Annotated in this window: 52 protein-coding genes and 1 tRNA gene (1 of these 53 only partly in view); 22 read left to right on the top strand and 31 right to left on the bottom strand. The window is 66.1% G+C overall.

What is annotated here, in order from left to right; translation table 11 throughout:
* A partial coding sequence (locus tag Q0996_RS09580; protein ID WP_299618205.1) for an NADH:flavin oxidoreductase/NADH oxidase occupies positions 1-981 on the bottom strand: 981 nt, incomplete at its 3' end.
* 151 nt (positions 982-1132) lie between these two features.
* On the opposite strand from Q0996_RS09580, the gene Q0996_RS09585 reads away from it, so the two are divergent.
* Entirely contained in the window at positions 1133-1447 is a 315-nt protein-coding gene (locus Q0996_RS09585) for a helix-turn-helix transcriptional regulator (protein ID WP_299618207.1), read from the top strand.
* A gap of 9 nt (positions 1448-1456) precedes the next feature.
* Here the strand turns inward: Q0996_RS09585 and Q0996_RS09590 are convergent, their stop codons facing one another.
* The 6 genes from Q0996_RS09590 to Q0996_RS09615 all read right to left on the bottom strand — a co-directional run bounded on the left by Q0996_RS09590 (position 1457) and on the right by Q0996_RS09615 (position 8304).
* Entirely contained in the window at positions 1457-2152 is a 696-nt protein-coding gene (locus Q0996_RS09590; protein ID WP_299618209.1) for a nitroreductase family protein, read from the bottom strand.
* A 217-nt stretch (positions 2153-2369) separates the two neighbouring features.
* Positions 2370-4013 carry a hypothetical protein gene (locus tag Q0996_RS09595; protein WP_299618211.1) on the bottom strand — a complete coding sequence of 548 codons (1644 nt, stop codon included), beginning with the start codon at positions 4011-4013 and terminating at the stop codon, positions 2370-2372.
* A 161-nt stretch (positions 4014-4174) separates the two neighbouring features.
* Positions 4175-4720, bottom strand: a complete 546-nt coding sequence (moaB, locus tag Q0996_RS09600) for a molybdenum cofactor biosynthesis protein B (RefSeq protein ID WP_299618213.1) — start codon at positions 4718-4720, stop codon at positions 4175-4177.
* Positions 4707-6659, bottom strand: a complete 1953-nt coding sequence (locus Q0996_RS09605; protein WP_299618215.1) for a lytic transglycosylase domain-containing protein — start codon at positions 6657-6659, stop codon at positions 4707-4709. Before Q0996_RS09605 ends, moaB begins: the two co-directional genes overlap by 14 nt.
* A gap of 206 nt (positions 6660-6865) precedes the next feature.
* Positions 6866-7732: a uracil-DNA glycosylase family protein gene (locus Q0996_RS09610; RefSeq protein ID WP_299618217.1), complete on the bottom strand. Its 867-nt coding sequence runs from the start codon at positions 7730-7732 to the stop codon at positions 6866-6868.
* Positions 7733-7815: 83 nt separating this feature from the next.
* Positions 7816-8304, bottom strand: coding sequence for a hypothetical protein (locus Q0996_RS09615; RefSeq protein ID WP_299618219.1), 489 nt, complete (start codon positions 8302-8304; stop codon positions 7816-7818).
* Between the two features lie 232 nt (positions 8305-8536).
* On the opposite strand from Q0996_RS09615, the gene Q0996_RS09620 reads away from it, so the two are divergent.
* From Q0996_RS09620 to Q0996_RS09630, 3 genes are all read left to right on the top strand, one after another.
* Entirely contained in the window at positions 8537-10201 is a 1665-nt protein-coding gene (locus Q0996_RS09620) for an electron transfer flavoprotein-ubiquinone oxidoreductase (RefSeq protein WP_322096675.1), read from the top strand.
* A 234-nt stretch (positions 10202-10435) separates the two neighbouring features.
* Entirely contained in the window at positions 10436-12193 is a 1758-nt protein-coding gene (locus tag Q0996_RS09625) for a tetratricopeptide repeat protein (RefSeq protein ID WP_299618221.1), read from the top strand.
* Between the two features lie 60 nt (positions 12194-12253).
* Positions 12254-13168 (top strand): 4-(cytidine 5'-diphospho)-2-C-methyl-D-erythritol kinase, encoded by a 915-nt coding sequence (locus tag Q0996_RS09630; protein ID WP_322096676.1) that lies wholly within the window; start codon positions 12254-12256, stop codon positions 13166-13168.
* Here the strand turns inward: Q0996_RS09630 and Q0996_RS09635 are convergent.
* Complete coding sequence (locus tag Q0996_RS09635) at positions 13165-14121, bottom strand: peptidoglycan-binding protein (RefSeq protein ID WP_299618224.1); 957 nt, start codon at positions 14119-14121, stop codon at positions 13165-13167. The genes Q0996_RS09630 and Q0996_RS09635 overlap by 4 nt on opposite strands.
* Before the next feature lie 457 nt (positions 14122-14578).
* Here Q0996_RS09635 and Q0996_RS09640 point away from each other — a divergent pair, with 457 nt between their 5' ends.
* The 4 genes from Q0996_RS09640 (at position 14579) to Q0996_RS09655 (ending at position 19778) form a co-directional block, all read left to right on the top strand.
* Positions 14579-17200 carry an MMPL family transporter gene (locus tag Q0996_RS09640; protein WP_299618227.1) on the top strand — a complete coding sequence of 874 codons (2622 nt, stop codon included), beginning with the start codon at positions 14579-14581 and terminating at the stop codon, positions 17198-17200.
* 287 nt (positions 17201-17487) lie between these two features.
* Positions 17488-17562, top strand: a tRNA-Gln gene (locus Q0996_RS09645).
* Between the two features lie 259 nt (positions 17563-17821).
* Entirely contained in the window at positions 17822-18700 is an 879-nt protein-coding gene (locus Q0996_RS09650; protein WP_299618230.1) for a class I SAM-dependent methyltransferase, read from the top strand.
* Positions 18701-18800: 100 nt separating this feature from the next.
* Positions 18801-19778, top strand: coding sequence for a hypothetical protein (locus Q0996_RS09655; protein WP_299618232.1), 978 nt, complete (start codon positions 18801-18803; stop codon positions 19776-19778).
* Between the two features lie 171 nt (positions 19779-19949).
* Here Q0996_RS09655 and Q0996_RS09660 read toward each other — a convergent pair whose 3' ends face one another.
* Both Q0996_RS09660 and panB read right to left on the bottom strand, forming a co-directional pair.
* Positions 19950-20660 (bottom strand): dienelactone hydrolase family protein, encoded by a 711-nt coding sequence (locus tag Q0996_RS09660; RefSeq protein WP_299618235.1) that lies wholly within the window; start codon positions 20658-20660, stop codon positions 19950-19952.
* A 304-nt stretch (positions 20661-20964) separates the two neighbouring features.
* Positions 20965-21774, bottom strand: coding sequence for a 3-methyl-2-oxobutanoate hydroxymethyltransferase (gene panB / locus Q0996_RS09665; RefSeq protein ID WP_299618238.1), 810 nt, complete (start codon positions 21772-21774; stop codon positions 20965-20967).
* A 166-nt stretch (positions 21775-21940) separates the two neighbouring features.
* Between panB and Q0996_RS09670 the strand changes: the two genes are divergently transcribed.
* Positions 21941-22609, top strand: a complete 669-nt coding sequence (locus Q0996_RS09670) for an RraA family protein (RefSeq protein ID WP_299618241.1) — start codon at positions 21941-21943, stop codon at positions 22607-22609.
* A gap of 25 nt (positions 22610-22634) precedes the next feature.
* On the opposite strand, the gene phnE (Q0996_RS09675) is transcribed toward Q0996_RS09670, so the two are convergent.
* The 4 genes from phnE (Q0996_RS09675) to phnD all read right to left on the bottom strand — a co-directional run bounded on the left by phnE (Q0996_RS09675) (position 22635) and on the right by phnD (position 26098).
* On the bottom strand, positions 22635-23447 hold the full coding sequence (gene phnE, locus Q0996_RS09675; RefSeq protein ID WP_299618243.1) for a phosphonate ABC transporter, permease protein PhnE: 813 nt from the start codon (positions 23445-23447) through the stop codon (positions 22635-22637).
* Between the two features lies 1 nt (position 23448).
* On the bottom strand, positions 23449-24258 hold the full coding sequence (phnE, locus tag Q0996_RS09680) for a phosphonate ABC transporter, permease protein PhnE (protein ID WP_299618245.1): 810 nt from the start codon (positions 24256-24258) through the stop codon (positions 23449-23451).
* Positions 24255-25064 (bottom strand): phosphonate ABC transporter ATP-binding protein, encoded by an 810-nt coding sequence (gene phnC, locus Q0996_RS09685; RefSeq protein WP_299618248.1) that lies wholly within the window; start codon positions 25062-25064, stop codon positions 24255-24257. The genes phnE (Q0996_RS09680) and phnC overlap by 4 nt, the downstream gene beginning before the upstream one ends.
* Before the next feature lie 71 nt (positions 25065-25135).
* Positions 25136-26098 (bottom strand): phosphate/phosphite/phosphonate ABC transporter substrate-binding protein, encoded by a 963-nt coding sequence (gene phnD, locus Q0996_RS09690; protein ID WP_322096677.1) that lies wholly within the window; start codon positions 26096-26098, stop codon positions 25136-25138.
* 460 nt (positions 26099-26558) lie between these two features.
* Between phnD and Q0996_RS09695 the strand changes: the two genes are divergently transcribed.
* On the top strand, positions 26559-26969 hold the full coding sequence (locus tag Q0996_RS09695) for a VOC family protein (RefSeq protein ID WP_299618251.1): 411 nt from the start codon (positions 26559-26561) through the stop codon (positions 26967-26969).
* 105 nt (positions 26970-27074) lie between these two features.
* Here the strand turns inward: Q0996_RS09695 and Q0996_RS09700 are convergent, their stop codons facing one another.
* Positions 27075-27680 carry a hypothetical protein gene (locus Q0996_RS09700; RefSeq protein WP_299618254.1) on the bottom strand — a complete coding sequence of 202 codons (606 nt, stop codon included), beginning with the start codon at positions 27678-27680 and terminating at the stop codon, positions 27075-27077.
* Between the two features lie 112 nt (positions 27681-27792).
* Here Q0996_RS09700 and Q0996_RS09705 point away from each other — a divergent pair, with 112 nt between their 5' ends.
* Positions 27793-28335 carry a hypothetical protein gene (locus tag Q0996_RS09705; protein ID WP_299618256.1) on the top strand — a complete coding sequence of 181 codons (543 nt, stop codon included), beginning with the start codon at positions 27793-27795 and terminating at the stop codon, positions 28333-28335.
* Positions 28336-28566: 231 nt separating this feature from the next.
* Here Q0996_RS09705 and Q0996_RS09710 read toward each other — a convergent pair whose 3' ends face one another.
* A complete protein-coding gene (locus Q0996_RS09710) occupies positions 28567-29379 on the bottom strand; it encodes a class I SAM-dependent methyltransferase (protein ID WP_299618259.1) in 813 nt (270 codons plus the stop codon).
* Positions 29380-29491: 112 nt separating this feature from the next.
* On the opposite strand from Q0996_RS09710, the gene Q0996_RS09715 reads away from it, so the two are divergent.
* Positions 29492-30178, top strand: a complete 687-nt coding sequence (locus Q0996_RS09715) for a DNA-3-methyladenine glycosylase I (protein ID WP_299618262.1) — start codon at positions 29492-29494, stop codon at positions 30176-30178.
* Between the two features lie 190 nt (positions 30179-30368).
* On the opposite strand, the gene Q0996_RS09720 is transcribed toward Q0996_RS09715, so the two are convergent.
* Entirely contained in the window at positions 30369-31256 is an 888-nt protein-coding gene (locus Q0996_RS09720) for a LysR family transcriptional regulator (RefSeq protein WP_299618265.1), read from the bottom strand.
* Between the two features lie 389 nt (positions 31257-31645).
* Between Q0996_RS09720 and egtB the strand changes: the two genes are divergently transcribed.
* The 5 genes from egtB to Q0996_RS09745 all read left to right on the top strand — a co-directional run bounded on the left by egtB (position 31646) and on the right by Q0996_RS09745 (position 36632).
* Positions 31646-32992, top strand: coding sequence for an ergothioneine biosynthesis protein EgtB (egtB, locus tag Q0996_RS09725; RefSeq protein WP_299618268.1), 1347 nt, complete (start codon positions 31646-31648; stop codon positions 32990-32992).
* On the top strand, positions 32989-33960 hold the full coding sequence (egtD, locus tag Q0996_RS09730) for an L-histidine N(alpha)-methyltransferase (RefSeq protein WP_299618271.1): 972 nt from the start codon (positions 32989-32991) through the stop codon (positions 33958-33960). Before egtB ends, egtD begins: the two co-directional genes overlap by 4 nt.
* 328 nt (positions 33961-34288) lie before the next feature.
* The gene (locus Q0996_RS09735; RefSeq protein WP_322096678.1) at positions 34289-34516 is read left to right on the top strand and encodes a hypothetical protein; all 228 of its coding nucleotides are present in this window, start codon (positions 34289-34291) and stop codon (positions 34514-34516) included.
* Between the two features lie 61 nt (positions 34517-34577).
* Entirely contained in the window at positions 34578-35930 is a 1353-nt protein-coding gene (locus tag Q0996_RS09740) for a hypothetical protein (protein WP_299618275.1), read from the top strand.
* Between the two features lie 15 nt (positions 35931-35945).
* Positions 35946-36632: a hypothetical protein gene (locus Q0996_RS09745; protein WP_299618278.1), complete on the top strand. Its 687-nt coding sequence runs from the start codon at positions 35946-35948 to the stop codon at positions 36630-36632.
* 522 nt (positions 36633-37154) lie between these two features.
* On the opposite strand, the gene Q0996_RS09750 is transcribed toward Q0996_RS09745, so the two are convergent.
* The 7 genes from Q0996_RS09750 to Q0996_RS09780 form a co-directional block, all read right to left on the bottom strand.
* Positions 37155-37832: a response regulator transcription factor gene (locus Q0996_RS09750; protein ID WP_299618281.1), complete on the bottom strand. Its 678-nt coding sequence runs from the start codon at positions 37830-37832 to the stop codon at positions 37155-37157.
* Positions 37833-38170: 338 nt separating this feature from the next.
* The gene (locus tag Q0996_RS09755; protein ID WP_299618284.1) at positions 38171-39748 is read right to left on the bottom strand and encodes a cell wall metabolism sensor histidine kinase WalK; all 1578 of its coding nucleotides are present in this window, start codon (positions 39746-39748) and stop codon (positions 38171-38173) included.
* A 19-nt stretch (positions 39749-39767) separates the two neighbouring features.
* Positions 39768-41447 carry an ABC transporter ATP-binding protein gene (locus Q0996_RS09760; protein WP_299618287.1) on the bottom strand — a complete coding sequence of 560 codons (1680 nt, stop codon included), beginning with the start codon at positions 41445-41447 and terminating at the stop codon, positions 39768-39770.
* Positions 41444-42571 carry a hypothetical protein gene (locus Q0996_RS09765; protein WP_299618290.1) on the bottom strand — a complete coding sequence of 376 codons (1128 nt, stop codon included), beginning with the start codon at positions 42569-42571 and terminating at the stop codon, positions 41444-41446. Before Q0996_RS09765 ends, Q0996_RS09760 begins: the two co-directional genes overlap by 4 nt.
* 133 nt (positions 42572-42704) lie before the next feature.
* On the bottom strand, positions 42705-44177 hold the full coding sequence (locus tag Q0996_RS09770) for an aspartyl/asparaginyl beta-hydroxylase domain-containing protein (protein WP_299618293.1): 1473 nt from the start codon (positions 44175-44177) through the stop codon (positions 42705-42707).
* Between the two features lie 237 nt (positions 44178-44414).
* A complete protein-coding gene (locus Q0996_RS09775) occupies positions 44415-45059 on the bottom strand; it encodes a hypothetical protein (protein WP_299618296.1) in 645 nt (214 codons plus the stop codon).
* A gap of 226 nt (positions 45060-45285) precedes the next feature.
* Positions 45286-46266: an SMP-30/gluconolactonase/LRE family protein gene (locus Q0996_RS09780; RefSeq protein ID WP_299618299.1), complete on the bottom strand. Its 981-nt coding sequence runs from the start codon at positions 46264-46266 to the stop codon at positions 45286-45288.
* A 126-nt stretch (positions 46267-46392) separates the two neighbouring features.
* Here Q0996_RS09780 and Q0996_RS09785 point away from each other — a divergent pair, with 126 nt between their 5' ends.
* Complete coding sequence (locus Q0996_RS09785; RefSeq protein ID WP_299618302.1) at positions 46393-46938, top strand: DUF924 family protein; 546 nt, start codon at positions 46393-46395, stop codon at positions 46936-46938.
* Between the two features lie 34 nt (positions 46939-46972).
* On the opposite strand, the gene Q0996_RS09790 is transcribed toward Q0996_RS09785, so the two are convergent.
* Positions 46973-47608 carry a pyridoxamine 5'-phosphate oxidase family protein gene (locus Q0996_RS09790; RefSeq protein WP_299618304.1) on the bottom strand — a complete coding sequence of 212 codons (636 nt, stop codon included), beginning with the start codon at positions 47606-47608 and terminating at the stop codon, positions 46973-46975.
* A gap of 225 nt (positions 47609-47833) precedes the next feature.
* Here Q0996_RS09790 and Q0996_RS09795 point away from each other — a divergent pair, with 225 nt between their 5' ends.
* Entirely contained in the window at positions 47834-48823 is a 990-nt protein-coding gene (locus Q0996_RS09795) for an endonuclease/exonuclease/phosphatase family protein (RefSeq protein WP_299618307.1), read from the top strand.
* Positions 48824-48914: 91 nt separating this feature from the next.
* A protein-coding gene (locus tag Q0996_RS09800; RefSeq protein ID WP_299618310.1) for an IS630 family transposase occupies positions 48915-49863 on the top strand; the annotation gives its coding sequence in 2 pieces (ribosomal slippage) (positions 48915-49250 and positions 49252-49863; 948 coding nt in all).
* A gap of 158 nt (positions 49864-50021) precedes the next feature.
* Here the strand turns inward: Q0996_RS09800 and Q0996_RS09805 are convergent.
* The 4 genes from Q0996_RS09805 to wrbA all read right to left on the bottom strand — a co-directional run bounded on the left by Q0996_RS09805 (position 50022) and on the right by wrbA (position 53287).
* Entirely contained in the window at positions 50022-50483 is a 462-nt protein-coding gene (locus Q0996_RS09805) for a hypothetical protein (RefSeq protein ID WP_299618313.1), read from the bottom strand.
* A 199-nt stretch (positions 50484-50682) separates the two neighbouring features.
* Positions 50683-51669, bottom strand: coding sequence for a glutathione S-transferase family protein (locus tag Q0996_RS09810; RefSeq protein WP_299618316.1), 987 nt, complete (start codon positions 51667-51669; stop codon positions 50683-50685).
* Between the two features lie 55 nt (positions 51670-51724).
* Complete coding sequence (locus tag Q0996_RS09815; RefSeq protein ID WP_299618319.1) at positions 51725-52423, bottom strand: pirin family protein; 699 nt, start codon at positions 52421-52423, stop codon at positions 51725-51727.
* A 261-nt stretch (positions 52424-52684) separates the two neighbouring features.
* Positions 52685-53287 (bottom strand): NAD(P)H:quinone oxidoreductase, encoded by a 603-nt coding sequence (gene wrbA / locus Q0996_RS09820; protein WP_299618322.1) that lies wholly within the window; start codon positions 53285-53287, stop codon positions 52685-52687.
* A 132-nt stretch (positions 53288-53419) separates the two neighbouring features.
* Here wrbA and Q0996_RS09825 point away from each other — a divergent pair, with 132 nt between their 5' ends.
* The gene (locus tag Q0996_RS09825) at positions 53420-54352 is read left to right on the top strand and encodes a LysR family transcriptional regulator (protein ID WP_299618325.1); all 933 of its coding nucleotides are present in this window, start codon (positions 53420-53422) and stop codon (positions 54350-54352) included.
* Positions 54353-54585: 233 nt separating this feature from the next.
* Positions 54586-55128, top strand: coding sequence for a GNAT family N-acetyltransferase (locus Q0996_RS09830; protein WP_299618328.1), 543 nt, complete (start codon positions 54586-54588; stop codon positions 55126-55128).
* A gap of 39 nt (positions 55129-55167) precedes the next feature.
* Here the strand turns inward: Q0996_RS09830 and Q0996_RS09835 are convergent, their stop codons facing one another.
* Together Q0996_RS09835 and Q0996_RS09840 are read right to left on the bottom strand one after the other, a co-directional pair.
* Positions 55168-55623, bottom strand: a complete 456-nt coding sequence (locus tag Q0996_RS09835) for a TspO/MBR family protein (protein ID WP_299618331.1) — start codon at positions 55621-55623, stop codon at positions 55168-55170.
* Between the two features lie 102 nt (positions 55624-55725).
* Positions 55726-56379 carry the end of a hypothetical protein gene (locus Q0996_RS09840; RefSeq protein ID WP_299618334.1) on the bottom strand. 1425 nt of this gene lie beyond the right edge of the window, so the window shows 654 of its 2079 coding nt (coding positions 1426-2079); its start codon lies beyond the right edge, outside the window; the stop codon is at positions 55726-55728.

A 56379-nucleotide genomic window follows, 5' to 3' on the forward strand; every position in this document is an offset into this window, starting at 1 on the left:
CAGCGCCCGCCCCAGCATCACCAGATCCACCTTCTCCTCGCGGATCAGGGCATCGGCCTGATGGGGGTCGCTGATGTACCAACTTGTGGCCGTGGGCACCTTCGCCTCCCGGCGCACCCGCTCGGCGACCGGCGCCATGAAGCCTGGCGCCCAGGGGATCTGCGCGTCGGGAATGTTGAAGCCCAGGCTGACGTCGAGGAGGTCGAGGCCCAGCCCCGCCAGCCGCCGCACCAGCTCGATGGATTCCTCCAGGGTCTCCTCCCGGCCGTCGAACTCGATGACGCCGAGGCGGACGGTCAGCGGCAGGCTTTCCGGCCAGACCTCCCGCACCGCGGCGAAGGTCTCGGTGAGGAAACGGCTGCGATTTTCGAAGCTGCCGCCGTAGTCGTCGTCGCGCCGGTTGGAATGCGGCGAGAGGAAGGACTGGGCGAGGTAGCCGTGGGCGAAGTGCAGCTCCAGCCACTCGAAGCCCGCCTTGTGGGCCCGCTTGGCCGCGTCGACGTAGTCCTGCTGCACCCGCCGGATGTCGGCCTTGGTCATGGCCCGGGGGCGGCGCGGCAGGTTGGCGCCGAAGGGAATCGGCGATGGGCCGATGGGCGTCCAGGCGCGCGGATCGCCCTCGGGGATGTGGTCGTCGCCCTCCCAGGGGCGGTTGGCGCTGGCCTTGCGGCCGGCATGGGCGATCTGGATGCCCGGCACGGCGCCGGCGGCCTTGATGGCCCGCACTGCCGGCGCGAAGGCCAGGGCCTGGGCGTCGTTCCAGAGGCCGGCACAGCCCGGTGTGATCCGCCCTTCCTGCGAGACCGCGGTGGCTTCGGCGATCACCAGGCCGGCCCCGCCGCGGGCGAGGGTCGCCAGGTGGGTATGGTGCCAGGTGTTGACCAGGCCCTCATCGGCCGAATACTGGCACATGGGCGAGACCGCGATGCGGTTCTTCAGGGTGACGTCCTTGAGGGTGAAAGGTTCGAAGAGCGACGACATTCGGGTGCCCCTTGATGCTGCTCAGTCCCGCGGCTGCTGCTGCGCAAGCCTTGTGGAACCGGGTGATTGGCCTATATTGAGCGGTGTATTTCTATTGTTCGATAAATTTCGAACTACAGAAATATGGAACCCTCAAACCGGGATTCAAGTCATGCGGGCCCTGCGCCATCCGAAACCGGAGGACATCGAATTGACGCGTGTGCTCTATGCGCTCAGCGATCCGGTGCGCCTCGACGTGGTGCGCCGCTTGCACCGCGACGGCGAGGCGACCTGCGCGGCGCTGGACTGCGGGCGCCCGAAGTCCAGCATGTCGCACCATTTCCGGGTGCTCAGGGATGCCGGGGTGATCCGCACCCGCACCGACGGTACCGCCCATATGAACGAACTCAGGCGCGACGACCTGGAGCGGCTGTTTCCGGGCGTGCTGGAGGCCGTTCTGGCGGTGCCTGAGGGCAGCGAGGCCTAGGGGTCTCGATCACCGGAAGGTGGCGATCTCCTCCAGCGGCTTCTTGGTCTTGGCGTGCTTGGGCACCGTGGCGCCTTCGGCGGCATGGCCCGCCACCAGGATCATATAGGGCTTCTCGTTCTCCGGCCGCCCGCAGATCTCGTTCAGGAAGCGCATGGGGTTGGGCGTGTGGGTCAGGGTCGCCAGCCCGGCCTGGTGCAGCGCAGTGATCAGCATGCCGGTGGCGATGCCCACCGATTCGTTGATGTAGTAGTTCTTCACGATCTTGCGGTCGTCGGTGACGCCGTAGCGCTCGGCGAAGATGACGATCAGCCAGGGCGCGGTCTCCAGGAAGGGCTTTTCCTCGTCGGTGCCCAGGGGCGCCAGGGCGGCCAGCCAGTCGTCGCCGGCCTTGCCGCTGTAGAAGGCCTGCTCCTCGGCTTCCGCCGCCTCGCGGATGCGCTTCTTGATGGCCGGATCGCCGACCGCGACGAAATGCCAGGGCTGGCGGTTGGCGCCGCTGGGCGCGCGTCCGGCGGCCAGAAGGCAGTCCTCGATCACCTTGCGCGGCACCGGCGTGGGCTCGAAATCGCGAATGGTGTGGCGGGTCTTCATCTCGGCGAAGAAGGCGGCCGCCCGCTCGGCCATCTCCGCGTCGCTGAAGCGGCGCCGGTCGGGCAGGGGAATGGCCTCGTAGGGGACATCGTCGAGGGCGGCGTCATTCATTCGCGTCTCTCTCGGGCTTCTCTTCGGGACATTTCTCTTGCGGGGTTGACTCTTGCCGCAGTGCGCGCGAACAAGACCGCGCCTCTTCCGCGCAGTAAAGCGGTTTGTCCCGTGCTTTCAAAGGGGAAAGGCTCATACGCCAAGGGCCGGTGCCCGGAAGCGGTATGGCCTGGGCCCGGTCCGGGGGCCGAACCACGGGCCGCCGCGAGCCGTCTTCTCAGAAGTACTCGGGGAAATCTGCCCTTAGCTTCCCTTCGATACCGCTCACCGTATCCAGGTTGGAGCCGGCGGGTGCTGCGGTCGGAACCGGCAGCGAGCGTCCGACATCGGCGAAGTAGAACCCCATCCGCATATCGAAGGAGCGGAAATAGTAGTCGGCAATGTCGCCGTAGATCTGCTTGGTAAAGGGAAAGGCCTGAAGTGCGGAAAGATAGAGGTCGACGGCTTCATCGCGGTTCGGATAACCCGGGCCGCCCCTTGTGATCACACGGGTCAGGTCGGAGATGTGATTGGCGATGAACAGATCGATCAAGGGCGCCATGGCGCCAGCATCCGCGCGGTAGCTTGGCAGCTCATTGATCGCTCTTTGCTGTGTCGCTCTGTCCTTGGCGCCGACCAGCGCCATGAACCGACTGACGTCGGCGCCATAGCGGGTCTTGTCGCTCGCTGCCCTGACCGAAGCGCAGAGGGTGTTCGCGCTCAGGTCCGCGGCCCCGTCGCAGCCGGGCGACTGCGTGCCGGTGTAGAGGCCCATGGCCAGGACAACAAGCAAGGGCTCGAGCTTGCGCCCGTCCCGCTCGGCCTGTTCCAGGCGTTCGGTCCAGTAGGCCGTATCGGGCTGCTCTCCTTCGAAGCGTCCATTGGCGGCATTCCACGCGGTGGCAACCAGCCCGGCGGCCCGCGGATTGTGTTCGGTAGAGGGTTCCACCAGCCTTAGGTCCGCGGTCACCGGATAGCTCTGGTCGACTCGCGACTGCGTCATGAGCCGCAGGTCTGTCGACTGGGGGGCTGCCAGCAGCCGCTGCACAACGACGAGACGTGCCGGAAACACCTGTTCCGCCTCGGCGCGTGCGATGAAATCGGGGTGCAGTGCGTAAGCCCGCCGCATGACATCCCAGAATCGGGCGGCCGCCCAGGCCGGAAGCGCCATCTCTGCCGGTTCCAGCCTCGCCGCCTCTTCAGACTCGTGGACCAGGACCAGTGCGCCACGGTTGCGTCTGACGGTCGGTGGCGTTGCGTCCCGTCGCGGCGGCTGGAGACCGATGTTGTGGGTGCGCCAAAACTCGCTGGTGATTGCGAGCGCCTTGTTGCTGCCGCCGGTGCTTTCGACAATCTTGGCGATCCTGCTACGGCTCGCCCATTCGGCGGCGCGGAAGTAGGGGGCGGTGGACAGCGACGTGCTCTGGAAGGTGCCTGCGGCACTGTCGATGTGAAAGACGCGCGCCAGAGCATAGTCGATGACCTCCCTGTGGCCGCCACCCTCGATGACTGCGTAGTCTGCCTCGGAGAGGGTGATCGTGAGATCGCCGTCGTGTTGCTTGGTCTGGGGCTCCGAGCGAACCGCAAAGCGGAACTGCCAGGCGGTGGCGCTGCCGGCGCTGCCGCGCGCGGCCACGACCTCTTTAGCCGTGGCAGCGACGAGGGCAAAGCCCGCGTTCGGTGCCGGCGCCCAGGGTTCAGCCGCTGGCGCAATTGTCCGTTGCGGTGCGGTCTGGTCTGCCCCACCCACGGCCTGCGGGCCCGAAGATGCGCACGCGCTCAGAACGAGGGCGGCCGTCAGTCCTGCAAACAACACCTTCATTGCGCGGAGCGAGGTTTCGCCCGGCGCACCGATGGTTTCGCTCCTGTCTGACCGCTCCATCACCATCCTCTTTCTGGGCCCTCCAACGCCGCTTCGGACGAACGCGCGAAGCTTCAGGGGCTGCAGGGTTCGCTAACGCAATGGTTGCGGGAATTGAGCGGCGCGGCAAGCAAAAGCGCACGGCGGACCAAAGGCGGCCGCCAGATAGCGTGAGAAGGCACTCAACTCGCGGCCTTCAGGTGCTCCTTCAGGCGCGGCATGAGCTCGACGAGGTTGCAGGGCTTGTGCCGGGAATCGAGCTGGTACTTCAGGATCTCCTCCCAGCCGTCCTTGCAGGCCGAGGGGGAGCCGGGCAGGGCGAAGAGGTAAGTGCCGTTGGCCACACCGCCGATGGCGCGGCTCTGCATGGTGGAGGTGCCGACCTTCTGATAGCTGATCCAGCGGAACAACTCGCCGAAGCCCTCGATCTCCTTTTCCATGACCTCCTTGAAGGCCTCCGGCGTGACATCGCGGCCGGTGACCCCGGTGCCGCCGGTGGTGATCACCACGTCGACCTGCGGATCGGCGATGTGGCCCTGGAGCGCGGCGACGACCTTGGCGCCGTCGTCAGTGACGATCTCCCGCGCCGCGACCTTGTGGCCGGAGGCGGCGATCATCTCCACCAGGCGGTCGCCGGAGCGGTCGTCCGCCAGCGTGCGGCTGTCGGAGATCGTCAGGACCGCGATGTTTACGGCGAGAAAGGGAAGCGACTCGTCAATTCTGGCCATGCTGGGCAACCTCGGCACGGGTTCCGTCCAAGGCTACGTAATGCGGCCAGTCGCCGCCTGCAAGCCGTTCCAGCGAGGGGGCCGGCTGGCCGAGGCGCTGGCGGTAGATCCAGAGGTTGGTCAGCACCCGTTCAATGAACAGGCGGGTCTCCTTCGACGGCAGGGCCTCGATGAACAGCAGCGGGTCGTCGCCCGCCTTCATGCGGCGCTGCCACTTGCCGAGGTTGCCGGGCCCGCCGTTGTAGGCGGTGGTCAGGCGGAAGAGATCGCCCTGCACCCGCTCGTGGCGCAGCAGATAGGCGACGTAGCGCTGGCCGAGCTCCAGGTTCAGGCTCGGCTCGTAGAGCTCGTTGCGCGCCCGGCCGCGATAACGGCGGTCGCGGGCGATGTAGCTGGCGGTCCGCGGCATGAGCTGCATCAGCCCGCGGGCGCCGTCGGGGCTCTTGGCCTTGGTGTTGAAGGCGGATTCCTGGCGCACCAGGGCGTAGATCAGCGCCCGGTCCACCTGGAAACCGGTCTCCGGCTGCCACGGCGGGATCGGGTAGAGGGCGGCGTCCAGGGCACCGGGGGTCGCCCGGTCGCCGGCGTGGCGGGCGAGTTGGCTGCCCATGCGATAGGCCAGGGCCGGCATGCGGGCGTGCTGGGCCAGCGCCAGCAGGGCGTGGCTCATGCGCGGATCGCCCCAGGCCCCGGCCTTCACCAGTTCGCGCTCCGCCGCCTCGCGCTCACCCACCTGCATCAGCGCCAGGGCGCGGCTGCCGACCGAGTGGCCCTTCAGCAGCGCGGCGAGCTGCGGTTCCATGCGGTGGGAGCCGAAGTCGAAGACGATGGGCATGCCCAGCGCCCGGCGCGAGAGCAGGCCGTAGAAGGTATAGGGATAGAGGCTTCCGCGCTGTAGCAGCGGGCTGATGCGCTCGGGGCGCTGCAGTTTCAGATTGGCGCGGGCCGCCCAGTAGGCGCCGGCGGCGATGTTCCAGCCCGGCGCCCGTTCGGCCCAGGCCAGCATCTCGAAGAATTCCGCGGCGGCCTCCAGGTCGCCGACCCGCCAGGCCGCCAGCCCGGCCACCCAGTTGATCATCGGGGCCGCCAGGCCGGAGCGGCGCGCGGCAGGCGCCGCCAGGGCGTAGGCGCGCTCGGCCTTGCCGTAATAGAACCAGCCCGAGGCCACCATGGCGCGGGCCTGGTCCAGTTCCACCTGGTCGAGCAGCGTCTGGGTCGACTTCTGCTTCAGCAGTTTCTCGGTGACGGTGAAGCGCTCGCGCAGCACGTTGCGGCGGACCTGGCGCAACAGCCGGGCAACCTTGCGCTTGGTGGCCTTGCTGCGCTTGCGCGGCGAGACGTATTCGGTGCTGGCGCGCCGCTCGGCGCCGGCAATCGCGCTCCTCGAACTGACCGGCGGTTGCGGGCGGCGATAGTTCGCCGGGCGGCGCTTCAGCGCCAGTTTGTAGATGCGCGCGGCCTGGGGATGGTCGGCGTAGTCGTCCATCCAGGCCTTCAGCTCCTTGTAGCGGGAGCGGTAGGCCGTGGGGTGGAGATAGCGCTGCGCCAGCACATGGCCCATGAGGCGGCGGTCGCCGAGCTGGGCGATCAGGCGGTCGGCGGCTTTCCACTGGCCGTCTTCCTGGACTGCGAAGATCTCGCGGTAGCGCTCCGCATCGGCCGGCGACAGCACCGCGGGCAGGCCGTCGGGGCCGGAGAGCCGGATGCCGGTGTCGATAGCCGGGGACGGCCGCATGGCCTGGGGCTGCAGGTCGCCGGGCTGCAGCACCTGCGCGGCGCTGGTCGGAGCGAGGGCGAAAAGAGTGGCCGTGAGGACGAGCGCCGTCAGGCGCCGGCGGCCTTCGGCTGCGCCGCTTCCCAGAGGAAGCAGGCGGCGGAGAATGGCAAGGGAGGCCGCGGCCCCGGACAGCGGGGCGAGGACCCGACTCCTGAATTGCACAAAGACCCCCGGTGTTTTCATGGCCCCGGATTTCTCAAAAGGTTAATCAAGCCCTCTTGGCTCTGCAACACCGGTGGCCGTACGGAGCGCGTCGGTGCCGTCCGCGCCCGAATCCCGCGGAATCGGGCGACTTCAAAGAGGCCACGTCCGGGGTTAAATCGGCGTTAAGTCTCACACTTTATTGGGAATTTATGCTTCCGGCGGTGTCATTTTGCGCCATTGGCCGCCTCGGCGAGTCCGACCCGTTCCATGGCCTGGGAGAACGACAGCAGGTCTTTCCAGGCTTCGCGCTTCTGGGCCGGCTGGCGCAGCAGGTAGGCCGGGTGCAGGGTCGGCAGCGCCGGGATCGGATCGTCCAGACGTGGGTGGCGGTAGTCGTCCCAGCGGCCGCGCAACCGCAGGATGCCTTCGCTGCGGTTGAGCAGCGTCTTGGCGGACATGCCGCCGGTGAGCAGCAGCAGCTTGGGGTCCAGCAGCTCGATCTGGCGCTCCAGAAAGGGCAGGCAGACGGCGATTTCCGCCGGCGTCGGGTTGCGGTTCCCGGGCGGACGCCAGAACAGCAGGTTGGTGATGTAGACCCGGCTGCGGTCCAGGCCGATGGCTGTCAGCATGCGGTCGAGCAGTTGCCCGGCCGGTCCGACGAAGGGCTTGCCCTGGCGGTCCTCCTGGGCACCGGGCGCCTCGCCGATGATCATGATCCGTGCCTCGGGATTGCCGTCGAAGAGGCAGAGATTGGTGGCCGTCGCCTTCAGGGGGCAGCCGTCGAAATCTTCCAGCGTCTGGCGCAGGTCTTCGACGCTGTTGGCCGCGGCGGCGAGGCGTTGCGCGTCGGCCTGGGACTCGCTGGCGGCGGTCAGCTTGGCCGGGGCGCGCGGCCTCCGCGGCGCTTCGGATGGCGGCGCCGGAGCCCTGGCGGCGGGTTCGGCCAATTCGGCAGGCGCCGGGCGGGGCGCGGCTGGCGCCGGCGCCGTCCGGTCGACCGGGATCTCGCCGATGGCCTCGTCGGCGCCGGCCTCGACCAGCCATCGCAGCGCAGCCAGCGCGGCCGGATCATCGCTCTGACGATTGTCCATGGGGCAGTTTAGCAAAGCCGGCGCCGGCTCAGAAAGCCCGCTGGCGCGATGACCCCGGCGCTTCGCGCCCGGCGCGTTTGCGGTCAACGATAGAGAGGCGAGACGAAAAGGACCAGGATGGCGTTGCCCATCAGCACGCTGACGATCATGAACGTCAGCAGGGTGTAGCGATGGACGTTGGCCTCGCGGCGCGACTTGATCGCCCGCACCGCCTGGGCATAGCTGGAGAAGTGGTCCGAGATCTCGCGCAGCTTCTGACGCTCGGTGTTCTGCCAGGCCTGATAGAGCGCCATGGAATAGATCACCCCGCCGCTGCAGAGGAAGCTGACGGCTATGGTCAGGTTGACCAGCAGGGAGTTGTCCTGCGCGAACTGGGAGAGACCCATGAGCGCGACGAAGACGACAAGGATCGCACCCAGGGATTTCCACTGCTGTGCCTTGGCAAAACGGATCACGTCCACCGACTCCGCGTAGAGCATGCGCATTTCGGCGTGGGTGAGGTCGTCGAGCTCGCTGGGCTGGTTTTCCGCCCGCTCCTCTTCGTCCTGCGCTGAAAGTTCCTGTACGGCCATCTTGGTGCAACTCCGTTCGCGTCAGAATGGAGAGAAGTGGTGAATTTTCGGTAAGGAAGCCGCTGCGTGGCGGTAGGAGGCGAATAGACGGCGTCTCCAGCTTTGCTTGGCGCCCGGATCGCCTCTGTATTATGAAGTGTTCGTTAAAGGTTTCGCCGGGAAACTGTCACTGCGAGGGGCGCCCAAGACGTCAGCCCGAAACAAAAAGCCCGGTTGTGAGGAGTGAGGGATCTTGGAACGCGAGTTCATGGAATACGATGTGGTCATCGTCGGGGCCGGACCGGCCGGCCTCTCGGCGGCCATCCGCCTGCGCCAGCTTTCCCAGGAAAGCGGCAAGGAGGTTTCGGTCTGCGTTCTGGAGAAGGGCTCGGAAGTGGGGGCGCACATCCTCTCCGGCGCCGTCCTGGAACCGCGCGCCCTGAACGAGCTGATTCCCGACTGGAAGGACAAGGGCGCTCCCCTCAACGCCCCGGTCGGCGACGAGAAGTTCCTGCTGCTGCGCGAGAAGGGCAGCATCTCGCTGCCGGTCTGGATGCTGCCCGGCCAAATGCACAACCACGGCAACTACGTGGTCTCGCTGGGCAACGTCTGCCGCTGGCTGGCCGAACAGGCCGAGGCCCTGGGCGCCGAGATCTATCCCGGCTTCGCCGCCGCCGAGGTGCTCTATCACGAAGACGGCCGAGTCAAGGGCGTGGCCACCGGCGACATGGGCATCGGCAAGGACGGCGAACAGAAAGCCTCCTATCAGGCGGGCATGGAGCTCCATGGCCGCTACACCTTCTTCGGCGAGGGCTGCCGGGGATCGCTGACCAAACAGCTCGAGGCGAAGTTCGGCCTGCGGGAAGGTGCCGACCCGCAGACCTACGGCATCGGCATCAAGGAGCTCTGGCAGCTCGATCCGGCCAAGCACAAGACCGGCACGGTGATCCACACCGCCGGCTGGCCGATGAACACCACCACCTGGGGCGGCTCCTTCATCTACCACCTGGAGGGCAACCAGGCCTCCGTCGGCTACGTGGTGGGTCTGGACTACGCCAACCCCCATCTCTCGCCCTTCGAGGAGATGCAGCGCTTCAAGACCCATCCGGCAATCCGCCCGATGCTGGAGGGCGGCAAGCGCATCGCCTATGGCGCCCGTGCGCTCAACGAGGGCGGCCTGCAGTCCCTGCCCAAGCTGAGCTTTCCTGGGGGGCTGCTGATCGGCTGTGCCGCCGGCTTCCTCAACGTGCCCAAGATCAAAGGCAGCCACAACGCCATGAAGACCGGCATGCTGGCTGCAGAAACGGCCTTCGAGGCCGTGACTGGAGCCAATGAAGAGGGGGGCGAGGCGCCGGCGGAACTGGAGAACTTCACCGCGAAGGTCGAAGGCTCCTGGGTGCACGAGGAGTTGCACAAGGCACGCAACTTCCGCCCCTCCTTCGCCAAATGGGGGCTCTACGGCTCCATGCTCTACGGCGCCTTCGACCTCAAGCTGCTGGGCGGCAAGGCGCCCTGGACCTTCCGCCACAAGCACGCCGACCACGACTGTCTTAAGCCGGCGGCCGAGATGCCGAAGATCGACTACCCCAAGCCCGACGGTGTCATCACCTTCGACCGCTTGTCCTCGGTCTTCATCTCCAATACCAACCACGACGAGGACCAGCCGGCGCACCTCACCCTGAAGGACGCCTCGGTGCCGGTGGCGCACAATCTGAAGCTCTACGACGAGCCGGCGCAGCGTTACTGTCCGGCCGGGGTCTACGAGATCGTCCGCGACGACGACGGCGGCAATCCGCGCCTGCAGATCAACGCGCAGAACTGCGTCCACTGCAAGACCTGCGACATCAAAGACCCGACCCAGAACATCGTCTGGGTCACGCCGGAGGGCGGCGGCGGCCCCAACTATCCGAATATGTGAGCTTGGGCGCTGGTCCAACGGACACCGTTTTCCCCCGCCCTTGTAGGACCGCGCCTACGCGCCACCTCTCTCCTAGAGGGCCCGCCAGACGGGGAAACAGGATCGCAACAGCGTGATCCCGCCGCTCGAAGCGCGGCGTTGTGGGCCCAGAGCGGCGTCGGCTACACTGACGCGCAGCAGCAGGCCCTACGCCAGGAGATCGATTTGTCGCAATCTCGACCGAAGTTTCACCTGATGAGTCGGACGGGCCCCTGGCCCAGAACGGCCGTGACCGCCCTGCTGGTCGGTCTCATTCCCGCTGCCTGCGCGGCCGGCGGGCCGGTGCCGCCCGCCGACCCCTCGTATCAGTTGGCCGCCGCCGACCTGCCGGAGCGCGCTGCGCCGCCGCCAATCACCTCGCCCTTCGGCGCCTATCTGGCCGGCATGGTGGCCAGCGACGGCGGCGATCTCGAATCGGCGGCAGACTACCTGCTGCAGGCCCTGCGTCACGATCCCGACAATCCGGAACTGCTGCTGCCGGCGCTGCAGCTCGCCGCGGCCACCGGCCGCCAGAGCGAAGCGGCAAGCCTGGCGCAGCGGGTGGCCGAGCGGCAGCCGTCCCATCCGATCGCCAACCTCGTGCTTGCCGTCGAGGCGGTGCGTGGCGGCGATCTGCAGGAAGCCGACGCGGTCTTGTCCCGGCAGCCCGAACGCGGCATCAGCCAGATTCTGGTGCCCATGCTGCGCGCCTGGATCAAGTCCGGGGAGGGGGATGTGGACGGCGCCCTGCAAACCCTCGGCGCGCTGAAGGGCGAGCAGGGCTTTTCGGTGCTTCACGGCGTTCACGCCGCGCTGATCGAAGAGGTCGGCGGCCGCAGCGAGGCGGCGGCCACTGCCTACGAAGCGCTGCTGACTGCCGATCGCCGGCCGTCGCTGCGCCTGGTCTGGCTGGCAGGCAGCTATTACGAACGCAACGGCCAGCGCGAACGCGCCCTGGAGATCTACCGCGACTATCTCGTCGACAATCCGGGCTCCGACATTCTCTCGCCGATGCTGGAGACCGCCGAGAAGGGCGGCAACAATCCGGCCGAGGTCGACGGGGCCGGCGACGGCATGGCCGAGGCGCTGTTCAACGTGGCCAGCCTGCTGAGCCAGGAGTCGGCCGACAATGCGGCGCTGGTGCATCTCTATCAGGCCCTGGCTCTACGCCCCGACTTCGTCATCGCCCAGGTCCTGCTGGGGGAGATCCTGCAGAACCAAGGACGCAGCCTGGATGCGATCGCCGCCTATCGGGCGATCCCCGACAATTCTCCCTTCGGCTGGATCGTCCGCCTCAGGGTGGCCGACGAGCTGCAGCAGATGGAGGAGATCGATCTGGCCCTGACAGAGCTGGACAGCCTGGCCGCGGAGCGGCCGGAAAACTTCGAGCCGCTGTTCCGCAAGGGCAATCTGCTGCGGTCCGAGGAGCGGTTCGAGGAGGCCGTGGTCGCCTACGACGCGGCGGTGGAGCGGTTGCCGGAAATCCTGCCGCGCCACTGGTCGCTGCTTTACTTCCGCGGCATTGCGCTGGAGCGGTCCGATCAATGGGAACGCGCGGAAGCCGACTTCCTCAACGCCCTGGGACTGCAGCCCGAGCAGCCCTATGTGATGAACTACCTGGCCTATTCCTGGGTCGAGAAGAAACAGAACCTGGAGCAGGCCGAGGCGATGCTGGTCCGGGCCGTCAAGCTGCGGCCGCGCGATGGCTACATCGTCGACAGCCTGGGTTGGGTCTACTACCGGCTCGGCCGCTTCGAGGAAGCGGTGACCCAGTTGGAGAAGGCGGTGGAACTGCGCCCGCAGGACCCGGTGATCAACGATCACCTCGGCGATGCTCTCTGGCAGGTCGGGCGCAAGATCGAGGCCCGCTTCCAGTGGAAGCGGGCGCTCAGCCTCGACCCGGAAGAAGACGAGATTCCGCTTATCGAGAAGAAAATCGAAGACGGCCTCCCGATTCCGCCGGAAGACATCTAAAACACCATTTCTCGACCAGACCAGCCGCACCCACGCGGCAGGCGGTCGATCCGGGGCAAGGTGACGAAGCTCAAAACTACGGCAGGACAGGCAGCGCCGGGCCGAAGCGAGGCCGGCGGCACTTCGCTGCAGGAAACCGCCTGGGCCAAGGTCAACCTCACGCTGCAGGTGACCGGACGGCGGGCGGACGGCTATCACGAGCTGGCCAGCCTCGTGGTCTTCGCCGACTGCGGCGACCGTCTGACCTTCGCGCCGAGCGACGAGCTGAGCCTGACGCTGCAGGGACCCTTTGCCGGCAGTCTGCCGGCGACGGCGGACAACCTGGTCCTGCGCGCGGCACGGGGCATTGCCGAGCTGACCGGCCGGCCGTTGCCCTGTGCCATCACCCTGACCAAGACCCTGCCGGTGGCGGCGGGCATCGGGGGCGGGTCCGCCGACGCGGCCGCGGTGCTGCGCGCCCTCTGCCCGCGCGCGGGACTGTCCTTGGAAGACTCCGGCCTGCGGGATCTGGCCCTCGCCCTGGGTGCCGACGTTCCGGTCTGCCTGGCCTCGCAGCCGACACTGCTTTCGGGTATCGGCGAGCGGTTGGAGCCTTTGGCGGGACTACCGCCCCTGGCCCTGGTCCTGGCCAATCCGGGATCGCCACTCTCCACGGCGGAGGTCTTCAAGGCACGGCAGGGACCCTTCGGCCAGGTGGCGGCGCAGGCGCCGCCCACAGCCACCGAGGCTTTCCTGGAATGGCTGGCAGAGCGGCCCAACGATCTGGAGGCGGCGGCCCGCTCGGTCTATCCGGAGGTTGCCCGGGTCGTCGAAAGCCTGGCGGCGACGGAGGGCTGCCGCCTGGCGCGCATGTCCGGCAGCGGCGCCACCTGCTTCGGTCTCTATGAAAGCCGCGCCGAAGCGGAGCGGGCGGCCTTCAGCCTCGCCGAACGGGAACCGAAATGGTGGGTGAAGGCCGCGGGGCTTAGGCTTTAGCCGCCCTGGTAGAGCGATACGACAGCGCGCAGTTCTTGCAGAAGAGCCGGAGTGGCCTCGCCGTCCGCCGGCAGGCCGGCCATTTCCTGATAGCTGCGGATGGCCTGGCGCGTGGCCTCGGTCAGTTCGCCGCTGGCCTCACCGGGATCGAGGCTCAGGCGCCGCAGCAGGCCTTGGACCTCGGCAAGCTCTACGGCGGTCAGGCCTGCAGGCGCATTGGCCGCCGCCGGCTCTTCGGCCTTTGCCATCTCAGCGCGCTCGTTGCTTTCGGCGGCCGGGGCCGGCGCTTCGGGGTCCGGCTTCGCCGTAGCGTCGGCCGCGATCCCTTCACCTTCGTCTTTGCTCTCCAGCGCGGCGGACGGCACCGCAGGCTCGCTGCCGGATCGCGGGTTTGGCCCGGACTGGCTGGCGAACCACAGCAATAGCCCGACAGCCGCCATCCCGAGGCTGAACAGGGCAAAGGCTCCGGTCCGGCGCGGCGGCGTCTTTTCGATCCGCGGCCCATGCTGTTGCGGGGCGATGGCCGGCTTGGTGACGGCCGGGCTCTTGCGCGCCGCCTTGCCGTCGCTCTCGTCTGCCTTGGCGCCGCTCTTCTCGTCCGTCTTGCGGTCGTTCGGCGCGGCCTTGGCGGAGGAGCTCCTTTTGTCCACCGGCGGTTCGGCTTGGCCTTTGTCTGTCTTCACCTTGGCGGTGCCCCCCGCTTCGCTCTTCGGCTTCGCCGTCGCGGCCTGAGATTCGCTCTGGGCGGGACTGGAGGCCGCGCTCGAAAAGGTCAGCCCTTCGGCCTTCAGGGAGGTCTGCTGGGGACCGCTGGATTGCAGCTCGCCGTCGGAGGGCCCGGAAAAGCGCAGGCCGGAGCCAGCCGGTTTGGCCGGCGGCGGAGCCACGATGGGCTTGTTGGTTCCAAAGGTGATGGTTGCAGGATCGGGCGCCTTGGCGGGAGCTTCGGGCAAAGTCTTTGCACTTGGCTTCGCGCCTTGCTTCGCGCTTTGCTTGCGGCCCTGGCGTGTGCCGGCTGCGGCTTCGCCGTTGGTCGGCTCGGTTGTCTTAGCGTCTGTCTTGGACGCTTTTTTCTTGCGGCCGGACGCGGGCGGACGCGCTTTTCGCGGCGGCCGCTTTGCAGCGGGCGCCTTGCGCGCTTTGGAGTTCGCCTTGCCGGTCTGGTCGCTCATCTGTTCTTGCAGAGTCTTCCTGTTCTGCACCCCGTTCGCTGGCCGCCCCCTGGACTGAGCCGGGCCGCGCCGGGCCGGCAGAGGGCAGAGAACGACAGGTTCCCATCAGACGTTATGGGCCAGCCGTGGTTAACGGAGCCCTAATTCGAAGTCCTTAAAAAAGCTCACTTTTTGGCTGGCCGGACGTTGTCAAAGGCGGCCGGGCGCAGCTATAAGCGGGCAGAGCTTCTGGGGCGCCATGTCATCCAAACTGCCTGAGTCTTCGCCGGACTGGCTTGCAACCTGGGTTCGCCAGGTCTGCCGGCTGCCTGGACCGGTGGTTATCCTCGCCCTCCTTTCGGCCGGCGCCCTGCTGTGGTGGGCGGCCGCCACCCTCACCATCAACACCTCGACCACCGACATGCTGTCGGAAGAACTGCCGTTTCGGCAAAACAACGTCCTGGTTGATCAATCCTTTCCGCAACGCAATCACACGCTGACGGTGGTGATCGAAGGGCCTGACAGCCTGGCGAGCGAGCAGGCCGCTCTGGCCCTGGCCGAGGCGCTCCGCAGCCATCCCGACGGTTTCCAGGACGTCTTCGACCCCCAGGGCGATCCCTTCTTCCGCCGCAACGGATTGTTGTTTCTGTCTCTGGGCGAGTTGGAGGATCAGGCGGATCGCCTGGCCGAGGCCGAGCCGCTGCTGGCGGCACTTCACGACGATCCCTCGCTGCGCGGGCTCCAGGGCCTCCTCGATCAGGCGCTGAACGAAGGCGAACCCGGCGACGATAGCCTGGCGATGCTGCTGCACCGGCTCGCCGCGGTGGCCGAGGCCCTGCCGTCGGACCCGCAGGCCCGGCTCTCCTGGCCAGCGCTGCTGCAGGAGCAGGCCGAGGGGCCGGCGGAGCGGCGGCGCTTCCTGGTGGTCAAACCGCGGGCCGACTTCGGCAGCCTCATGCCCATGGCCGATGCCGTCGCCGCCATCGAAGCGCTCGCCGCGGAGCTGGGCTTGGACGAGGCGGCGGGCTATCGGGTGAGGCTCACCGGCGAGGCGCTGATGTTGCAGGACGAGTTGCGGTCCGTGCGCAGCGGCATCGGCTTCGTCGGCCTCCTGTCGGCGGTGCTGGTCGCCTGCGTGCTCTTCCTCGGCCTGCGGTCCTGGCGCCTGGTGGTGCCGGTGCTGGTTACCCTTGTCGTGGGCCTCTGTTGGACCGCCGGCTTCGCCGCTCTGGCAGTGGGGCAACTGAACCTCATCTCGGTGGCCTTCGCGGTGCTGTTCATCGGTCTCAGCGTCGACTTCGGCATTCATTTCGCCCTGCGCTTTCGCGAGGTGCGGGGCGGCGCAGCGAACCCCAGCGAGGCCCTGGCGGCGACGGCGGCGCTGATCGGTCGGCCGCTACTGCTCTGCGGGCTGTCTTCGGCCATTGCCTTCTTCGCCTTCCTGCCCACCGCCTATCGCGGGCTTTCGGAGCTGGGGCTGATCGCCGGCGGCGGCATGTTCATCGCCCTTTTCGCAAACTTGACCGTTCTGCCGGCGCTGCTCAGCCTCATGCCGATCAAGGCCGGGGCGGCCGGTGCGGGTCCGGTGGCGGCTCTGGGCGTCCGCATCCACGAGCAGGCCGGCCGCCGGGCGCCCTGGCTGCTCGGGCTGGGGGGCGCGCTCGCGATCCTGGCGCTGCTGGCGCTGCCCCAGGCGCGCTTCGACGACGATCCCCTGAACCTGCGCGATCCGCAGTCGCCCTCCGTCGCCGTGCTGCTCGACCTGCTGGCCGACGAGCGGCTGCAGCCCTATGGCGCGGAGGTGCTGGCCGCGGATCTCTCCGAAGCCGCGGCCCTGTCGCAGGCGCTGGAGGCTCTGCCGGAGGTGGCGCGGTCCGTCTCTCTCGCCGACTTCGTGCCCGGCGGCCAGGAAGACAAGCTGGCAGTGGTGGACGAGATGGCGCTGTTTCTCTCGCCCTTGCTGCTGCCGGCCGCACCGGCGGCGCCTCCGAGCCCCGCCGAACGGCGCCAGGCCCTCACCGCGCTGCAGGATCGCCTGGCACTGCCGCCGCCGGGCCTGGAAGGACCCGCCGGCCGTCTGTTGGCGGCCCTGCAGGCGCTGGACGGGAGCGATCCCACGGCACCGGAAGCCCTGGAACGGGCCTGGCTCGGGGGCTTTCCCCTGCAGCTCGAGCGCCTCGGCGAGGCCCTGGAGGCGGAGGCCTTCGCCCTGGAGGACCTGCCGGCGGGACTCGCCGCGCGCTATGTCTCCGCCGAGGGGCGGGTGCTGGTCGAGATCGAACCGCGCGAGGACCTGCGCGATCCCGCCGCGCGGGCGCGCTTCGTCGATGCGGTGCAAGCGGTGGTGCCCACGGTCTCCGGCACGCCGGTCACCATCGTCGCGGCGGGCCGCGCCGTGGTCGCCGCCTTCGCCCAGGCGAGCCTGCTCGCACTCTGCGCCATCACCCTGCTGCTCTGGCTGGTGCTGCGCTCCCTGCGCGACTGCCTCCTGGTGTTGACGCCGCTGCTGCTGGCGGCGGCGATGACCGTGGCCGCCGGGGTCGCCCTCGACCTGCCGTTCAACTTCGCCAATGTCATCGTGCTGCCGCTGCTGCTGGGGCTCGGCGTCGACAGCGGCATCCATTCGGTGATGCGCGCGCGGGAGCTGCGCTCGCGCCCGGCCGGCGCGCCGGCCGCCGCCAACTCGACGCCGCGGGCGATCCTCTTGAGTGCGCTCACCACCCTGGCCTCCTTCGGCGCCCTCAGCCTCTCCAGCCACCCCGGCACCGCCAGCATGGGCCTGCTGCTGACCCTCGCCATCGCCATTACGCTGTTCTGCATCCTGCTGCTGCTGCCGGCGCTCCTGGCGGTGACGGAACGCCGCGAAGCGGCCAAGGGCTGATCAACTCGGTGCCGCCGCTCCTCCACCGTCACCCCGGCCTGAGAGCCGGGGTCCATGGTTGGGGCGGACCCGGTATATGCCTCGGGGTCTCTTGCGAACGGCCCGATGGTTCCCGGCTCAAGGCCGGGATGACGAAAGGAATGGTTCAAGCTGCCGCGAAAGCGCCCCAAGCGCAGGTTGCCGGTGGTGTTCCGAAAGCCTGACGCCGGTCCCAAGACCATTGCGGCGGGGCGGCGGCGGCGTTAAGTTCTCGCCCGCCTAGAGGCCCGCGCGGCACGGCGGCCGGATGGGGCGTAGCCAAGTGGTAAGGCACCGGTTTTTGGTACCGGCACTCGCAGGTTCGAATCCTGCCGCCCCAGCCAAGCCTGAACAGTTCCCACAAGCCGCAACGCTGGCCTCATTAGTGCCGGCGGCGTATCACCTACTCTTGCAGAAGATCCACAATTTGATCGACGGCCTTGGCCTGGATCAGTCACTCGTATCCGAACAGGTGGCTGCCGTTTCTGGACTGTTGCTCAAAAGTCGAGTTAAATCAGGCTCCTTCAACCTTGTCTGCTCAGAGTGCACGATGGGTACTTCCTTGCAAACCAAAAGGTCAGTTCGATTCGCTAGGTGTTGGTGATGTCAAGCATTCCGGTGCTGAAGATACTGATGCGTGAAGCGATGACCCGAGTGCAAACACCGCGGGTCCCCGAGCCGGATTTGGTTATGGATGATCCAGACAAGGTTGCAGCCTTCAGTAATGCCGGGCGCGTGGACGGCGTGATGGCGCCAGTCTATCTCTACCACTGTGCCCAGGTCTGCGAAGTCGCAAAGCCAGGCGACCTTGTCGTGGATCTCGGCTGTGGCCCGGCCAGCCAGTTGGCCCTGATCGCGCAGCTCAATCCCGATTGTGAATTTCTTGGAGTCGATTTCTCCGATGAAATGTTGAACCGTGCCAGGGAACATGTGGTTGCACAGGGCCTTTCGAACGTTCGCTTTCAAAAGGCGGATATGACACAGCTCGATTTCTTAGCGGATGCGAGCGTCGATGCTTTGTTCTCAACGTGCGCCTTCCATCACCTTCACGACCGCGACGCCTTCAACAGAACCTTCGCCGAAACCGCCAGAGTACTGCGCCCGGAGGGCGGCCTCTATCTTGTGGATTTCGGTCGGCCCAAATCAGAGGAGACGATACGCTGTTTCGCTTATCAACATGCAGACCGTGAGCCTGAACTCTTCACGCTCGACTACCTTTACTCCTTGAAGGCTGCTTTCACTGCCGACGATTTCAAGGAGGCAACAGAGACTTATCTCGAACGTCGTGCCCGTGTTTTCACGACCTTCCTCGTACCGTTTCTGGTCGCGGCAAAGAGTCCGCCGCGCAACGCCGTCAGCCCGGCGGTCTGGGAACGACTCAACGAAATGCGTCACCAATTACCGAAGCATCAGCAGGTCGACCTTAAAGATCTGGTGTCTTGGTTCAGTATGGGCGGTCTGAAGAGCCAGGTATTCGGGTGACGCAGTTAGGGCAAGTCTGTTTGGTGAATTCCTGGATGCTGGGCGCCTGGCGCAATCGGCGAGTGTTGAAGTGAGGCGCCGTGCCCTGAGGACGGCCTTTGTGTTAGCGGGCATCTATGCGGGCCCAACACTCGTCTATGCGCTTGCTATCTCCATTCTTCAATTCTCAGTCTCTTGCGAGGGTGAGATCTATTCGTTCTACATTGACGAGATATCGCGCCTTATCAGTGACGGTGAGCGACTTAGTTCCGGGGAGTATGGCGGGTTCTACTTTTCCGCAACGTTGGTTTTCATATATGTGGCCTGCATTCTTGGGTTTTTGTATTCGCTGATCGCGATAAGCAAAGAGCTTCAGGGACAAGATTTCTACATTTTTTGTTCGGTTGCGTGCATGTTCTCGGGGATTGGGATGGCGGCGCTTGTTCTTTTACCGAACATAGTGACCCTTTGTGTCGTGGAGCTTTACTTTCGCACACCTCTGAACCTCATTGGAGAGCTGCAAGATCTTGCATTGGGTGGTCGACAGTTATTCAAGGATACTTTCCTTGTTTGGGCATTCCTGGTTGGAGTCTTTATCTCAAACCTTGCTTGGTGGTTTGTCGCAGCGGCTGGCGCGGTCGCGCTCCTTTCCAAAAGAGATGATGATGCGCAAGAGGACGCTTACGACCTCGCCATTCGGCTAGCGCGCGTCCGCCAGATCATGTACGCAGCCGCGCTTGTACTCATATCAAACACCTTCTGCATTAGCGCATGGCTCAGATGGCCATCCTCCTATGTCCATGATGAGGTGCTCGCGCTGCAGCTTTCCGGGTTTGGCGCGACACTTTCGTTTTACTACGGAACGACAATGACCGTCATACTTGGCGTGGTCTTCCTGCCGGTGCTGTACATTCTTGGTGAACGGTCATTCGCTGTTGCGCGCAGGCAAGACTCGCTGAAGACCTTTGCAGCGCAATCCGATTGGCTCGAAGCCCAAGGGCTTTCAATCGATTTTCAGGCGAGACTAAGGGATCTCGCAACAATTCTTGCTCCTATGCTTGCCGGTTCCTTGACCGATGTGGTCGATACACTAACGTAAGAGATACACTGACGTAAGAGACGTCAATCTTGGAAGAGGTGGCATCCACCTCGATCTACGAAGCCACTTCCCTGCCGGCGCAAATGGTCTATTCAAGCACAGGTTCAGATCGTGTTCGACGTCATTTAAGGTGTGCCGAAGCTGACAGATGCTTCTTCTTGCGTCGAGCCCTCAAATACGACGCAGCGGCAGCTTCACCGGCTCCCAGGGGCTCGCCAGCTTCTCCTGAAGGAAATCCGTAGTCCGGTTCCAGGCCAGCGCCGCGGCGGCGGGGTCGAAGTGGTCGGGGCGGTCGGTCTCGAAGAAGGAGTGGCCTACGTGGTCGTAGACTTCGAAGGAGACCTCGCAGCCGCCGTCCTGGAGCACCGCTTCCAGGCTATCGATCTCCTCCCTGGCGACGGTGGGGTCCTCCTTGCCGAAATGGCCGAGGAAGGCGGCCTGGCTGCGCCGGTAGGCGCCTTGCTGCAGGCCGTAGAACAGCACCGCCGCGGAAATGTCCTCGGGCATGGCCTCAGCCAGGGCCAGCGCCCAGCGGCAGCCGCGGGAAACCGCGAGGGTGCCGATCGGCGCCGGCTCGGTGGCGGGATGCGTCCGCAGGTGTTTGGCGGCGGCCACCAGCAGGCGGCTTGTGGCCTCTTCGTCGAGGGCGTCGTGGAGCCGCTTGGCCTCGGCCGGCGTGCGCGCCGTGGCACCGTCGAAGTAGTCCGGCGCCAGGGCGACGAAGCCCTCGGAGGCAAGGCGTTCGCAGAGCTGCGAGAAGAACGGCGTGAAGCCCCACCAGGAGTGCATCACCAGCACGCCCGGCCCGCTGCCCGAATCCGGGACCGCCAGGTAGGCGCCGAGGCTCTGGTCCCCGGCCACGATGGTGACTGGGCCGTTCATGGTCTTGCTCAGCCGCGGGCTCCTTTAGGTTTCCGATGGCAGGTTTCCGATGGCAGGCTTCCGACAGGCGACCGGCAGATCGCCGGGGCCCCGCGCCCGCTCAGGGAGGAAAGCGGCGCGGCTGCGCCTGGCGAAGGTCCCCCTCAGGGAAAGGATGAACGCCGGACCTTAGCGAAGGATGAAGACGGCGGCACCTGCGGTTGCCTTCGAGCCGGGGCAATCTACCGTGCGTGTTCATCGCCGCGGATTTTCGTCATCGCGCGGATTTGAGGGAAATGCAGCGATCTTCGCCGCAGGCAGAGGCTCAGACGTCTCCTTCGGCAGCCGGGAAGCGGCGGTCCCGCACCTCGCCGGCATAGGCGGCCACGGCCTCCTCGACCGCCGGGCCCAGATCGGCGAAGCGCTTGGCGAAGCCCGACGACCAGTCGCCGGCCAGACCCAGCAGCTCATCGGTGACCAGGATCTGCCCATCGCAAGCGGCGGAAGCGCCGATGCCGATAGTGGGGATCGGGATCTCGGCAGTGACCTGGCGGGCCACCGCCTCGCTGGTGCCCTCGACCACCACGGCGAAGGCCCCGGCCTCGGCAACCGCCTTAGCGTCTTCCAGGATCGCCGCGGCCCCGGCGGCGTCGCCGCCCTGGCTGACGAAACCGCCCAGGACATTGACCATCTGGGGCATCAGCCCGACGTGACCCAGCACCGGGATGCCGCGGGCGGTGAGGAAGGCGATGGTCTCCGCCATCTCGCGGCCGCCTTCCAGCTTGACGCCGGTGCAGCCGGTCTCGGCCATCACCCGGGCGGCGTTGCGAAAGGCCTGCTGCGGCGATTCCTGATAGCTGCCGAAGGGCAGGTCGACGATGACACAGGCACGGGCGGTGCCGCGCTGCACCGCCGCGCCGTGGACGATCATCTGCTCCAGGGTGACGCCGAGGGTGCTGGTCTGGCCATAGAGCAGGATGCCCAGGGAATCGCCCACCAGGATCAGGTCGACATGGGGGTCGAGCAGGCGGGCCATGGTGGCGCCATAGGCCGTGAGGCAGACCAGCGGCGCGCCGCCCTTGCGGGCGCGGATGGTCTGCACGGTGATTGGATCGCTCTCGCCACTGGCGGTCATGGTCTCGCTCCCCCGGTTTCGTGCTCTCGTTCGGGCAGCATCACGGCTCGGCGGCCATCGATCAACGGCAATCGCAAGGCTGGCCGGCTCCGGCGGGGCGATCACGACAGCGGCATTCCGTTTCCAGGGGGCCCGCGCTAGCATCACCGCAAATCGGGGGAAGCCTATGCCGGACACTTCAAAGAGCGATGCCGATCTGACCGCGCGGCTGCAAGCCTGCTACACCGGCGTGGTGCACGACGTGATGCGCGAGCTCGGCCTCAGGAATTTCGTGCTGCCCGCCACCATCCGTCCGCTGATCCCGGACAAGCACCTGGCTGGGCCGGTCTTCACCCTCTCCGGCCGTATCGAGCCCACCGCCGATCCCCACGAGACCCTGCTGCAGTGGACCGGGTTTCTCGGCAAGGCACCGCCCGGCAGCGTCGTGGTCTGCCAGCCCAACGATTCCACCATCGCCCACATGGGCGAGCTTTCGGCCGAGACCCTGCAGCGCCGCGGCGTGCGGGGCTATCTCGTCGACGGCGGCTGCCGTGACGTGGAACGCGTCGTGAAGATCGGCTTTCCGGTGTTCTGCCGCTACGCCACGCCGCGGGACGTCGTCGGTCATTGGCTGCCCGACGGCATGGACGTGCCGATCCGCATCGGCGAGACCGACATTCACCCCGGCGACTACCTGCTGGCCGACCGCGACGGCACCTGTGTCCTGCCCCAGGCTGGCGCCGAGGAGATCGTGACTGCCGCCGAGGCGACCATGCAGACCGAAAACAAGGTGCGCCGCGCCATCCTCGACGGCATGGACCCGCAGGAGGCCTATCTGAAGTACGGCAAGTTCTGAGACGAAGCGCAAAAGAACAGCCCCGTCAGATGATGGCGTGGCGGACCTTGGCGGAGACCCATTCGCTGACCGCTACGGTGGCCAGGATGACCAGCAGGATCAGCGACACCTGTGTCCATGCAAGGCTGTTGATCGAGGAACTGAGCTGCAGGCCGATGCCGCCGGCGCCGACCAGGCCGAGGACCGTCGATTCGCGGATGTTGATGTCCCAGCGGAAGACCGCGATGCCGGCGAAGGCGGGCAGGATCTGCGGCACGATGCCGTAAGCCAGGCGCTGCGTCCCGCTGGCCCCGGTTGCCGTGATCGCTTCCACCTGGGTCGGGTCGATCTCCTCGATGGCCTCGTAGAGCAGCTTGGCGCAGAAGCCGATGGAGCGCAGGCCGATGGCGATGACGCCGGCGAAGACACCGGGGCCGATGATCGCCACCAGCATCAGCGCCCAGATCAGCGAATTGATCGAGCGCGAGGACACGATGATGAAGAGCGCCACCGAGCGCACCAGCGGATGCGGGCTGGTGTTGCTGGCCGCGCAGAAGGCGATGGGAAAGGCCAGCACCACGGCGATCAGGGTGCCCAGGGTCGCGATGTTGATGGTATCCCAGACCGGCAGCCAGAGTTCCTCCATGTAGGACCACTTGGGCGGCACCATCCGCTCGGCCATATCGGCGGCCTGGGTGCCGGCATCGGCGACGAAGAACCAGATCGTCTTCTCGGAAATCAGGTGCCAGGAATAGGCGACGATGGCGATGCCGACGAGCCAGGCCAGCCAGCGGCCCCACTGCTGCGGCGTGGTGCGGCGCTTCCAGACCGGACGGCCGTTCTGTTCGAGGACCGGCATGCTACTGCACCCAGCGCCTGAGATAGCCGGAGAGATACTCCAGCACCATGACGATGCCGATGATGACCAGCAGGATGGCCGCGGCCGAGTCGAACTCGTAGCGGTCGAAAGCGGTCAGCAGGGTTGCGCCGATACCGCCGCCGCCGACGATCCCGACCACCGCGGACTCGCGGAAGTTGATGTCGAGGCGGTACATGGCAAGACCGATCATGCGCGGCATCACCTGGGGCTGGACCGCATAGTTGATCCACTGGAACCAGGAGGCGCCGGTGGCTCTTACCGCTTCCGCCTGACCGGGGTCCATGTTCTCGATGTCTTCGGCCAGGAGCTTTCCGTAGAAGCCGATGGTGGCGATGGAAAGCGCCAGGAAACCGGCGAAGGGCCCGAAGCCGAACAGCTTCACGGCAAAGATCGCCAGGATCACCTCGGGAAAGGTGCGGGACACCGCAACGATGCCGCGGCAGAGCAGATAGACCGGCAGCGGGGCGAGGTTGCGTGCGGCGCCCAGGCCGATCGGCACCGAAAGCGCGATGCCGGCGACGGTGGCGATCACCGTCATCCAGATCGATTCGAGGATGCCGTCGAGGATGGAGTCCCAGCGGGTCACGAAGTCGGGCGGGAAAAAGGCGCCCAGGAAAGCGGCCCCGCGCGGCAGCCCTTCCATGACCCGCGCCCAGTTGACCTCCATGGTGCCCAGGGCCAGCGCCAGATAGACCGCGGCCCCCAGCCACAGCCCCCGCCGCAGCCAGGCCGAGGCGATCAGCGGCGGCTTCTTCCAGCTGCGCGGATAGGCCTGGCTGAGGTCGCTCACACTGCGGCTCCCGCTTCAGCGACCTCGTCTTCCTCTTCCTCTTCGACCGTCTCGATGGTGGCTTCCCAATCCTCCTCCCCGTAGATTCTGGTCAGCACCTCGCTGGTCAGGCCGTTGGGCGGGCCGTCGTAGACGATCTCGCCCAACTGCAGGCCGACGATGCGCTGGCCGAACATCTGGGCCAGCATCACGTCGTGGATGTTGATGATGGCGGCGAGCCCGCGCTCGGCGCAGAGCTCGCAGATCAGCCGCATGATTTGCCGCGAGGTCTTGGGGTCCAGGCTGGCCGTCGGCTCGTCGACCAGCAACAGGTCGGGGTTCTGAATGAGGGCGCGGGCGATGCCCACCCGCTGGCGCTGTCCGCCGGACAACTCGTCGGCCCGCTTGTCCGCCATGTGCATGAGGCCGACCCGGTCGAGCAGGCGAAAGGCCTCGGCCACGTCGTCGGGCGGGAACTTGCGGAACCAGCTGCGCCAGAAGCCGACGTATCCCAGGCGCCCGGACAGCACGTTCTCCATCACCGTCAGGCGTTCGACCAGGGCGTACTCCTGGAAGATCATGCCCATGCGCCGGCGCAGACGGCGCAGCTCGCCGGAGGAGACGGCGGCGACGTTGACGTCGCTCAGGTAAACCGCGCCGGAGGTCGGTTCCACCAGGCGGTTGATGCAGCGGATCAGCGTCGACTTGCCGGCCCCCGAAGGGCCGATCAGCGCCAGCACCTGGCCCTTGGGAACCTCAAGGTCGACGCCCTTCAGCGCGTGGTCGCCGGTTTTGTAGCGCTTTACGAGGCTTTCAAGACGCAGCATTGCACTCTCGACCGGTCGCAAAGAAACAGGAAGCGGGCTCGCGTGAGCCCGCTTCCCAGATCGGTTTCAGTTCACTTGCAGTCGTAGGAAACGCCGTTGGCCGCATCGATCTTGCGGATCACGTCCCAGTCGGACTTGTGTTCGATCGAGATGAAGCGCGCTTCCTTCTTGAACTCGGCCTGCAGTGCGGAGCCCTCCCAGTCGAAGGTGAAGAAAGCCTCCTTGATCTTCGCCACCACGACCGGGTGCAGGTTGTGGGCGTGGCCGTAGCCGGTGGTCGGGAAGGTCGCGGACCTGTAGACCGTGCGGTAGGCGTCGGCGGCCACCGCATCGCGGTCGATCATGCGCTTGAGCACCGAATTCGCCACGGCGGCGGCTTCATAGTCCTTGTTGGCGACGCCCAGGATCGAGTTGTCGTGCTTGCCGGAGAAGGTCGTGTCGAAGTCCTGCTCCGCCACCAGCCCGAACTCGCCCTTGAGGATCGCCGAGGGCGCCTTGAACCCGGAGTTGGAGGTCGGCGAGGTGAAGGCCAGCGTCTTTCCCTTCAGGTCGCTCGGCGACTGGATGGCGCTGTCGGAGGGGACGATGATCTCCATCTCATAGCCGAAAGAGCCGTCGGCCGAGGCCATCATCGCAAAGGGCACGAAGCCGGCGCAGGACACCGCGACCGGATTGCCGCCGGTGTTCACCCCGGCGACGTGCAGGCGGCCCGAGCGCATCGCTTCGTACTGCGCGGCATAGGACTGGACCGGGAAGAAGACGACCTTCCTGCCGGTGACCTCCGACATATGCTGGATAAAGCCGTCCCAGACCTTGGCATAGACCGCCGGATCCTCGACCGGCGTGTAGGAGAAAATGATCGTATCGGGGTCGACCCACTGGTCCGGGTCGGTGGGCAGGTCGGCGGTCAGGTTGAAATCGCGGTCACAATACCGATCATCGAGTGTACCGCGGTGGCAGTCTTCAGCCGCCTGGGTCTGGGGCGCCATCGCCACAAGGCCCAGAACAAGAGCCAGTGAAACTACGAACCTCATGCTTACGTCCTCCCTTTGCGCGCCTTGCCAGAGCTTTGCCGCCGAACGGCGGGCTCTGCGTTTTGTTGCAAATTTATGACATCTAAGCTCTCAGATCGGCGCGGGCTCGCCAAGCAGAAACTGGCGGCCCGGGGTTCGGCCGAATGAGGATCTCGGCACGTGCAGTCGGCGGCGAATGGCACGGTATGAAGGCCTGCGGGAGTGATCGGTAACGGTGGATGGCGGCATTGCGGGTTTGTCGGGCGCGGCGGACGGATTGTCACCCTCGCTGCCGCAGCCCGTTCAGGTCCGCCGGGACCGCCGGCCGCAGCCGCCAGTCCGGCTCCGGCGGTCTCCTGCCCGAGGAGAAGGATGCGGGTTTGTCCATGGCATCTTTGTCGGTTTGCGCGAGGCCTTCACCCCTCCCATATAGACGGACGGCCCTTCAAGGCCGCAAGATGCAACGCGGGAGGACGCCGTCATGGCCTTTGCCATCCAGAACCTGGACCACGTGGTGGTCTGCGTCAGCGACCTGGATCGCGCCTTGAAATTCTATACCGAGGTGCTGGGCTGCCGCGAGGAACGGCGGGCCGAGTCCATCGGGCTGGTGCAGTTGCGCGCCGGCAGCGCGCTGATCGACCTGCTGCGCTCCAACCCCGGCCCGGAAGAGACCGAGGGCCCGCCTCCCGGCCGCAACATGGACCATTTCTGCGTACGCATCGAACCCTTCGACGCGCCGGCCCTGCGCAGCCATCTGGAAAGCCACGGCCTCGACGTCGGCGAGGTGGTGCAGCGCTACGGCGCCGAAGGCAACGGCCCCTCCCTCTACATCCAGGATCCCGACGGCAACACCGTCGAGCTGAAGGGGCCGCCTGCGGTGGGTTTGGAGTGACAGAGGCTCAGCAGGCTCCGCCGACCTTGGAAGCGGAAGACTAACCCTAATGGAACCTAAATCTAGCGACCTGAGAAGACTTGGCCGTGTCTTGTTTTGAGCCGGCTAACTTCCGGCTGGATCAGAGAACAGGTGAACGTGCTCTGATCGATTTTCGACCGAAGCAATGTAGCGGTCTTGTTCGGGTGACCAGCTAAAGAAGATCGCGGTTTCCCGCGCAATGCTCTTGTCGAAAGGGCCTGTCGGCATTTCCAACGTCACTTTGCAAAGTGATGCGAGATGTCTACGCCCTACGAGCTTGGCAACAAGCTCAAGAGAATAAGTGCCTCCTGAGAACAGAAACATGCCGTCTGCGTCGATGGAATTAAAATGATGGTTTGTGACAACACCCGTCTCAGGGACGAACAATCCGCTGCCGCGTACAAGATCCTTATCGCCATATCCCCAGAATGAGAACTCGGCCTGTCGTGTGCCTTCTGTGACGCGAAGAAACAAGCTTTCGATCATGTGGCCGCGCTTACCTGTGCTGTATAGCAGTGAACGGAGAAAAATCTTTGCTTGGGGAACTTTCTTACCGACGAAGTCATATCGGAAGGCGATAAATGACGGATGGGTACTGCAAACACGTCCACGGCGAACCACGCTGAACCACAACGTAAATAGCGAGATTAGTAGAGCGAGGACCGATACGACTGGCGCGATGTACTCCATTGAAAACCCTTTTCACGCTGCCTCATTTCACGGGGCGTGTTTGGCTATACCTGTGGTATAGTAATCTATGCGGGAAGAACTATCATTCTATTTCGACCTTTGAGGATTAGTTTTGAGACATTTTCGCGGCACGGAGCGCTTTGTTGTTTGGCTATTCATGGCCGCCAGTGTGGCGAGTTGTTCAGAGCATCGAGTCGATACGTTCCCGGAGTGGTGCGAACAGATCACTGGCGAAGATTTGGAAGCAAAGTATTCGCCCATTTGGGCAGTGGTATTCTCGGTCAGCTTCGATGGTGATGCGATCCGAGATGACTACGTCAAGTTCTTAGATGATAGCCATATGGAGAAGGTTCAAAACCGCGCGCCCCGCATGGCATGGCGAGAGGGAACCGAGCTACACCTTGTGAACCTCTCCAGCCTATTGGTGATCGAACCAGAGGAGGTAATTGCCGGGTGGAGGGATGGCGTCGAAAAAGCGATGCGCTACGAGCATGAGAGTACGGCTGATACTTGCCTTTATGGGACAGTTACCAGCCTGTTCGATAGTCTCCGCATTCATTCGATGGAAAGCGATGCGCTTGGGCAGAACTGGACGGATGAAGTCACCGAGATTTCGACCGAGCGGAAGGAACGCCTTGGCGATACGGCACTTTAGAGGATTCTTTGCGCGAAGAACCACCACTCCGATTCGACCTGACAAGAATTCTTCAAAGAGTGCTTCGAGAAGTCGCCCGACGACCCGACTATACAAGACTAGCGCTTAATTGGCCGCTCTCTCTCGGTCGTCACCCTCGGGCTTGTCCCGAGGGTCCATGGCTTTGCCCAGCGCCCGGCCTTTCCCATGGACCCTCGCAACAAGTGCGAGGGTGGCAAGAGGAGGTGACAACTACCCTGCCTTCCGCCCCACCAGCACGTAACTCAGCGGCAGTTGCTGGGGCTGGTTTTCCATGTGCTCGCGCGTGCCGATGTTGTGGGGGAACTCCTCGAAGTCCTCGATGGCGAAGCCAGCGCGCACCAGACCCATGATCACATCGCTCATCTTGTGGAAGATCCAGTAATTCGGCTTGGCCGCGTAGTCCTGCTTGGCCCAGTAGTCGAGGCCGTTGTCACTGCGGTAGGGCTCGGAGCGGAAGTAGGACTCGTCGGGCTGCGGCGGACCGCCGGTATCGCGGTCGTCGTACATGTTGAGGATCGGATGGTCCTCGTAGATGAACAGCCGTCCGCCGGGTTTCAAAACACGGCGGGCCGTAGAGAAGAAGGCCGCCAGGTCCGGCTGCCAGCCGAAGACGCCAATGGTGACCACCGCGAGATCGAACTGCCCGTCATAGTCAGCCGGAATGGCGTTGATGTCGGTCTGGACGAACTCGGCCTCGATGCCGCCGGCCGCGGCCAGCTCGCGGCCTTGCGCCAGGAATTCCTCGGCGAAGTCGAAGCCGGTGACCCGGGCGGCCCCCAGGTTCTTGATGGAGAGCAGCTCGCGGGCGTTGTTGCAGCAGAGCTGGGCCACCGCCTTGCCGTCCAGGCCGATGGCCTGGAGTCGCGTCGCCATCACCTCGTCGAGCATGGAAAAGCCCGGCCGCGCGAAGCACTCCAATAGCCGTTTGTATTGGTCATGCGCGCGGTGGTGATCGGCGGCTTCGTTCCAGGAGGCGCGGTTGGCGGCGACGATCTCGTCTTTGGTGGGGCGCGTCAGGGACATGTCAGCACTCTTTGGGTCAGGTGGCGCATTTCTCTGGGCAAGCGGCCGCCGTCCGTCGATCATCCTGTCGCACACCGGAAAACGGGGCCGGCAGGAACGGAGGAGACGAGCCGTGGCGTCCTTTCAGAAAATCTACGACCGCGCGGCCAAGCGCAAGGGCGGCGAGGCGGCGCTCGAAAAACTGCTCTCCGAGCACAAGCCGAAGAGCAAGGCGGCGCTGCGCAAACTGGGCGACGACCGCTATCTCGCCGACATGACCAAGCGCATCTTCCAGTCGGGCTTCGTCTGGCGCGTCGTCGAGCAGAAGTGGCCGGACTTCGAGGCCGCCTTCCACGGCTTCCAGCCCGGCCGCGTGGCCTTGTTGTCGGACGAGGAACTGGACGACCTGGGCCGTGACACCCGCATCATCCGCCATGCCGCCAAGATCGCCTCGGTGCGCCACAACGCCATCTTCCTGACCGAACTGGCCAAGGAGCACGGCAGCGCCGCCAAATGCTTTGCCGACTGGCCGGAGGAAGAGATCGTCGATCTCTGGGCGCTTCTGAAAAAGCGCGGCGCGCGCCTCGGCGGCAACACCGGGCCCTACTTCCTGCGCTTCATCGGCAAGGACACCTTCATCGTCTCTTCCGACGTTGCGGCCGCCCTGATCAAGGCGAAAGTGGTGGACAAAAACCCGACCGGCAAAGCAGACCTCGCCAAGGTGCAGGCGGCCTTCAACGGCTGGCGGGATGAGACCGGCCGCAGCCTCACTGCCCTCAGCCGCATCCTCGCCCTTTCGACCGACGCGCCGAAGGGGTAGCGGCCTCGGGCGGCTCCCCCTCACCCAGCTCCGCCTAGGCTCGATCTTCGATCTCGCCAAGGCTCCACAACCCTCTCCCGCCAGGGGAGAGGGAAACCAAAAAGACCCTCTCCCCTGGCGGGAGAGGGAGGGGCCCGCGTGAGCGGGAGGGTGAGGGGGATTTGGTTTGCTCTGCCTCCGACAGCGCAGCCTAACGCTGCGGCTGCCGGCCCTCCAGCAGGTCGCGGTGACCGAGGAAGGCTTCGGCCATGAAGTCCATGAAGGCGCGCACCCGCGCGGTGGCGCGCAGGTCTTCGTGGGTGAGGATCCAGATGTCCCAGGCCGGCTCCGGCTTGCCCGGGGGGACGCGCCGCAGGTCCGGCTCGGTATCGCCCATGAAGCAGGGCAGCATGGCGAGGCCCATGCCCGCCTTGGCGGCGGCGAGCTGCACCATGGCGTTGTTGAGGCGCCCGCGCACCGGTGCTCCGGGAAAGGGTGTCTCGCGCACCCAGCGGGGGTGGCGGCTGCGGTCGTCCCAGCCGATCCAGGTGACCGAGTCCGGCTCGGCCACCGGATCGTGCTCGGCCAGATAGGCGCGCGAGGCATAGGTGGCCCGGGCGTAGGTGATGATCTTGCGCCCCACCAGCGCTTCGGGCGGATCGCGGGTGATGCGGATCGCCACGTCGGCCTCGCGCCGGCCCAGGTCGAAGGGGGTGTAGGAGATCGCGACTTCCAGATTGATGTCGGGATAGCGCTTTCCGAAGGCGACGAGGTCGGGCATCAGCAGCTTGGCCGCCAGCAGGTCCGGCATGGTGACCCTGAGGTCGCCGCGCAGCCGCGCGTCCTGGCCCAGCACCCGCCGCTCCAGGCCGTTCACCGCCTCCTCCAGGCGGCGCGCCGTCTGCATCATGTCCTCGCCGAAGGGCGTCAGCACAAAGCCGTCCGGCAGGCGCTCGAAGAGGCGCACGCCGAGGCTGTCCTCGAAGCTTTCGATGCGCCGGGAGACGGTGGAGTGGCTGACGCCCAGCGCCCCGGCGGCGCCGCGCACCGACTTCTGCTGCGCCAGGGCGAGAAAGATCCGCAGATTGTCCCAATCCATGTAGTCCCGTCCCGCCTGTGAATTCCCGTCCCGCGCGACCGGCAGCGGCCGCCGTTCTTCCTGGTGCAAATTCGCACCACAGAACCGCAGATGTCGATCTTTTATCGGCCAGATCGGATCGCATATCCAGGACATCCGATGGTCGAACCCGATTCGCGCGGAAGGCGACAGGCATGGCGGCAACGCAGATCTGCGGGAAACGGCATTTCAGACCGATCTCCGGCGTTTCGGCCGTATCGGGGCGGACCACGGAGTCATCGAAGCGTCTCGAAAGCGCCGCGAAGCGGCAGCCGCAATCGACCCATGCTGGGCGCCGCCCAAACCGGATTGCGGGAATAGCTGCTGCGCCGATGCGTCTCATCAAAGACCGATAACAGGGGACATCCCGCATGCAACAGGCAGCCAGCCTTCCTTGGCACGACGACCAGCCAGCGCCACCGGCAGGCCTCGGCGAAAGCGATCTTGATGGGCCGGCGCAGCGGGCCCGCCTGCGCGCGGCCTTTGCCGAGGTGCGGGCGCGCAGCTTCGATCTGGTCGAGCCGCTGTCGCCGGAAGACATGGTCGCCCAGTCCATGGAAGACGCCAGCCCGGCGAAGTGGCACCTGGCCCACACGAGCTGGTTCTTCGAAACCTTCATTCTGCGCGACCACGTTCCCGGCTACCGGGATTTCCGGGAGGGATACGGCTATCTCTTCAACTCCTATTACGAGGCGGTGGGCGCGCGCCACGCCCGGCCGCGCCGCGGCCTGCTGACTCGTCCGGCGGTGCCGGAGGTGTTGGACTACCGCCGCCATGTCGACCGGGCCTTGGCGGACCTCATCGACAGCGCATCGCCGGAGCGCTGGGCCGAGATCGCGCCGCTTCTGGAACTGGGTCTGCACCACGAGATGCAGCATCAGGAACTGCTGGTCACCGACATCCTGCACCTGATGGCGCAGAACCCGCTGCATCCGGCCTATCGCGACGACGTGGCGGGAGAAGACCGCAGCGCGCCGGCGCTCGCCTGGTGCGGCTACGACGGCGGCGTTGTCGAGATTGGCCACGCGGGGGAAGGATTCGCCTTCGACTGCGAGGGCCCACGCCACGAAACGCTGCTGCGGCCTTTCGCCCTGGCTTCCCGCCTGGTGACCAATGGGGAATGGTTGGCTTTCATGGAAGACGGCGGCTATGGCGAAGCGAGGCTCTGGCTGTCGGACGGCTGGGCGCGCTGCCGCGCCGAGGACTGGCAGGCGCCGCTCTATTGGGAGCGGCGGGAGGACGGTGGCTGGGCCGCCATGGGCCTGCACGGCCTGGTGCCGCTGGACCCGGATACCCCGGTCTGTCACCTCAGCTTCTACGAGGCCGAGGCCTTTGCGCGCTGGGCCGGCGCGCGCCTGCCCCTGGAGGCGGAACTGGAGCTTGCGGTTGCGAATGCTCCCATGCGCGGCAATCTGCTTTCCAGCAATGCTCTGGCGCCACGTGTCGCAGACACCCAAGCTGGCGACGGCGGCCCCCTGCAGTTGATCGGCGACGTCTGGGAATGGACTCAGAGCCCCTACGCGCCCTACCCGGGCTTCCGCGCGCCTGACGGTGCGGTGGGCGAGTACAACGGCAAGTTCATGTGCAACCAGTTCGTGCTGCGCGGCGGCTCCTGCGTCACGCCGGACGCGCAGTTGCGGCCCACTTACCGCAACTTCTTCTACCCCCATCAGCGCTGGCAGTTCACCGGCCTCAGACTGGCAAAGGACACGGCATGACGAATACGGAAGGCTCGGTTCTCGAACGCGAGAGGCCCCTGGACTCCGGGCGCGAGGCGTTTCTGGCCTCCGTTCTGGGCGGCCTCGCGGCGCCACAAAAAACGCTGGAAGCGAAGTACTTCTACGACGCGCGGGGATCGCGGCTGTTCGATCTGATCACCGAACTGGACGAATACTATCTGACCAACGCAGAGACCGCGCTGCTGCAGACCCGCGCCGGGGAGATCGCGGAGCGGGTGGGCGCAGGCGCGACGCTGGTGGAGTTCGGCAGCGGCTCCTCGGTCAAGACGCGCATTCTGATACAGGCAATGAAGGACCTGCGGGCTTATGTGCCCATCGATATCTCCGGCGCCCATCTCGACGCCGCGGCGAAACGCCTGGCGGCGGACTGCGGCCTGCCGGTCATTCCCCTGCATGCCGATTATACGCGTGCCTTCGCGCTGCCCCGGGAGGTGCCACGCGGCCGGCTGGTGGGCTTCTTTCCCGGGTCGACCATCGGCAACTTCGAGCCGCCGGCGGCTTCGGCCTTTCTCGAACAGGCGCGCGCGCTTTTGGGCGCCGGAGCGCGCTTTCTGGTCGGCGCGGACCTGCAGAAGGACCGCGCGCGTCTGGAGGCCGCCTACAACGATGGCCGCGGTGTCACCGCCGACTTCAACCTAAACCTGCTGGTGCGCATCAACCGGGAGCTCGGCGGCGACTTCGATCTCGGCGCCTTCCGCCACAAGGCCTTCTACAACGCCGAAGAGGGGCGGATCGAAATGCACCTGGAAAGCACCAAGGCGCAGAGTGTCGAGCTGGCCGGCAGGCGCTTCGACTTCGCCGCCGGCGAGACCATCCACACCGAAAACTCCTACAAGTACAGCCTGGAGTCCTTCGCCGCGCTGGCCCGCCACGGCGGCTGGCGCCGCGAAGCGGTCTGGCAGGACCCGGAGGGCCTTTTCAGTACCCACATGCTGATCGGCGAGTGACCCTAGGCGCTTTTCGACCTTTGTCGGTTCGGCTCTAGCCCGCTTCCCCTTCGATGCGGGGGAATTGTGATTGGGCGGGCAAGATTTCCTCGCGTTTCGAGACGACCCAGTGGGTCTCCTCAACTTGAGGAAATCCCGTGGTTGGAAGATCGCCCTCATGCTGAGGAAGCCGGGTAGCTGCTATCTCGAAGGATCGGGACACCGAATGCGATAGCCCTGGCCGCCGGGAGGGGCCGCCGCTTTCCTTCGCGCGGGCCCCGGTGTACAAGCGAAGTCTGACAGTACCCCGCTCGAGACCTAAAGGCCGTTCCCTGCCGATCACGGTTTTATGATGAAATCCAGCCTGGATCACCTGCCGGAGAAGAAGTGGCGCGAGCTGGAGCGCGTGCAGGAGATCCTGCACGAGGAGTTCGAGGACGCGCTGAGCGAAGCCAAGGCGGCCTGGAAAGAAGTGCGGGCGCATCATCAAGATCATCCTCTTCGGCTCCTACGCCCGCGGCAGCTGGCTCGGCGAAGGCACCATCCAGCTCCACAAGCTGGCCGAACGCGCCTGTGAGAAACACCTCGCCAAACTCGCCCGCGCCGCAAAGCGCTGAGAGGCGGTAACTTCGCACACGATGACCGAGACCGTCTTCTATTCCTGGCAGAGCGACCTGCCCAACAACACGAACCGTGGCTTCATCGGCGATTGTATCGACCGGGCGATCAAGAATCTTCACGTCGACCTCGGCCGCGTGGATGCTCTGAGGGCGGAGGAGGGTGTGAAGGGCGCGCCCGGTAACGTCGATGTTGCGCAGACCATTTTTCAGCGCATCGACGCCTGCGGGATCTTCGCGCCCGACATCTCCATCGTCACTCAGGAGGGCGCAAAGCGCCCCATGCCCAACCCCAATGTCATGATCGAATATGGTCGCGCCACAGCGACCCGCGGCGACAACCGAATCGTGCCCGTCTTCAACACGGCCTTCGGCAACTGGCTCAAAGACCGGCCTTTCGATATGCGCCACAAGAACGCGCCCCTCACCTACCACCTGCCCGAGGAGCACAGGCAGGAGCAAAAGAAGGCCGCGCGCGAGGATCTCGTCAAACAGCTCAAGAAGGCGTTCAGCGAGATCATGGAGGCGGGTCTCCTCGATGCCGAAGCGCCCAAGCAATCCGCCGAATTGTCTAGCTTCGAGCCCGTCGCGCCGTATCGGGGGCTTGGGGGCAATGATTTTCCAGAACCACTGCTCGGCCGTATTGACCTGCGCAACCCCTTGCAGGAGGGCGACACCAACGCCTGGCTCCGTCCCGGCCCTCAGATGTTCCTGCGCTTGATCCCCACTCAGTCTGATTCCACCTTCGCCCCTCTTGAGCTGCGCAATCACCTGTCTTCGGCCGGGATCGACGATCTGATGGGCCATCGGACCGAGGGAACCTTCTATTATTCCAGGAACCGGAGCGGTGCTGCCGCATTCACCATCGACCCCGGAAAGACCAGGGAGGACGGGAAGGACGCCCATGCCTTCGGCGTGACCCAGGCATTCGATAACGGCGAGATCTGGGGTGTCGATACCTGGCTCCTCGATCCGGAGCGCACAAGAGCGGAATTGCCGAACAACACGCCGCTCGTTGCCCCCCATCTGCTGGAAGAAGGGCTCATGATTGCCCTGTCACAGTACTTGGGTTTCGCCCGCGACGTCCTTGCGCTGCCGTTGCCTCTGCGGTGCATTGCGGGGCTTCGTGAGATAGGCAACCATCGCCTCATCTTCAGAGACATGGAAACGGGCCGTAGCTTCAGCGACGAGTGCATCGAGGAAAGCCTCGTCAAACACTATGGCGGACGCACTCACCGCATCCTGGAGCCCTTCTTCACAAAGCTGTGGGAAGAATTCGGTCGCCGCCGGCCACAAGAGGCCTTCGACAAGTGGGAACATGCCATCGGCTTCGACCTCGATACAAAGCCACCTAGGCTGGATGATGGGGTGTGATGTGCCATGAGAGTCTTGTTCGACCACTCGGTGAGATCGGATGCCATTCGCGCCGAGCATGGCGTGGTCAAGGAGGTGGGTGAGCTCTGGGGTAAGCCCTACACCTATCTGAGACATCACACTCAAGTCCGACCACCCCGGAACGACTGGCGGCAGGACGAAATCGACAGCTTGCAGTTCATCGCCAACCTGATCAGAAACGGAAGTGTCTTCCCGTTCACCACGGCAGAAATGGAGGCTGAAGCGTTTCGCGTTCTCAAGTGCCCCTCACTGGGCCATGAAGACATCTTTGCTGAATTTCGTTTCGAATACCTCGAACCGCCAATCGACCGCTCCAAATGGGGCCTTTCCATCGAACAGCACCTGAGCAAGGAAGACGTGATCGCGTACTGCGAATGCTTCTTCCTGTCGCCTTCGGCTGATCGCACTGAAGCTTTCATTGATGGGATGCGGAGTAACCCGTGTTTCAGTCTGACCGGCTTCGAGGAGCGCTGCCTGCGCCGATTGGACGTCTTCAAGCGGATCTGCAGGGGGATCGACAGGACCCACTACCCGGACGCGCTGCATCTCTGGACGGCAGAAGAGAACAGCGTTGACGTCTTCCTCACGATGGACAAGAGATTCAGAAACGTCATACAGCGCCAGAAAGCCGACCTGCATTGCCGGATCCTGTTTCCATCGGAACTGAAATCACAGTTCTGATAGGACGCAACCGTCAGCCGAAGGCGCCGGTCAGCTGCCGCCCGCCCCCTCTGGCACTTCCCTTGGATTGCTCACACTAGCGCGCCCTTCCGGCGGGCCCCTACACTCGACCAAGCAGTCTACGGTAGCACGCCAGGGTAGAGGAAGCCGGTAGGTGGCCAAGCGCTAGGTCCGAGCCAAGCAGCACCGATCAACCGCCTGCGGCGCGCCCTGAGGACCGCTCCGGAAAGAGGACATCATCCGCACCATTCGCGGCATCGACTATTCCCTTTCGCGGAAACCGGCCGGTCCGGCCGCCCCCTTAGCAGGGACCTTAAGCAGGGGGACCGCGTTCGGCGTCCTGACGCCTCGAAACGCCGGCTTCGCTGGCTCCTCAGCGTAAGGGAGTCTCTCCAAAGGGAGATCTTCTCATGGTGGAGAGAGCCGAATGGTCGTCTCGAAACACTAGGAAACTGTGTCCGCCCGCATGCGATAGCCCGGCCTTTGGATGGGGCGGAGCGGCGGCGCCAAGACGTAACACATTCAATCCGCGCGCAGGCGGTAGCCGGCGCCGCGGACGGTCTGCAGGGTTTCGCCCTGGTCGCCCAGCTTGCGCCGCAGGCGGCCGACATAGACGTCGACGATGTTGGTCAGCGGGTCCTCGCTGGCGCCCCAGACGCTGTTGAGGATGCGCTCGCGCGAGAACACGCGGCCCGGTTTGGAGAGAAACAGCTTCAGGATCTCGCGTTCCTTGGCCGTGAGGTCCAGCGGTTCGCCGTCCACCGTCGCTTCCAGAGACTCGAGATCGAGGGCAAGGGGGCCGGCCTGCAGCACCGTGTCGGCGCCGGACTCCGCGAAGCGGTGGGAGCGGCGGGCCAGGGCCTCGACCCGGGCGATCAGCTCGTCGAATTCGAAGGGTTTGACCATGTAGTCGTCGGCGCCGATGCGCAGCCCCTCGACCCTTTCGTCCAGCGCGTCGAGGGCCGAGAGCATGAGGATCGGCGTGTGGTCGCGGCGCGCCCGCAGTTTGCGGCAGAAGTCCTGCCCCGGCAGGCCCGGCAGCATGAGATCCAACAGGATGACGTCGAAACGTTCCTGCGCGGTCAGCGCCAGGGCAATGTCGGCGTCGGCCGCGTGGGTCACCATCCACCCCTCGGCGCGCAAGCCGCGCAGCACGAAGTCGGCGACCCGTGCTTCGTCTTCGACCAGCAACAGGTTCATCGGCCGGGGCACACCCGCGCCGGGGCGGCGCAGGACGCATGCTGCAAGGGTTGTGTGTCTTCCTGATCCGGCATGCTGTTGCTCTCCCCATTCCGTTTTATCTGTCATACGGATAACGGGCCGCCCGACGGCCTATTCCTCCGGTTCTGTGACAAGGTTGAGTCGGCGATGAAAGGCAGATGCGGAGAGGTTCCGGTCTCTATGGCGTTTTCGACTTACGTCGAATCGGTTCCAGCCCGCACCCCCGGCCGGCCGCCCACTAGGATAGTGCCCCATTGAAACAATCGGGGGGTGGCGGGGAGGGGGTGCGGGCCGGTGCCGTCAAAACACAAAACACTCTAGGAGGCCGCCGCCAGACGCGGGCGGCTGGGCAGAGTGAAGCGTGCCTGCACGCCCTCGCCGGGCTCACTTGTCAGCGCAATGCGGCCACCATGGGCCTCGATGATGGCCTTGGCGACGGGCAGCCCCAGCCCGGTTCCACCGTCGTAGCGGATCGCGGCGTTGGAACCGCGGAAGAACCGCTCGAAGACGTGGCCCAGTTCGTCTTCCGTGAGGCCGGGTCCGTCGTCGGCAACGGTGATGGCGAAACCGCCGGGGGTCTGGTCGAGGCGCACCTCGACCTCCTGCCCGCCATAGCGCAGGGCGTTTTCCAAAAGGATGGTGACGACCTGATTGATGCGGCTGGGATCGGCCCGCAGCTTCGCCGTGTTGACGGAGGTCTCGAAGTCCACCGTCTTGCCCGCCTTGTCGAGGGCGCGGCCCGCAGTGATGGCGCGAAGCACCAGGTCGACGAGGTCGACGTCCCGGGGGTTGATGCGAATCTCACCGTTCTCTTGGCGTGCCACGAACAGCAGGTCGTCGACAATCCGCGCCGTGTGGTCGGCCGCCTCGCGGGTGCGCAACAAGACCTCGCGGTAGGCCTCGGCATCGCGCAACTCGCCGCGCAGCGCCACGTCGGCCTCGCCGCGAATGATAGTCAGGGGCGTGCGCAGTTCGTGGCTCACGTCGGCCAGCAGGCGCTTGCGGTTGGCCTCGGTTTCCCGCAGCGTCTGCAGCAGCTTCTCCAGTTGGGCGGTGCGGCGTGAGACTTCCTCCTCCAGTGCATCGCGCGAGGCGCTGAGCAGGTCCTGGCGTTCCGCCACCTTGGCGATCATCTGGTTGAAGGCTTGGGCGACCCGGTCCAGCTCGGTGTCGCCGGGGGCGTCGATGCGGTGGCCGAGTTCGCCGCGGCCCACGGCCTCGGCGCCCTCGAGCAGGCGCTGCAGGGGTTTGGTCAGGGCACTGCGCAACAGGAAGATGCCGAAGAAGGCGGCGACGGCGGCAATGACCCCGGCGATCACCGCGGCGCGCTGGAACAGGGCAACAGCTTGGCGTACCTCGACCTCCGTCTCGGTGACCTCCTGCTCCTCCTCGATCAGCGCCTCGGCGATGAGCGCCTGGAAGTCCGCATCGATCTTCTCGTCGAGGATGTTGGTGAGGTGCTCCCGATAAGCCGTCGGATCCACGGAGACGTCGCTGGCCTGCAGCCGGGAGAACTCCTTCAGCAGGTATTCGATCTGCCGCTCGATCTGGGCGAGCAGCTCCAGCTCCTCGATCTCTTCCTCGCCGACGAGTTGGACCTCCTCGGCGATCAGGATGCGCAGTTTGGAGATGTCGGCCCGGATCTCCTTCAGCAGCCGTGCCTCGCCGGTGCCCTTGTCGCGGTCGCCGATCAGCAGCGCGTCGCCGAACTGTTTGAACAGTTCGTAGGTATGGCTGGAGAGCGAGAGATACTGTTCATGCACCCGGTGGGCGAGCTGCGAGCGCTGCAGATGATGTTCCGCCGAGCGCGCGCTCCAAAAGGCAAGACCGGCGCTGACCAGAGCCACGGCCAGCAAGCCGGTGAAGGAAAGGGTGAGCTTGGTCAGATAGCGCAAGGGCGCACTCCCGAAGACGTCATGCGGCCGGGCGCGGGGCGAAGAAACGCATAGTGGGGCCGTCGCCGGTGAGGACCTGATCGGGTGGGCCCGCTTCGACGATGCGGCCGTCCTCCAGGTACCAGAGCTGATCCATACGTCTGGCGAGGGCCAGATTGTGGGTGATGACCAGGGTGGTCGCCTCGCTTTCGCGCACCAGCGCCTCCACCAGGGCCGGGCCGTCGGCGTCCAGCGCATCGTCGGGTTCGTCGAGCAGCATGAGCTTCGGGCTGGAGAGCGCGGCCCGGGTCAGCAGCACCCGGCGTGCCTCGCCGGCGGAGAGGTTGCGCGCGCCCTCCGCCAGCCGGCCGTCGAGGCCGCCGAGCCGCGCGATCACCTCCTTCAGCCCGAAGGTCTCGGCGCAGTCCAGGATGGCCGCGTCCTCCGGTCGCTGGGCCACGCCCATGGTCAAGGCACGGCGCAGGCTGCCGGCCAGGATCGGTGAGCGGACCCCGACCAGCGCGATGCTCCGCCGCCGCTCGGCCGCGCTCAGGCTGCCGGGCGCACGGTCGCCCAGGGTCACCTGGCCCTTGGCCGGCTGCTCGAGCCCGGCGGCGAGATTGAGCAGCGTCGACTTGCCCGCCCCATTGCCGCCGACGATGGCGATCTTCTGGCCCGCGGCGGCGGCGATGTTGACGGTCTTGAGGTTGCCGGCGCGGACGCCCTCGAAACGCAGGGCCAGGGGTGCATCGGGAAGGGGTGGGCGGCCTTGGCGGCGGCGGTGGCTGAGCTTCGGGCTGGCCAGAAGGGCCTCGCATTTGACCCGCGCGGCAATCCAGGCCCTGTGTTTATCCCAGACACCGGCGAGGTCGCGCATCGGCTGAATCATCAGGCCGACCGCGGCAAGGCCACCGGCGGCTTCGGCGGCCGGCGCGCCACTGCGCAGGGCTACGAGAAAGAGGCTGGCCGCGGCGAGACCCGAGGCCGCATCGGGCACGGCACGCAGCAGCGCGGCCCCGCGGGCGCGTTCCAGCGCCGAGGCGACCAGCTTTTCGGTGCGGCGCAGCAGGTGCGCGCGCTCGGTGTCGATGCGTCCCAGCAGGCGCAGCTCCGGCGCGTGGGGGATGCGCTCGCTCATGTCGGCGGCCAGGCGCGCCCGCCGCGCCCGCAGGCGCCGGTGGGCGGGGCCGAGGCGTGGGCCGGTCAGGGCCATCAGCCCCAATCCCGCGACGATGGGGATGCTGGCGGCCAGGGCCAGGTTCGGATTCAGGAGAAAGAGCACAGCGCAGGCCAGCGGCAGGACGATGCCGGCGGAGATCAGGCGGGCGATCCCCAGGCTGACCCATCCGCGCACCGCCGCCAGGTCGCCCACGAAACGCATGGCCAGCGCGCCGCTGCGCCGTTCGGCCACGGCGCGCGCCGACATCTCAGTCAGATGGGTAAAGAGCTTGAGGCGCAGCGACGCGGCATAGTTCTGGCCGACGCGCTCGGCCACCACCCGCTCGGCCACCCGCAGCAGCGCGATGGCAAGGCCGGCGGCGGCCACCAGCCCCAGGGCGATCAGCGGCAACTCGGCAAGGCTGTCGCTGAAGGCCGCGAAGACATCGCGGGTGGCAAAGGCGGCGATGCCGGCGGCGGCGGCCTGGCCGAGGGCGAGGGCCGCGACCAGAGCGATGCTTCTGCCGCGTCCTTCGCCGGCCAGGCGCGGCAGATGGCTCATGCCGCCGCTTCCACGGCGGCGAAGTCGTCGTCGGTGAGCGCTGCGGCGTCAAGCTCCGGGGCGGCGTCCTGCGCGCCGATCTCGCCGGTCATCTGCGCCAGCAGGGCATTGGCCTGGGCGGGATCGCAGAGGGCCGCGCGGGTCGCGACCCGAACCTGGGTGGCCGCTTCGGCCTCGGCGGCGCCCAGCGGCGAGCAGCTCACCATGCCGGTGACGACCGCCGGTTCGACACCCATGGAGCGCAGCACGGTGCAGCCGCCGGCGGCGGCCAGGGCATCGGGCGCGGCGAAGACGACGCCGGCGAAGCCGTCGCGGACCCGCGGGTTCTGCAAGAGGCTCGCGGTCTCGGTTTGGAACACGCCGTCGGCCAGTTCCACCACCGCGACCTCGCAGCCGTTCGCGGCGGCATGGGCGAGCAGGGTGTCCAGGCCTTCCTCGATGCGCTCGAGCGGCTGACGGTAGGTGGAGACCATGCCGGCATCGGTGAAGTCGGCAACCCAGCCGGATCCGGCGTCGACATAGGCATTGAAGTCGCCGAAGGCACCGGTGCCGGTCGCCTTGATCGCGGCAACGCGGTGGCCGGCGCGGCTGAGGCCGTGGGCGAGGCTGGCGACGGCGGTGGTCTTTCCGGAGTTCATCGAGGCGCCGACCACGCCGATCACCGTCAGCCCCCTTGGCCGCTTTGCCTTCGGCAGCGCGTAGCTGTCGACGTTGATGACCGCGCCGGAGGCATCGGCCAGCAGCCCGAGGGGCACGATCCGGGTCGGCGAGGACATGCGCGCATGACTGTCGCGCAGGCGGCCCAGGACGCCGCCCCCGGCCAGCATGTCGGCGCCTGTGGGGTCGAGTTCGGCCAAACCTTCAAACTGGTCGGGGGCATAGCGGGCACCGCAGGCCAGCACGACGATATCGCCAACGTAAAGTTGGGAGGCGCGGCCCTTGGCCAACTGAATTCGTTTGTGGGAACCGATGCGCTCGACGCGTCCGAGGACGAGATCGCCGGACTGGACGCGCTTCAGGTCGTCGCTCAGAAAGACCGCGTCTTCATGCGGCACGCGGCGGGTGGAGAAGGCCCACTTCGCCTGAGTGAGCATCTGGGGGGAAAGGGGGTCAAGGGCGTTCATTGCGTCGCTCCTGAGCTTGGCTGTTGTCGCTAAGTTCGTTCGTTAAGAAGGTGACGTTATTTGTTGAAGGGCGCTTGTCGCCGCGATGAATGGCCGAGCAACTGATCATGAACGGCGCCTGAACGGCGCGGCCTTATGAGGCCAGGGACCGAATGCTGCTTTCCAGGTCGATGTTCTCGGCCTGCTGACCACAGGATCCGCTATCGGGCAGCGCCCTCCAGTCGAGACCGCCACGAAGGACGCAGGAGCGGAAGTCGTGTCCGCAGCCCGGCAGCACTGCCAGGGAAACCGAGGGTGCGATGCCCCGCGCGATGGCCGCCTGGCGCAGGGCTTCGGTCCAGCGCTTGGCGCGGTCCAGGCGCGTGACGCCCTGTTGCCGGTCGATGTCCTCGCCGCTGCGGGTGTTCTCGTCCGGAAGGTTGTCCAGGGCGCCGACGCAGGCGGTGATGGGCAGGCGCAGAAAGCGGTCGAGCCCCGCGGCCATGCGCGGCCCCCAGTCGTCCTTGCGGCCCGGACGCGCGGCAAGGCCATAGGGAAAGGTGGTGGAATCCGGAAAGGTGTACCAACCCGCCGAGGCCACCGTCAGACGCGACACCATATGCGGATACAGCATGGCAAAGCGATGGGCGAACTGGGCACCGCCGGAGTAGCCGGCAATCTCGATGGTCCGCGTCCGCCAGATGCCCGCCAACCGCAGTTCCGTCAGCAGGGAAAGCAGCGCCAGGTCGGAGCGCTCCTTACGCACCACCTGCTGATAGCGCCGCCAGTTCTTTTCGTCGAACAGCGGAGCGATGACCGGGCGGCCGCTGGCCGCGGCACGGGCGCCGTAGAGCTCGGCCTGGGCCCTGGCGCCCCGCTGGATGCCGTGAACGGCCACCAGCGGCGGCGCGTCCGGGGAGACCTCCTTGGGCAAAGCCAGCCAGCAGGCAAGGGCGTTGCGCCCCTTGGCGGGGCGGAAGCTCAGGGTGAAGTCCGAAGAGGTTTGGAGCGGCTGCGCCAGGGCGGCTGCGGTGGACATGGATTCGCTCTCCTTGCTGCTCGTCTCATCGAGGATCTCGCCGGTGCCGGCTTTCGGCAGCAGGTCGAAAATCATGTGAATGCGGTCCTGATCGCCATCGTTAACGGCTTCGTGGACCTGCTTGTTGTCGAACCACCAGACTTCGCCTTCGCGCATGCGGACCTCCTCGTCACCGGCTTTCAGCCAGGAACCCTGCGTCGACCGCAGGACAAGGTGATAACGGTTACGGGGCCGGTAATATTCCCCGCGATCGATGTGCGGATAGACACGCCCGCCCGCCGGCAGGCAGACGATCTTGGCGCGGCCCAGGAGGCCGTTCTGTTCGGCGGCAAAGGCGCGCAGGAACTGGCAGGCCAGGGGGTAGGTCTTCGACCCACTGGTCCAGCGGCTCTCATGCACGTCGCGGGCCTTACGGCCCTGGACGGCCGATTTGCGGAGGCCACGCAGCGGAATGGCAAGCGACTCGCGCTGGACCTTAACCTTGTCCTGGCGCCCCGTTGCGGCGGTCCAGGCGCCGCCGATGGCTGCGATCTCTTCGAGAAAGGGCTTAGGGTCTATGGCCGTTTTCACGCGCCGGAAGTGTTTCATCGCAAACTCCTGATATGGCAGCAGTGCCTAGGCGCTCCTGTTCCATGGTTGCTTCAACCCCTCCGACGACGCCGCCCCGACGGCGTTTCCATACGACAAGACAGCACCTACATCAGAACTGGACATACACCAATAACTATTTGTTATTTAACGGAATTCCCGATATTCCTTCATGTCCCGTTCGGTGGTTTTTCATCGCGGCTTCAGGTGGCGTTCATGTTGCCGCAGCCGCATCCCTCACGGGGTGCGGATCCAGGCCTCCTGCACCCCGTGGCGCCGGTGCTCTTCGCGGTAGGCCACGGGTCCCTCGCCGGGGGCGTACCAGGTGGTGCGGATGCGCCGGCTGTCGTCGCACGCCACCACATAGGCCGGAGTGGGCTCGAGGCCCGGGCGCAACAGCTCGACGGCGCCGGTCACCTCGCAGCGGGTCTCGCGGCTGTAGCTGCGCCCGCTGTGGGAGACGGCATCACGGTGATAGCGGCCGACCTCGCCCACCTTCAGGGGATAGACGGGATCGAGCTCGCGAACCTTGGCCTGTGCCGTGTGCCAGTTGTTGGAGGTGCCGCAGTTCGCCCAGCTGTCGGAGGGCGAGAACCAGTCGCGGGCCCGGGTCCAGGTGCAGCCGTTGCTCTCGCTGACCCGGATGCCGTTGCCGTAGGCGCGCACCGAAAAGGTCGTGCGGCTGCCGTCGAGCAGGCTGGTGACGGTCATGCTGCGCAGCTCGCCGCTGGCGGGGCGCGCGGCCGGGGCGATGGCGGCCGTCAGGGGCCGCGTCTCCGGCTGTGTTGTGTCGAAGAGCGATGCGATGGACGGAAACTCGAACCCGCCTGCCGAGCAGGCCGCCAGCGGCAGGACGAGCATCAGGGCACAAAGGCGTTTCATCACGGCGTCTCCTGGTTAACGGCCGGTTGAGATCGGCCCGGTCCCCAGGAAAACGGGGGCGCGCAGCGAATATTCCCGCCCCTGCGGAGAAATCGGGGGAGAGTCGCCAAACCCGCAGAAACCCACGGATTCCGATGAGATCGAGAGGCCTCTGCCGATCGCCCCTGTCAGTCGAATTTTAGACAAATGCCCGCCGTTGGCGGGCCGGGCGCGCGCCAGGGCCGGTTCAGGCGGCGTTGAAGTGCCAGTGGACCGGCGGCCTGCCCATCACGCTGGTGCGGAAGAAGGCGATGCGCTCGCCCAGGAGGCAGCCGAGATAGGCCGTGCGCAGGTCGCGGCCGCCGAAGGCGAGGCTCGAGATGCTGCGCAGCTTGCGGCTCTTGATCCCATCGAGGTGCGGTCGGTCCAGGGTGCCGGCCTGGAAGGCGGCCTCGACCGCCTTGAGGTGATCCGGATCGCAATCCTCCAGGATCAACTGCTGGCTACCGTCCGGGGCCACCCGGATGACCCGGTTGCTGACGATGCTGGTGACCCAGAGGTGGTCTTCCATGTCGAAGGCAAGACCGTCGGGAAAGGTGCCCGGGCCGAACTCGGTGATCACTTCCTTGTCCACCAGCTCGCCGTGCTGGCCGATGCGAAAGCGGCTGAGGCGGCGGGCGAAGGTCTCGTTCACGTAGAGCCGCTGACTGCGGCTGTCGATCTGCACCTCGTTGGTGTAGCCCAGGCCGTCGGCGACGATGCGCGGGCCCTTGCCGTCGATCAGCACGATGAAGCCGTCGTCGACATCCGGGCGGTAGCCGAGGGCGCGGGGGCTGCGCCGCGTGGAGACCGTGACCCAGACCCGGCCGCGGTCGTCGATCAGTACGAAGTTGGTGGCCGGCAGATCGACACCGTCGACCTGGCGCAGCACCTCCGACAGCCGGCCGTCGCGGTCGAGGCGGAAGACGCCGCCGGCGTCGTCCAGGTTGGCGATCAGGAAGGAGCCGCCGCGCTGCAGGGCGATGCCGTTGGGCTTGATCGCCTCGGCGCCGCCGGCGGCCTGAAACAACTGGTGGGGGCCGAAGCTGCGGGAGCGGGCCACCCCGCCGCGCCAGTCGGCGCTGAAGATGTCGCCGTTGGCGGTGCAGAGCAGGCATTCCGGCCGCACGAGGCCGGACCCGACCAGGGTCACGTCATCCAGTGACAGGGCCGCTTGGCTGTGGTTCAAAGCACCGTCCTCCGAGAATCCGGAGCGAAGCTACACCAGAGACTCCGAGTCCGCCCAGCCGGAAGCACTGCGGCATAAAGATGCCTCCGGGCGGGCGGAACGGCATCCAAGGAGTGAGACGGTTTCATGACCAGGCCCTTTGACGTCCTCGATTTCTGGTTTGCCGAGGGGCGCGACGCCCAGTGGTTCGGCGGCGGCCCCACCTTCGACGACTTGGTGCGCCAGGCCCTCACACCCGCCTATACCGCCGCGCGCAACGGGGCCTGCGCGGACTGGCGGGAGATGCCGGAGGGCTGCCTGGCGCTCTGCATCCTCCTCGACCAGTACCCGCGCAACGTGTTCCGCGGCACGGCGCGGGCCTTCGCCGACGACCCGGACGCCCTGGCGGTGACCCGCCATGCCCTGAAGCGCGGCTTCGATGCCCACCTCGGCCAGCGCGAGCGCATGTTTCTCTATCTGCCGCTGGAACACAGCGAGGTTATGGCCGACCAGGACGACTGCGTGCGGCTCTTCGCCGGGCTCGATCAGCAGCCGGACTGGCTGCGCTATGCCGAGGCGCACCGCGACATCATCGCCCGCTTCGGCCGCTTCCCCCACCGCAACGAAATCCTCGGGCGCGACTGCACGCCGGAGGAAGAGGCTTTCCTGAAGGAGCCGAACTCGTCGTTCTGACGTTCCACAGGCCGGCCACAGGCCGGAAACTGCCTCAGGGCACCAGCCAGGATGTCCTGAGTTGTCCCTCGGCATCCCAGGCGAAGTTCGCCCGGCGGTGGCCGTGGGGAGTGAGATAGAGCCAGTCCATCTGCCGCAGGCTGCAGACGACGACGGCGAAGTTCACCTTGCCGGAGAGGCTCTGCGCCTCGCTGGGCGCGTGATCCTCCAGGCCGTCCTCCAGGCCGGAGGTCGGCCAGGCCCAGGGCAGGCCCGGTGGGCCGGAGACCATGTAGTCGCGCCGCCGGCTCAGGGGCACCTGTGACCACGCGGCTTCGGCCAGGGCATCGCCGTGATGAATGCGCGCCTCGGCCTGGATACGGATCTGGGTGTCGTCGGCGTGGGAATGAAACAGCAGGCCGACCCGCGGATCGGCCTGGATCTCGCCGATCTTGCGGCTGCGCAGGTCGGTATAGAAGCTGAGCTCCCGCGTCTCCCGCTCGACGCGGCGCAGCACCACGGTGCGCAGGGTGCAGCCCTGGGCGGCGGAGGCGGTGGCCAGCGCCAGCGTGTGGAACTCGTGCTGGGGGTCGGCGGCGCCGTCGACGAGCAGTGCCCAGCACTCGCTGAGCACGGCGCTCAGCCGCGGCTCCTCGTCGGCGGTCCAGATGTCGATCCTGTCCAGGGCCAAGCCGGTCGCTCCCCTTGCCGTCCCGCCGACGGTTACCCCTCAGATGGGGGCCGTGGCGGGTTTCCCTGCCGTCTACTCTAGTCCGCTGGCAAGGCGCAGGACAATGCCCCCGCAATTGTTGGTAGGCGCTCTAACTGCGCTGGATCAAAGGGAAAAGCGGCTACGGCGTGCTAGCGTTCGCCCACACTTTCGGTGACCTCCAGAGGTCCCTCAAGGACGCTTGTCGTGCGCATTGCCACCTTCAACCTGGAGTCCCTCGACCTTGTGCCGGGCGGCGAGGCGGCGCTGGCGCGGCGCATCGCGGTGTTGGCGCCGCTGTTGGATCGTTTGCGGGCCGACGTTCTCTGCCTGCAGGAGGTGAACGCGCAGAAGCGGGGGCTCGCCGCGATGCGCGATCAGGAGGGTCCTTCGAAAAGAGATCCGACGGCCCTGCGGCGCCTCCTGGCGGCCACCGCCTATGCGGACTGTCACTTGGTGACCAGCAGCGGGCCCAGTGGCGAGGGCATGGCCGATGTCCACAACCTGGCCATCGTCAGCCGCTCTCCGGTCCTGGAGACCAGGGAGCTGCGTAACGACCTCGTACCACCCCCGGCCTACCAGGCGGTCACGGCCGAACCGCGGGAGGCGGGCCGGCTCGCCCTGGCCTGGGACCGGCCTTTGCTCTATGCCCTGCTCGCTCTGCCGGACGGCCGGCGCCTGCATGTCATCAATCTGCACCTACGCTCGCCCCTGGCCGCGGCCATCCCCGGGCAGAAGACGGCACCGCTGGTCTGGTCGACGACCGCCGGCTGGGCCGAGGGCTGCCTGGCGGCGACCATCAAGCGCAGCGGCCAGGCGCTGGAGGCGCGCCTGCTGGTGGAGGCTCTGTTCGACGCGGACCCGGAGGCGCTGATCGCCGTCTGCGGCGATCTCAACGCGGCGCTCGAGGAAACGCCAGGGCGCATCCTCCGCGCGACGGTGGAGGACAGCGGCAACTCCGCCCTGGCCTCACGGGTGCTCGATCCATTGGAAGAAGACCTGCCGGCGGAGCGGCGCTTCAGCGTGATCCACGGCGGCCGGCCGCTGTTGCTCGACCACATCCTGGTCTCACCGGCCCTCAAGGCCGCCCACCGCTCCATCGAAGCCCTCAACGACGGCCTGCCCGACGAACAATCGATGACCCCCGACGACCCCCGCTCCAACCACGCCCCGCTGGTGGCGGGATTTGATCTCTAGAGCGTTTCCTGATTTGATAGAATCGATTAGGGATTCCCAAAGGAGCAGGGTTGTGATTCAAGTAGCTGCTGGGCTAAGGAGGCCAGCGGTTATGACCCGAGCCTATTCCTTAGATCTTCGAGAGCGTGTTGTGGGCGCTGTTTTGGAGGGCGAGCCGACCCGCTCGGTTGCCAAGCGCTTTGGCGTGGCGGTGTCTTCGGTGGTGAAGTGGTCGCAGCGCTACCGCGAGACAGGCAGCCTCGCCCCGGGCAAGATGGGTGGTCACCGCCGCCGGGTTCTCGAGCCTTACCGCGACTTCATCGTCGAGCGGATCAAGCAGACACCGCATCTGACCTTGCACCGCCTCAAGGACGACCTGGCCACGCAAGGCGTGGTGGTGTCCCATAACACGGTCTGGGAGTTCCTGCGCCGCGAAGGCCTGAGCTTCAAAAAAAACGCTGTTCGCCGTTGAGCAGAGCCGGGCGGACGTCGCGCGCAGGCGGCAGCGCTGGAAAGCCTGGCAAGGCCGTCTCGATCCGCATCGGCTGGTGTTCATTGATGAAACCTGGATCAGGACCACCATGGTGCCTTTGCGCGGCTGGGGGCCGAAAGGCAAGCGGCTGCGCGGCTTGGCACCCCAGGGACGCTGGCGCACCCTGACCTTTCTAGGGGCACTGCGCTGCGACCGGCTCACCGCGCCCTGCGTCTTCGACGGCCCGATCAATGGCCAATGCTTCCGTGCCTATGTCGATCAGCAACTCCTGCCAACACTCAAGCCCGGCGATATCGTCGTCCTCGACAATCTCGGCTCTCACAAATCCAAGGCTGTCCGTCAGGCCATCCGCGCTGCCGGCGCAAAGCTCTGGTTCCTGCCCAAATACTCGCCTGACCTCAACCCCATCGAACAGACCTTCGCTCAGATCAAGCACTGGATGCGCCAGGCCCAAAAGCGAACCATAGAAGACACTTGGCGCCACCTCGGATATCTCCTCGGCACCATCCAGCCAAACGAATGCGCCAACTACCTCATCAATGCTGGATACGCTTCCGTCAAAACATGAAACGCTCTAGGTAAACCCGTCATGCTCGGACTTGTTCCGAGCATCCATGGAGGGGTCGGATTATTGGCTTTGGAGAGAATGCGGCGAGCTGGTTGATCCAAGCATTGTGGGCTCGATCTCCTAGGAAACAGGAGGGAATCACAACCTACTGAAACCGCTCAACTCTTCTCGGGTTGGGCTCTGAGAAGATCGAATGCTCCCTGGAATTGCTCCCACTTTGGGCGTGGTTTCACCGTTCCATCTCTGTGTGTGTTGGTGAGATCAAGTCGATACTTGCCCTCGGCCTTGCCTGATTTTCCGACATTGGCTTTGTCAACAATCGTCAACGAAGGCATGACCCAGTAAGTGTCCGCTGCTTCGGAATAGAAGATGAAGAAAAAGTTCGGTCGAGGGTCCTTTATTACCATCGCTGCGAAAGTGCCGGGGTGTTTCGCTGTCTTGGAGCGAGCCTTTATCTGGACGTCAATGTACCGAGGCGGTGCATCCTCCAACCGAACGATGCAATCAATCTGCTGATCGTCCACCAAGGTCATGTAGACATCAAAACCTCGCTTAAGTAACTCAGCGACCGCAATGTATTCCTGCCGTTTTCCGAACGAAGCGCTGTCTCGAAAAGCCATGCAAAAAACATTACATGAGTATTGGCCGTGCGAAACGCGATTTCCAAAGACTATGGATGCGAACGTACGAACACGTCGGAACGACCGGAAACGGAACTCGATTAAGCTAAATCGAGGCCCGAGTCTCGGTTTTCCATGGGCCCTCGGGACAAGCCCGAGGGTGACGGCAGAGACTGATGCCCGATTGAGTGCTCTGGCTTCAGGCTGCCTTCAGGCGGTCGCGGGTATGCGGCTGGGTGAAGTCGATGGCCGGGCCCTTGGGGACGATGCGGGTCGGGTTGATGCTTTCGTGGCTGCCGTAGTAGTGCTGCTGGATGTGAAAGAGGTCGACGGTCTCGGCGACGCCCGGCACTTGGTAGAGCTCGCGGGTGTAGTCCCAGAGGTTGGGGTAGTCGATGAGGCGCCGGCGGTTGCACTTGAAGTGGCCGTGGTAGACCGGATCGAAACGGACCAGGGTGGTGAAGAGGCGCCAGTCCGCCTCGGTGATCTGGTCGCCGGCGAGATAGCGCTGGCGTGACAGACGCTCTTCCAGATCGTCGAGCGTCGCAAAAAGCGCGTCGAAGGCCTCCTCGTAAGCCTCCTGCGTCGTCGCGAAGCCGCACTTGTAGACGCCGTTGTTCACGCTGTCGTAGATCGGCTGGTTGATGGCATCGATCTCTTCGCGCAGCGCCTCGGGATAGAGATCGAGGGTCGAGCCGGTGAGGCCGTCGAAGGCGCTGTTGAACATGCGGATGATCTCCGCCGACTCGTTGCTGACGATGGTCTGGCGCTCTTTGTCCCAGAGCACCGGCACCGTGACCCGGCCCGTATACTGTGGATCGGCCTTTGTGTAGATCTGGTGGAGGCGGCCGGCGCCGTTCAGCGGGTCGCCGGTGGCGCCGCGCCCCTCCTCGAAGGTCCAACCCTCTGCCCCCATGTGCCAGTGCACCACGGAAACCGGGACGATTTCCTCCAGGCCCTTCAGCTTCCGCACGATGAGGGTGCGGTGGGCCCAGGGGCAGGCGAGGGAGACGTAGAGGTGGTAGCGCCCGGCCTCCGCCTTGAAGCCGGACTCGCCGCTGGGGCCGGCGCTGCCGTCGGCGGTGATCCAGTTGCGGAAGGCGCTCTCCTTGCGCTGGAAGCGCCCGCCGCTCGCCTTGGTGTCGTACCAGCGGTCTTGCCAGACCCCATCCACCAGCAGGCCCATCTTCAATCTCCTTCGTTATGTATTTCGCCGCCGCTGCGCCGACAGGCGCGAACCATCACGCCACATCGGCCAGCAGGATTTCCGCTTCTTCTTCCGCCGTGATGGTCACTTCTTCGACGCCGCTGACCACCACGCCGTCGCGCGGCCCGGCGGACTCCTCGTTCACCGTGATGCGGCCCTTGGCCGGCACCAGATAAAGCTTACGCCCGGCCTCCAGGCGATGAGTGACGGACTGGCCGGCCGCCAGGGTCGCGCCCAGGATGGCCGCGTCCTGGTGGATCGGCAGCGCGCCCTCGTGGTCCTTACGTCCAGAGGCCAGGGCCACCAGTTCCCCCGCGCGCTCGCCCTTGGGGAAGGCGCGGGTCTCCCAGCGCGGCTCGGCGCCGCGCAGGGCCGGCTCGATCCAGATCTGGAAGATCTGCGTCGGGTCCTCTTCCTCGTTGAACTCCGCATGCATGATGCCGCGGCCGGCGGACATCACCTGCACGTCGCCGGCCTCGGTGCGCCCGCGGTTGCCGAGGTGGTCCTGGTGGGTGATGGCGCCCTCGCGCACATAGGTGATGATCTCCATGTCGCGGTGGCCGTGCATGTCGAAGCCGCTGCCGGGGCGGATGGTGTCGTCGTTCCACACCCGCAGCGTGCCGACGCCCATATGAGCCGGGTCGTAGTATTCGGCAAAGCTGAAGTGATAGCGCGCCGAAAGCCAGTCGTTCTGGAAACGGCCGAGCGCGTCGAAGGGTTTGATCTCGATCATCGTCTTTGTCCCGAGTACTTTGGGTGTCTGTAACCCTGCTCCAAAATGAATCCGTGTCCGACAAAGGGCTCTCGCCCTCTGGCCTCCCCGATCTTCATTGCCGGACTTGTTCCGGCAATCCATGGGGGTTCGAGGCTCGGTTCTTCCATGGATCCCCGAAGAAGAGATGGGGGACAAGCCCGAGGCTGACGATGTAAATAGGGGCGGCTTTGGCAAACCATTGAAATCAGATCATTCATTTCGAGTCAGACTATGTGATCCCTAGCCCGCCAGCTTCTTGGCGATCTCCGCCACGTGGCGGCCCTGGAAGCGGGCCATCCCCAGCTCCTTCTCGCTGACCTGGCGGCTGCCGTCGCCGGCGGCAATCGTCGTGGCGCCGTAGGGCGACCCGCCGGCGATCTCGTCCAGGGTCATCTGCTCCTGGCAGCTATAGGGCAGGCCGACCACAACCATGCCCTGATGGAACAGGGTCGTGTGGAAGGAGGTGATGGTCGTCTCCTGGCCGCCGTGCTGTGTGGCGGTGGAGACGAAGACGCTGCCCACCTTGCCGATCAGCGCGCCTTTCATCCAGAGGCCGCCGGTCTGGTCGAGGAAATTGCGCATCTGGGAGGCCATGTTGCCGAAGCGCGTCGGCGTGCCGAAGAGGATGGCGTCGTAGTCCGCCAGTTCGCCCGGCTCGGCGATGGGGGCGGCCTGGTCCAGCTTCACCCCGGCATTCCGGGCGACCTCCTCGGGCATCAGCTCGGGCACTCGTTTCACCGTGACCTCGACACCGTCCACTTCGCGGGCGCCCTCGGCCACGGCGCCGGCCATGGTTTCGACGTGTCCGTAGCTGCTGTAGTAGAGAACCAGAACCTTGGTCATCGCTGGATGCCCCCTTGCTTGGATTGGCGCGCGCCGGCGCGCCTTCGATGCGATGACCCTTACCTAATGTGTTCTCTTTCGGATATTAATATGGTATTCGAGAACAGGATTGTTTCTCATAGGAAACAATAGATGCCCCGTCTCGACGCTATGGAGGTCTTCGCCGAGGTGGTGGAGGCCGAGAGCTTCTCCGGCGCCGCCCGCGCCCTGGGGATTAGCAAGTCGGCGGTCTCCAAGCAGATCGGCCGGCTGGAGGATCGCCTGGGGGTGCGCCTCCTGAACCGCACCACCCGCCGGCTCTCCCTCACCGAGGCGGGGGCCGGCTACTACGAGGCCAGCCGCCGGGTGCTGGACGAGGCCCTGGCGGCGGAGACCGCGGTCAGCAGCCTGGCGGCAGCGCCGCGCGGCCTCCTGAAACTGAATGCCCCCATGTCCTTCGGCTTCCTGCACCTGGCAAAGGCGATCCCCGCGTTCCACGCCCGCCATCCGCAGATCGTCATCGACGCGGCGATGAACGACCGCTTCGTCGACCTGGTGGAGGAGGGTTACGACCTCGCCATCCGCATCAGCGAGCTGCGGGATTCCAGCCTCATCGCCCGCCGCCTGGCGCCCAGCCGCACCGTGCTCTGCGCCAGCCCGGACTATCTGGCGCGGCGCGGCGAACCGCGCCAGCCGCAGGATCTGAAGGACCACGACTGCCTGATCTACTCCGCCATCGACCTGCCGCAGGAATGGCGCTTTGCCGGGCCCAACGGCCCGGTCCGGGTGAAGGTGAAGGGCCCCTTCCAGGCCAACAACGGCGATGCGCTCTGCAGCGCCGCCATGGCGGGCATGGGCATCGTGCGGCTGCCCACCTTCATCGCCGGCGAACATCTGGTCGCCGGACGGCTGGTGCCGGTGATGTGCGGCTTTCCGGCGGGCGAGCAGGGGATCTATGCCGTCTATCCCCACAGCCGCAACCTCTCCGCCAAGGTGCGCGCCTTCGTCGACTTCCTGGCCGAGCGCTTCGGCCCCGAGCCCTACTGGGACCGCGGTCTGGAGGCGCTGCTGACGGCACAGGCGTGACCGACGTCCGTGCGCGAGGAGACTGGAAAGCCGCATCGAACTGTGTTAAGGCAGATCGCCGTGGCGGGCGTTAAACCCCCGCGATGGTTGGATTTCAAGGAAGGACGATCCCTTGCCAGACCAGGAGAGACTGCGACGACGACGCTGAGCCCCGCGCCTTTCGCGCGCGCTGACGCCTGCGCCTGCAGTTTTCCTGCGCCGTTCCGAGGAGCGGCCAGCCTGGAAGAGAGATCATGACCTTCACCCTTGTGCCCGAGCGGCCCGACGACGCCGCCCTCAACGCCCCCCTCCTGGACCGGACCTTCGGCTTCGACCGCACGCGGCGCACCGTCTATCGCCTGCGCGAGGGCATCGAGCCGCTTGCCGAGTTGAGCTTCTCCGCGGTCGCCGACGACGGCGGGCTGTTGGGCTCGATCCGCTACTGGCCCATTGAGATCGCCGGCACGCCGGCCATTCTCCTGGGTCCCCTGGCGGTGGAGCCGGCGCTGCAGGGCCAGGGCATCGGCAAGGCGCTGGTGGGCTACAGCCTGGATGCGGCCCGGCGCCAGGGCCATGAGATCTGCGTGGTGGTGGGCGATCCCAACTACTACCGGCCCTTCGGCTTCATCTCCGCCGCGGCCCAGGGCCTCTCGCTGCCGGGCCCGGTGGAGCCGGAGCGCTTTCAGGTCCTGGCCCTGGTGGACGGCGCGCTGGAGGAGGTCTATGGCGTCATCGCCCGCAGCCGGACCCCCGCCGCCCCCCGGTCCCGGAGGCGCCTTCGCCGCTCCGTCGCCTGAAGCGGAAGGCGCTTAGGAAGACGGCAACCGGAAAGCGCTCTAACCGTTGAGTTGCCAGATGGCGGCGTTGAGCGCGGTGGCGTAGCCGAGCCAGAGGATGTAGGGCAGGAACAGCCAGCCCGCCACCCGGGAGATTTTCGCAAAGCTCAGGGTCGTCGCCACCACCGCGCCGATCAGGCCGGCGATGACCAGGAGGCCCAGCAGGGGATCCCGCAACCCGAAGAAAGCGGCCGACCAGAGTACGTTGAGGCCGAGCTGCAGGAAAAAGAGGCCCAGCGGCAGCCGCCGCGCGCCGCGCCCGGCTTCCTTCCAGATCAGCCAGGCAGCAATGCCGATGGCCAGATAAATCAGGGTCCAGGCGATGGGGAAGGCCAGGTTGGGCGGGGTCCAGGCCGGCTTGACGAGGCTGGGGTACCACTCGGCCAGGGAGGGCTCGGTGATATAGGCCCCCAGCCGCCCGGCCAGCAGGCAGATGATGACGAAGACGAGTAGCATGATGGGGCTCGTCAACGGGTCGAGATGCCTGGGCCGCTGCATGGAAACTCTGTGCGCCTGGTACCGACGTCGATTGAAGGGTTCAGCTCGGTAGAACGATGCCTAGCGCCCTTCGCGCTGCCAGGCAAGGACCGCGGTGGCGAGGGCCAGGCAGAGGACCAGCAGGGCCGGCAGCAGGGGGATCTGCAGCACGCCGGTGACGACGTAGCCGCCGCCGCTCTTGATGCCGATCCAGTTGCGCCCGAAGCGGTCGCGGCTGCCGCCCACCTTGCGCAGCTCCGGCAGGTCGAGCCCGGCAAGGCGGCGCACGGTGCCTCGGCTCTCCCGGGTCAGGGGTTCGACCAGGGCGCCGGTAGAGCGCGGGTCGCGCAGCTCCAGCGGATTGAGCGGGCCGGCGGCGGCCAGGGTGGTCAGGACGCCGTCGGTGATGCGGTAGAGGCCGTTCTCGCTGGCGGTCAGGCGCGCGACGGCCCGGCCCGGGCCGTCCGGGATCAGCGGCAGGCTGCGGATCTCGCCGGAGGGCAGGGTGACCGTCACCTCCGGCAGGGCCTCGGTCAGCGAGCGCCGGGTGATCAGCAGTTGGGCACCGCGGACCAGGGCCCGCAGGTCCTCCTCCTCCAGGTCCGGTTCCTTCATCAGCCAATGGGAGATGCGGCGCAGCAGCTCCGCCTGGGGCCCGCCGCCTTCGAAGCCGCGGGACCAGAGCCACATGTGGTCGCTCATCAACTGGGCCACGCGCCCCTCGCCGACGCGGTC

Source organism: Pelagibius sp. (genome assembly GCF_028289705.1).
In the GTDB taxonomy this organism is placed as follows: Bacteria; Pseudomonadota; Alphaproteobacteria; order Kiloniellales; family Kiloniellaceae; genus Pelagibius.

Bases quoted from the DNA above. Each gene is read 5' to 3' on its own strand.
- Q0996_RS09825 (WP_299618325.1), top strand. From the start codon at position 53,420: ATGCCCCGTCTCGACGCTATGGAGGTCTTCGCCGAGGTGGTGGAGGCC.
- egtD (WP_299618271.1), top strand. From the start codon at position 32,989: ATGACGAATACGGAAGGCTCGGTTCTCGAACGCGAGAGGCCCCTGGAC.
- Q0996_RS09585 (WP_299618207.1), top strand. From the start codon at position 1,133: ATGCGGGCCCTGCGCCATCCGAAACCGGAGGACATCGAATTGACGCGT.
- moaB (WP_299618213.1), bottom strand. From the start codon at position 4,720: ATGGCCAGAATTGACGAGTCGCTTCCCTTTCTCGCCGTAAACATCGCG.
- phnC (WP_299618248.1), bottom strand. From the start codon at position 25,064: ATGCTGCGTCTTGAAAGCCTCGTAAAGCGCTACAAAACCGGCGACCAC.
- Q0996_RS09695 (WP_299618251.1), top strand. From the start codon at position 26,559: ATGGCCTTTGCCATCCAGAACCTGGACCACGTGGTGGTCTGCGTCAGC.
- Q0996_RS09720 (WP_299618265.1), bottom strand. From the start codon at position 31,256: ATGGATTGGGACAATCTGCGGATCTTTCTCGCCCTGGCGCAGCAGAAG.
- Q0996_RS09775 (WP_299618296.1), bottom strand. From the start codon at position 45,059: ATGAAACGCCTTTGTGCCCTGATGCTCGTCCTGCCGCTGGCGGCCTGC.
- Q0996_RS09670 (WP_299618241.1), top strand. From the start codon at position 21,941: ATGCCGGACACTTCAAAGAGCGATGCCGATCTGACCGCGCGGCTGCAA.
- Q0996_RS09835 (WP_299618331.1), bottom strand. From the start codon at position 55,623: ATGCTACTCGTCTTCGTCATCATCTGCCTGCTGGCCGGGCGGCTGGGG.
- phnD (WP_322096677.1), bottom strand. From the start codon at position 26,098: ATGAGGTTCGTAGTTTCACTGGCTCTTGTTCTGGGCCTTGTGGCGATG.
- Q0996_RS09785 (WP_299618302.1), top strand. From the start codon at position 46,393: ATGACCAGGCCCTTTGACGTCCTCGATTTCTGGTTTGCCGAGGGGCGC.
- Q0996_RS09615 (WP_299618219.1), bottom strand. From the start codon at position 8,304: ATGGCCGTACAGGAACTTTCAGCGCAGGACGAAGAGGAGCGGGCGGAA.
- Q0996_RS09810 (WP_299618316.1), bottom strand. From the start codon at position 51,669: ATGGGCCTGCTGGTGGATGGGGTCTGGCAAGACCGCTGGTACGACACC.
- Q0996_RS09710 (WP_299618259.1), bottom strand. From the start codon at position 29,379: ATGTCCCTGACGCGCCCCACCAAAGACGAGATCGTCGCCGCCAACCGC.
- Q0996_RS09640 (WP_299618227.1), top strand. From the start codon at position 14,579: ATGTCATCCAAACTGCCTGAGTCTTCGCCGGACTGGCTTGCAACCTGG.
- Q0996_RS09650 (WP_299618230.1), top strand. From the start codon at position 17,822: ATGTCAAGCATTCCGGTGCTGAAGATACTGATGCGTGAAGCGATGACC.
- panB (WP_299618238.1), bottom strand. From the start codon at position 21,774: ATGACCGCCAGTGGCGAGAGCGATCCAATCACCGTGCAGACCATCCGC.
- Q0996_RS09590 (WP_299618209.1), bottom strand. From the start codon at position 2,152: ATGAATGACGCCGCCCTCGACGATGTCCCCTACGAGGCCATTCCCCTG.
- Q0996_RS09760 (WP_299618287.1), bottom strand. From the start codon at position 41,447: ATGAGCCATCTGCCGCGCCTGGCCGGCGAAGGACGCGGCAGAAGCATC.
- Q0996_RS09750 (WP_299618281.1), bottom strand. From the start codon at position 37,832: ATGAACCTGTTGCTGGTCGAAGACGAAGCACGGGTCGCCGACTTCGTG.
- Q0996_RS09815 (WP_299618319.1), bottom strand. From the start codon at position 52,423: ATGATCGAGATCAAACCCTTCGACGCGCTCGGCCGTTTCCAGAACGAC.
- Q0996_RS09610 (WP_299618217.1), bottom strand. From the start codon at position 7,732: ATGGACAATCGTCAGAGCGATGATCCGGCCGCGCTGGCTGCGCTGCGA.
- Q0996_RS09700 (WP_299618254.1), bottom strand. From the start codon at position 27,680: ATGGAGTACATCGCGCCAGTCGTATCGGTCCTCGCTCTACTAATCTCG.
- Q0996_RS09805 (WP_299618313.1), bottom strand. From the start codon at position 50,483: ATGGCTTTTCGAGACAGCGCTTCGTTCGGAAAACGGCAGGAATACATT.
- Q0996_RS09735 (WP_322096678.1), top strand. From the start codon at position 34,289: ATGATGAAATCCAGCCTGGATCACCTGCCGGAGAAGAAGTGGCGCGAG.
- Q0996_RS09660 (WP_299618235.1), bottom strand. From the start codon at position 20,660: ATGAACGGCCCAGTCACCATCGTGGCCGGGGACCAGAGCCTCGGCGCC.
- Q0996_RS09830 (WP_299618328.1), top strand. From the start codon at position 54,586: ATGACCTTCACCCTTGTGCCCGAGCGGCCCGACGACGCCGCCCTCAAC.
- phnE (WP_299618243.1), bottom strand. From the start codon at position 23,447: ATGCCGGTCCTCGAACAGAACGGCCGTCCGGTCTGGAAGCGCCGCACC.
- Q0996_RS09770 (WP_299618293.1), bottom strand. From the start codon at position 44,177: ATGAAACACTTCCGGCGCGTGAAAACGGCCATAGACCCTAAGCCCTTT.
- Q0996_RS09595 (WP_299618211.1), bottom strand. From the start codon at position 4,013: ATGGAGCGGTCAGACAGGAGCGAAACCATCGGTGCGCCGGGCGAAACC.
- Q0996_RS09740 (WP_299618275.1), top strand. From the start codon at position 34,578: ATGACCGAGACCGTCTTCTATTCCTGGCAGAGCGACCTGCCCAACAAC.
- egtB (WP_299618268.1), top strand. From the start codon at position 31,646: ATGCAACAGGCAGCCAGCCTTCCTTGGCACGACGACCAGCCAGCGCCA.
- Q0996_RS09625 (WP_299618221.1), top strand. From the start codon at position 10,436: ATGAGTCGGACGGGCCCCTGGCCCAGAACGGCCGTGACCGCCCTGCTG.
- Q0996_RS09765 (WP_299618290.1), bottom strand. From the start codon at position 42,571: ATGAACGCCCTTGACCCCCTTTCCCCCCAGATGCTCACTCAGGCGAAG.
- wrbA (WP_299618322.1), bottom strand. From the start codon at position 53,287: ATGACCAAGGTTCTGGTTCTCTACTACAGCAGCTACGGACACGTCGAA.